The 56,163-nt window shown below is 64.2% G+C and carries 53 protein-coding genes (1 of these 53 cut by a window edge); 20 read left to right on the top strand and 33 right to left on the bottom strand.

The window, feature by feature from the left end; translation table 11 throughout:
• Window positions 1-93: 93 nt before the first annotated feature.
• On the top strand, window positions 94-1,116 hold the full coding sequence (locus MJ8_RS20295) for an acyltransferase family protein (protein WP_225247975.1): 1,023 nt from the start codon (window positions 94-96) through the stop codon (window positions 1,114-1,116).
• A 110-nt stretch (window positions 1,117-1,226) separates the two neighbouring features.
• On the opposite strand, the gene MJ8_RS20290 is transcribed toward MJ8_RS20295, so the two are convergent.
• Complete coding sequence (locus MJ8_RS20290) at window positions 1,227-3,296, bottom strand: ASKHA domain-containing protein (protein ID WP_201410543.1); 2,070 nt, start codon at window positions 3,294-3,296, stop codon at window positions 1,227-1,229.
• 89 nt (window positions 3,297-3,385) lie between these two features.
• Here MJ8_RS20290 and MJ8_RS20285 point away from each other — a divergent pair, with 89 nt between their 5' ends.
• The gene (locus MJ8_RS20285; protein ID WP_225247974.1) at window positions 3,386-3,628 is read left to right on the top strand and encodes a hypothetical protein; all 243 of its coding nucleotides are present in this window, start codon (window positions 3,386-3,388) and stop codon (window positions 3,626-3,628) included.
• A 79-nt stretch (window positions 3,629-3,707) separates the two neighbouring features.
• Here the strand turns inward: MJ8_RS20285 and MJ8_RS20280 are convergent, their stop codons facing one another.
• The 6 genes from MJ8_RS20280 to MJ8_RS20255 all read right to left on the bottom strand — a co-directional run bounded on the left by MJ8_RS20280 (window position 3,708) and on the right by MJ8_RS20255 (window position 8,387).
• The gene (locus MJ8_RS20280) at window positions 3,708-4,685 is read right to left on the bottom strand and encodes a methyltetrahydrofolate cobalamin methyltransferase (RefSeq protein ID WP_201410541.1); all 978 of its coding nucleotides are present in this window, start codon (window positions 4,683-4,685) and stop codon (window positions 3,708-3,710) included.
• A 143-nt stretch (window positions 4,686-4,828) separates the two neighbouring features.
• Entirely contained in the window at window positions 4,829-5,920 is a 1,092-nt protein-coding gene (locus MJ8_RS20275) for a methylenetetrahydrofolate reductase (RefSeq protein WP_201410540.1), read from the bottom strand.
• Window positions 5,917-6,507 (bottom strand): methylenetetrahydrofolate reductase C-terminal domain-containing protein, encoded by a 591-nt coding sequence (locus tag MJ8_RS20270; protein WP_201410539.1) that lies wholly within the window; start codon window positions 6,505-6,507, stop codon window positions 5,917-5,919. The genes MJ8_RS20275 and MJ8_RS20270 overlap by 4 nt, the downstream gene beginning before the upstream one ends.
• Window positions 6,500-6,802 carry a virulence factor gene (locus MJ8_RS20265; RefSeq protein ID WP_127863411.1) on the bottom strand — a complete coding sequence of 101 codons (303 nt, stop codon included), beginning with the start codon at window positions 6,800-6,802 and terminating at the stop codon, window positions 6,500-6,502. The genes MJ8_RS20270 and MJ8_RS20265 overlap by 8 nt, the downstream gene beginning before the upstream one ends.
• A 135-nt stretch (window positions 6,803-6,937) precedes the next feature.
• Complete coding sequence (locus MJ8_RS20260) at window positions 6,938-7,720, bottom strand: formyl transferase (RefSeq protein ID WP_201410538.1); 783 nt, start codon at window positions 7,718-7,720, stop codon at window positions 6,938-6,940.
• A 94-nt stretch (window positions 7,721-7,814) separates the two neighbouring features.
• Window positions 7,815-8,387 carry a DUF4893 domain-containing protein gene (locus tag MJ8_RS20255; protein ID WP_201410537.1) on the bottom strand — a complete coding sequence of 191 codons (573 nt, stop codon included), beginning with the start codon at window positions 8,385-8,387 and terminating at the stop codon, window positions 7,815-7,817.
• Between the two features lie 125 nt (window positions 8,388-8,512).
• Between MJ8_RS20255 and MJ8_RS20250 the strand changes: the two genes are divergently transcribed.
• Complete coding sequence (locus MJ8_RS20250) at window positions 8,513-9,427, top strand: NAD-dependent epimerase/dehydratase family protein (protein ID WP_201410536.1); 915 nt, start codon at window positions 8,513-8,515, stop codon at window positions 9,425-9,427.
• 12 nt (window positions 9,428-9,439) lie between these two features.
• On the opposite strand, the gene MJ8_RS20245 is transcribed toward MJ8_RS20250, so the two are convergent.
• Window positions 9,440-10,072: a DUF1638 domain-containing protein gene (locus MJ8_RS20245; RefSeq protein WP_201410535.1), complete on the bottom strand. Its 633-nt coding sequence runs from the start codon at window positions 10,070-10,072 to the stop codon at window positions 9,440-9,442.
• 53 nt (window positions 10,073-10,125) lie between these two features.
• Between MJ8_RS20245 and MJ8_RS20240 the strand changes: the two genes are divergently transcribed.
• On the top strand, window positions 10,126-10,260 hold the full coding sequence (locus MJ8_RS20240) for an entericidin A/B family lipoprotein (protein WP_042645015.1): 135 nt from the start codon (window positions 10,126-10,128) through the stop codon (window positions 10,258-10,260).
• An 85-nt stretch (window positions 10,261-10,345) separates the two neighbouring features.
• On the opposite strand, the gene MJ8_RS20235 is transcribed toward MJ8_RS20240, so the two are convergent.
• Window positions 10,346-11,044 (bottom strand): corrinoid protein, encoded by a 699-nt coding sequence (locus MJ8_RS20235; RefSeq protein ID WP_041004332.1) that lies wholly within the window; start codon window positions 11,042-11,044, stop codon window positions 10,346-10,348.
• Window positions 11,045-11,315: 271 nt separating this feature from the next.
• Here MJ8_RS20235 and MJ8_RS20230 point away from each other — a divergent pair, with 271 nt between their 5' ends.
• The 6 genes from MJ8_RS20230 to MJ8_RS20205 all read left to right on the top strand — a co-directional run bounded on the left by MJ8_RS20230 (window position 11,316) and on the right by MJ8_RS20205 (window position 17,924).
• Window positions 11,316-12,890: a trimethylamine methyltransferase family protein gene (locus tag MJ8_RS20230; protein ID WP_140749528.1), complete on the top strand. Its 1,575-nt coding sequence runs from the start codon at window positions 11,316-11,318 to the stop codon at window positions 12,888-12,890.
• An 89-nt stretch (window positions 12,891-12,979) separates the two neighbouring features.
• Window positions 12,980-13,669 (top strand): 4Fe-4S dicluster domain-containing protein, encoded by a 690-nt coding sequence (locus MJ8_RS20225; protein WP_201410534.1) that lies wholly within the window; start codon window positions 12,980-12,982, stop codon window positions 13,667-13,669.
• 103 nt (window positions 13,670-13,772) lie between these two features.
• Window positions 13,773-14,504, top strand: coding sequence for a dienelactone hydrolase family protein (locus MJ8_RS20220; RefSeq protein WP_201410533.1), 732 nt, complete (start codon window positions 13,773-13,775; stop codon window positions 14,502-14,504).
• Between the two features lie 180 nt (window positions 14,505-14,684).
• Complete coding sequence (locus MJ8_RS20215; RefSeq protein ID WP_201410532.1) at window positions 14,685-15,248, top strand: RNA polymerase sigma factor; 564 nt, start codon at window positions 14,685-14,687, stop codon at window positions 15,246-15,248.
• Window positions 15,249-15,250: 2 nt separating this feature from the next.
• A complete protein-coding gene (locus MJ8_RS20210; RefSeq protein ID WP_201410531.1) occupies window positions 15,251-17,425 on the top strand; it encodes a vWA domain-containing protein in 2,175 nt (724 codons plus the stop codon).
• Between the two features lie 220 nt (window positions 17,426-17,645).
• Window positions 17,646-17,924, top strand: a complete 279-nt coding sequence (locus MJ8_RS20205) for a hypothetical protein (RefSeq protein WP_225247973.1) — start codon at window positions 17,646-17,648, stop codon at window positions 17,922-17,924.
• A 10-nt stretch (window positions 17,925-17,934) separates the two neighbouring features.
• Here the strand turns inward: MJ8_RS20205 and bmt are convergent, their stop codons facing one another.
• The 3 genes from bmt to MJ8_RS20190 form a co-directional block, all read right to left on the bottom strand.
• Window positions 17,935-18,951, bottom strand: coding sequence for a betaine--homocysteine S-methyltransferase (gene bmt / locus MJ8_RS20200; protein ID WP_201410530.1), 1,017 nt, complete (start codon window positions 18,949-18,951; stop codon window positions 17,935-17,937).
• Between the two features lie 85 nt (window positions 18,952-19,036).
• Entirely contained in the window at window positions 19,037-19,639 is a 603-nt protein-coding gene (locus MJ8_RS20195) for a DUF1989 domain-containing protein (RefSeq protein ID WP_201410529.1), read from the bottom strand.
• A gap of 51 nt (window positions 19,640-19,690) precedes the next feature.
• Entirely contained in the window at window positions 19,691-20,548 is an 858-nt protein-coding gene (locus tag MJ8_RS20190) for a helix-turn-helix domain-containing protein (protein ID WP_201410528.1), read from the bottom strand.
• Window positions 20,549-20,785: 237 nt separating this feature from the next.
• On the opposite strand from MJ8_RS20190, the gene MJ8_RS20185 reads away from it, so the two are divergent.
• Window positions 20,786-21,799, top strand: coding sequence for a fatty acid desaturase (locus MJ8_RS20185; RefSeq protein ID WP_201410527.1), 1,014 nt, complete (start codon window positions 20,786-20,788; stop codon window positions 21,797-21,799).
• A gap of 75 nt (window positions 21,800-21,874) precedes the next feature.
• A complete protein-coding gene (locus tag MJ8_RS20180; RefSeq protein ID WP_201410526.1) occupies window positions 21,875-22,714 on the top strand; it encodes a phosphate/phosphite/phosphonate ABC transporter substrate-binding protein in 840 nt (279 codons plus the stop codon).
• Here MJ8_RS20180 and MJ8_RS20175 read toward each other — a convergent pair.
• The 4 genes from MJ8_RS20175 to MJ8_RS20160 form a co-directional block, all read right to left on the bottom strand.
• Window positions 22,682-24,022 (bottom strand): M24 family metallopeptidase, encoded by a 1,341-nt coding sequence (locus MJ8_RS20175; RefSeq protein ID WP_201410525.1) that lies wholly within the window; start codon window positions 24,020-24,022, stop codon window positions 22,682-22,684. The two genes, MJ8_RS20180 and MJ8_RS20175, sit on opposite strands and share 33 nt — an antisense overlap.
• A gap of 18 nt (window positions 24,023-24,040) precedes the next feature.
• The gene (locus MJ8_RS20170) at window positions 24,041-25,600 is read right to left on the bottom strand and encodes an ArnT family glycosyltransferase (protein WP_201410524.1); all 1,560 of its coding nucleotides are present in this window, start codon (window positions 25,598-25,600) and stop codon (window positions 24,041-24,043) included.
• Between the two features lie 140 nt (window positions 25,601-25,740).
• Window positions 25,741-28,311 (bottom strand): GcvT family protein, encoded by a 2,571-nt coding sequence (locus MJ8_RS20165; protein ID WP_201410523.1) that lies wholly within the window; start codon window positions 28,309-28,311, stop codon window positions 25,741-25,743.
• Window positions 28,312-28,413: 102 nt separating this feature from the next.
• Window positions 28,414-29,991: a trimethylamine methyltransferase family protein gene (locus MJ8_RS20160; protein WP_201410522.1), complete on the bottom strand. Its 1,578-nt coding sequence runs from the start codon at window positions 29,989-29,991 to the stop codon at window positions 28,414-28,416.
• A gap of 242 nt (window positions 29,992-30,233) precedes the next feature.
• Between MJ8_RS20160 and MJ8_RS20155 the strand changes: the two genes are divergently transcribed.
• The 4 genes from MJ8_RS20155 (at window position 30,234) to MJ8_RS20140 (ending at window position 35,614) form a co-directional block, all read left to right on the top strand.
• A complete protein-coding gene (locus MJ8_RS20155; RefSeq protein ID WP_201410521.1) occupies window positions 30,234-31,394 on the top strand; it encodes an MFS transporter in 1,161 nt (386 codons plus the stop codon).
• A 70-nt stretch (window positions 31,395-31,464) separates the two neighbouring features.
• The gene (locus MJ8_RS20150) at window positions 31,465-33,534 is read left to right on the top strand and encodes a prolyl oligopeptidase family serine peptidase (RefSeq protein ID WP_201410520.1); all 2,070 of its coding nucleotides are present in this window, start codon (window positions 31,465-31,467) and stop codon (window positions 33,532-33,534) included.
• Between the two features lie 213 nt (window positions 33,535-33,747).
• On the top strand, window positions 33,748-35,127 hold the full coding sequence (locus MJ8_RS20145; protein ID WP_201410519.1) for an aspartate aminotransferase family protein: 1,380 nt from the start codon (window positions 33,748-33,750) through the stop codon (window positions 35,125-35,127).
• 121 nt (window positions 35,128-35,248) lie between these two features.
• Window positions 35,249-35,614 carry a hypothetical protein gene (locus MJ8_RS20140; RefSeq protein WP_201410518.1) on the top strand — a complete coding sequence of 122 codons (366 nt, stop codon included), beginning with the start codon at window positions 35,249-35,251 and terminating at the stop codon, window positions 35,612-35,614.
• A 294-nt stretch (window positions 35,615-35,908) separates the two neighbouring features.
• Here the strand turns inward: MJ8_RS20140 and mmsB are convergent, their stop codons facing one another.
• Both mmsB and MJ8_RS20130 read right to left on the bottom strand, forming a co-directional pair.
• Window positions 35,909-36,793, bottom strand: a complete 885-nt coding sequence (mmsB, locus tag MJ8_RS20135) for a 3-hydroxyisobutyrate dehydrogenase (RefSeq protein WP_201410517.1) — start codon at window positions 36,791-36,793, stop codon at window positions 35,909-35,911.
• A 25-nt stretch (window positions 36,794-36,818) separates the two neighbouring features.
• Window positions 36,819-37,985 (bottom strand): isobutyryl-CoA dehydrogenase, encoded by a 1,167-nt coding sequence (locus MJ8_RS20130; protein ID WP_201410516.1) that lies wholly within the window; start codon window positions 37,983-37,985, stop codon window positions 36,819-36,821.
• 139 nt (window positions 37,986-38,124) lie between these two features.
• Between MJ8_RS20130 and MJ8_RS20125 the strand changes: the two genes are divergently transcribed.
• Window positions 38,125-38,718 (top strand): dimethylsulfonioproprionate lyase family protein, encoded by a 594-nt coding sequence (locus MJ8_RS20125; protein ID WP_201410515.1) that lies wholly within the window; start codon window positions 38,125-38,127, stop codon window positions 38,716-38,718.
• A gap of 22 nt (window positions 38,719-38,740) precedes the next feature.
• The gene (locus tag MJ8_RS20120) at window positions 38,741-40,210 is read left to right on the top strand and encodes a cobyric acid synthase (protein WP_201410514.1); all 1,470 of its coding nucleotides are present in this window, start codon (window positions 38,741-38,743) and stop codon (window positions 40,208-40,210) included.
• Between the two features lie 302 nt (window positions 40,211-40,512).
• Here MJ8_RS20120 and MJ8_RS20115 read toward each other — a convergent pair whose 3' ends face one another.
• The 4 genes from MJ8_RS20115 to MJ8_RS20100 all read right to left on the bottom strand — a co-directional run bounded on the left by MJ8_RS20115 (window position 40,513) and on the right by MJ8_RS20100 (window position 42,943).
• A complete protein-coding gene (locus MJ8_RS20115; RefSeq protein ID WP_201410513.1) occupies window positions 40,513-40,932 on the bottom strand; it encodes a VOC family protein in 420 nt (139 codons plus the stop codon).
• An 85-nt stretch (window positions 40,933-41,017) separates the two neighbouring features.
• Window positions 41,018-41,791, bottom strand: coding sequence for a helix-turn-helix domain-containing protein (locus tag MJ8_RS20110; protein WP_225247972.1), 774 nt, complete (start codon window positions 41,789-41,791; stop codon window positions 41,018-41,020).
• Between the two features lie 143 nt (window positions 41,792-41,934).
• A complete protein-coding gene (locus tag MJ8_RS20105; RefSeq protein ID WP_201410511.1) occupies window positions 41,935-42,105 on the bottom strand; it encodes a hypothetical protein in 171 nt (56 codons plus the stop codon).
• Window positions 42,106-42,157: 52 nt separating this feature from the next.
• On the bottom strand, window positions 42,158-42,943 hold the full coding sequence (locus tag MJ8_RS20100; protein WP_201415504.1) for a TSUP family transporter: 786 nt from the start codon (window positions 42,941-42,943) through the stop codon (window positions 42,158-42,160).
• Window positions 42,944-43,052: 109 nt separating this feature from the next.
• On the opposite strand from MJ8_RS20100, the gene MJ8_RS20095 reads away from it, so the two are divergent.
• Entirely contained in the window at window positions 43,053-43,484 is a 432-nt protein-coding gene (locus MJ8_RS20095) for a TerB family tellurite resistance protein (RefSeq protein ID WP_201410510.1), read from the top strand.
• A 1-nt stretch (window position 43,485) separates the two neighbouring features.
• Here MJ8_RS20095 and MJ8_RS20090 read toward each other — a convergent pair whose 3' ends face one another.
• The 5 genes from MJ8_RS20090 to MJ8_RS20070 all read right to left on the bottom strand — a co-directional run bounded on the left by MJ8_RS20090 (window position 43,486) and on the right by MJ8_RS20070 (window position 49,821).
• Window positions 43,486-45,108, bottom strand: a complete 1,623-nt coding sequence (locus MJ8_RS20090) for an ABC transporter ATP-binding protein (RefSeq protein WP_201410509.1) — start codon at window positions 45,106-45,108, stop codon at window positions 43,486-43,488.
• Complete coding sequence (locus MJ8_RS20085; protein ID WP_201410508.1) at window positions 45,105-45,974, bottom strand: ABC transporter permease; 870 nt, start codon at window positions 45,972-45,974, stop codon at window positions 45,105-45,107. Before MJ8_RS20085 ends, MJ8_RS20090 begins: the two co-directional genes overlap by 4 nt.
• Window positions 45,971-46,918 (bottom strand): ABC transporter permease, encoded by a 948-nt coding sequence (locus MJ8_RS20080; protein ID WP_201410507.1) that lies wholly within the window; start codon window positions 46,916-46,918, stop codon window positions 45,971-45,973. Before MJ8_RS20080 ends, MJ8_RS20085 begins: the two co-directional genes overlap by 4 nt.
• A gap of 28 nt (window positions 46,919-46,946) precedes the next feature.
• Complete coding sequence (locus tag MJ8_RS20075) at window positions 46,947-48,428, bottom strand: ABC transporter substrate-binding protein (RefSeq protein WP_201410506.1); 1,482 nt, start codon at window positions 48,426-48,428, stop codon at window positions 46,947-46,949.
• Window positions 48,429-48,543: 115 nt separating this feature from the next.
• The gene (locus MJ8_RS20070) at window positions 48,544-49,821 is read right to left on the bottom strand and encodes an acetylornithine deacetylase/succinyl-diaminopimelate desuccinylase family protein (RefSeq protein WP_201410505.1); all 1,278 of its coding nucleotides are present in this window, start codon (window positions 49,819-49,821) and stop codon (window positions 48,544-48,546) included.
• 259 nt (window positions 49,822-50,080) lie between these two features.
• Here MJ8_RS20070 and MJ8_RS20065 point away from each other — a divergent pair, with 259 nt between their 5' ends.
• Window positions 50,081-50,512, top strand: a complete 432-nt coding sequence (locus tag MJ8_RS20065) for a L,D-transpeptidase (protein ID WP_201410504.1) — start codon at window positions 50,081-50,083, stop codon at window positions 50,510-50,512.
• A gap of 7 nt (window positions 50,513-50,519) precedes the next feature.
• Here MJ8_RS20065 and MJ8_RS20060 read toward each other — a convergent pair whose 3' ends face one another.
• From MJ8_RS20060 to MJ8_RS20035, 6 genes are all read right to left on the bottom strand, one after another.
• Entirely contained in the window at window positions 50,520-51,512 is a 993-nt protein-coding gene (locus tag MJ8_RS20060; protein WP_201410503.1) for a lipid A biosynthesis lauroyl acyltransferase, read from the bottom strand.
• Window positions 51,513-51,532: 20 nt separating this feature from the next.
• The gene (locus MJ8_RS20055; RefSeq protein ID WP_201410502.1) at window positions 51,533-52,561 is read right to left on the bottom strand and encodes a zinc-binding dehydrogenase; all 1,029 of its coding nucleotides are present in this window, start codon (window positions 52,559-52,561) and stop codon (window positions 51,533-51,535) included.
• A gap of 117 nt (window positions 52,562-52,678) precedes the next feature.
• Complete coding sequence (locus MJ8_RS20050) at window positions 52,679-53,950, bottom strand: beta-ketoacyl-ACP synthase (protein WP_201410501.1); 1,272 nt, start codon at window positions 53,948-53,950, stop codon at window positions 52,679-52,681.
• A gap of 14 nt (window positions 53,951-53,964) precedes the next feature.
• Entirely contained in the window at window positions 53,965-55,152 is a 1,188-nt protein-coding gene (locus tag MJ8_RS20045) for a beta-ketoacyl-ACP synthase (RefSeq protein ID WP_201410500.1), read from the bottom strand.
• 127 nt (window positions 55,153-55,279) lie between these two features.
• Window positions 55,280-55,561, bottom strand: a complete 282-nt coding sequence (locus MJ8_RS20040; RefSeq protein ID WP_027167184.1) for an acyl carrier protein — start codon at window positions 55,559-55,561, stop codon at window positions 55,280-55,282.
• Window positions 55,562-55,797: 236 nt separating this feature from the next.
• Window positions 55,798-56,163, bottom strand: partial view of a slipin family protein gene (locus MJ8_RS20035; RefSeq protein ID WP_201410499.1) — the 3' end only. The gene runs 777 nt beyond the window's last position; only the last 366 of its 1,143 coding nucleotides appear in the window; the start codon falls outside the window, past its right edge — the gene reads right to left on this strand; it ends in the stop codon at window positions 55,798-55,800.

The raw sequence follows: 56,163 nt of genomic DNA, 5'->3' as shown, positions 1-56,163 counted from the left end.
GGCGGTTGACAGAGGCGACCGGCTGCATTGTTATTGTGCAATGCGGCGTGGGGTGTGTGCACCGCAGCATGATGCGATACGGGTCAGGGCATCGTGACGAGCATACATAGTATTCAATATCTGCGCGGCCTCGCCGCCTGCGCGGTCGTTTGCTTTCACGTCAGCGAGCAGTTCGGGGGTCCGTTCGACGTCGGAGCAGCCGGCGTCGACGTCTTCTTCGTCATCAGCGGCTTCATCATGTGGGTGACGACGGCCGGCAGACCGGCCGATCCCTGGCGTTTCATGGGGCGCCGGATCACCCGCATCGTGCCTCTCTACTGGATCGTCACGCTGCTGACCGCGGCGGGCATCCTGCTCAAGCCACAGTTCTTCTACGGCCATTTCTTCAGCGTGTCGAATTTCGTCGGCTCGCTGTTCTTCCTGCCGGTCCTGCAGGAGGGGGCGCTGCATCCCATCGTCATACAGGGTTGGACGCTTTGCTATGAGATGATGTTCTATCTCGTCTTCACGCTCGTCCTGTTCCTCGGCGAGCGCTGGCGGTTCGGCGTTCTCGTGGGCGCGCTTGTCGCCATCGTCGCGCTGCATTTCGTCCTTCCCGCGGGATATGCGCATGCCTTCACCGATCCAGTCGTGATCGAGTTCGCGGCCGGCGTCGTCGTGGGGCGCTTGTGGTTGCAGGGCGCCAGGCTGCCGCTCGGGGCGGCGATGGCCATGGCCGGCGCCGGCTTCCTTCTCCTTGCGGCCGGCACGCTTTTCGATGCCGATTTGCCTCGCGCCTTGCGCTGGGGGCTTCCGGCCGCGTTGATCGTGGCGGGCGGGGTCTTTGCCGAGCGGGCGCGGCCGTTCAAGCCGGCCGCCCTGCCCACGTTCCTCGGCGACGCGTCCTATTCGATTTACCTATGGCATGTCGTGGTCGGCGTGCTGGCGACGGGCGTCGTCCTGAGGGCCGGGATTCCCGGGGCTTTGCAGCCGGCGATGATCCTGGTCGCCACGCTTGCGCTCTCGGCGATGCTCTATCTGATCGTCGAAAAGCCGTTGATCGGGCTGCTGCATCCGCAACGCCCGAAGGCGGCGGTCAAGGCAAGAAGCGCGGCGGCTGCGGGAGCCGCGGAATGAGCTGAAACGTTGGAGCATTTCACCGTTTCACGGAAATGGTGAAATGCTCTATCTCCTTGTTTTTACGCAATTCCGGGCGGAAAACCGCTCACACTTTTCCTGGAATTGCTCTAGTCGCGGCCGCGCCGTGCCGCGCGCTCCTCGCGCGAGCGCCGGCGCGGGGTGGCGTCGCCGGAAGCGCCGTTCTCGCCCATCACCTTGCGCGGCGGCAACTTCACCGCGGAGGCCAGCTTGGGGAAAGGGTCGACCTTGTTCGGCAGCGCCATGGCGTAGACGAAGTGCTCCTGAAACTTCGGCTCCAGCGCCGTCTCGATCTTCTCGATCCTGCTCACGGTATCCTCGATCTCACGCCGGTAGCCGCGATTGAGCAGCGCCATGCGGGCGCCGGCGCCGGCGGCGTTGCCGACGGCCGAGACCTTGTCGAGGTCACAGTCCGGGATCAGACCAAGCACCATGGCGTATTTCGGATCGATGAAGGAACCGAAGGCGCCGGCAAAATGGATGCGGTCGACATGCTCGGTGTGCTGCTTTTCCATCAACAGCTTGGTGCCGGCATAGAGCGCGGCCTTGGCAAGCTGGATGGCGCGCACGTCGTTCTGGGTGATGGTGATCTTCGGCTCACCCTCCTTCAGCACGTAGGAGAAGGTGCGGCCGTTGGACACGATGCGCGGCGAGCGCATGCTGAGCGAGCCGTCGACGACGCCGTCCTCGGAAATGATGCCCGACAGGTACATCTCGGCGATCACCTCGATGATGCCGGAGCCGCAAATACCGGTGACGCCGGTCGCCTGAACGCTTTCGGCAAAGCCCGGCTGATCGGACCAGAGCTCCGAGCCGATAACGCGGTAGCGCGGCTCCAACGTGTCGGGATCGATGCGCACGCGCTCGATGGCGCCGGGCGCGGCGCGCTGGCCGCCGGAGATTTCCGCGCCCTCGAAGGCGGGGCCGGTGGGCGAGGAAGCCGCGACCACGCGCGTGGAGTTGCCGAGCACGATCTCGGCATTGGTGCCGACATCGACGATCAGCATCATCTCGTCCTGGCGATGCGGCCCTTCCGACAGTGTGACGGCGGCGGCATCGGCGCCGACATGGCCGGCGATGCAGGGCAGCATGTAGAGGCGCGCGCCCTGGTTGAGCTTCAGGCCGATGTCGGAGGCCTTGATGCGCACCGCGCCGGAGACGGCGAGCGCGAAGGGCGCGCCGCCGAGCTCGGTCGGATCGATGCCGAGGAACAGATGATGCATGATCGGATTGCCGACGAAGACGGAATCCAGGATGTCGGCGCGCTGGACATTGCCTTCCGCGCAGACCTTGTCCACGAGGCCGGAGACCGCCTCGCGCACGGCGACCGTCATGCCCTCTCGGCCGTCCGGATTCATCATCACATAGGAGACGCGGCTCATCAGATCCTCGCCGAAGCGGATCTGCGGATTGGACGTGCCGGAAGAGGCGGCGACGCGGCCCGAGAGCAGCGACACCAGATGCATGGCGATTGTGGTCGAGCCGATGTCGCAGGCGAGGCCGTAAGCCTCGTTCTTCAGGCCGGGCCACAGCGCGATGACGCGCGCGATGTCGCTGTCGGCATCCTTGTGGATGGCTGCGGTCGCGGTCCAGTTGCCCTTGCGCAGGATGCCCTGCACCTGCGGCAGCAGATAGAAGTCGAATTCGAGATTCTTGAGGCCCCAGTCCTTCATCAGGGCGATCTTGAGCCGGTCGAGGTCGCCGAGCGGCTTGTGCATGTCGGGCTCTTCGATCTCGACATAACACATGCGGATCGCCGTATCGCGGGCGATCACCCTGGTGTCGGCGTCCTTGCGGATGGTCTGGGCGTTGATGACCGTGTCCTGCGGCACGTCGATGACGAGATCGCCGAGGATCTGCGCCGAGCAGGAGAGGCGCCTCCGCTCTGGCAGGCCGCGCACGCGCTCGTAGCGCTCTTCCTTGGCACCCTTGGGCGAGATGTGGTCGTTGGACGAGACGATCTTGTGCTTGGCAAAATTGCCTTCCTGCACCTCGATCTGGCAGCGCCCGCAGGTGGCGCGGCCGCCACACACGCTTTCGACATAGACGCCGAGCTGGCGCGCCGCGTCGAGGACCGGCGTGCCGACGGGGAACCGGCCGCGCTTGCCCGACGGCATGAACAGCACGAGCGGATCAGTGATGTTGGGGGGAGGATTCATGCTGGCACGTGTCTCGATGGCAATTGCCGATGCCGTTTAACGGATCGTTCTACTATTGGGCGGAGAGTCCATTGGTCCAGGGGCCAACCATGTCGGATCTTCTGCTCTCCGCCATCTTCACCGCGTTCACCATGGTGCGCGTGATCAAGGGCTCGTGGCTGCGCAATCCGCAATACCTCGCCACCGGGATTCTCGGCGCGATCGTCGGAACCCTGGTGCTGCACGCGTACTGGCCCGCCTATGACGATGATTTCATCGTCGGCGGCGTGACGGGCATCTTCGGATCGTGGGCGGGAATGGCGTTGTTCGACGCCATATTGGGCGCGGCCTGAACGCAAAGCAGAGCTGTCCGAGCGCATCCGCGATGCGATCGGACCAGCCGTGTTTGCGGTGCGGTTCACGATTGCGCGCTTACCCCCTGGCCATGCGGGCTTCGCGGCCGCCGCGGCGACGGCCGCCGGCAGCGGCGGCGCCGTCGCCGGGAGCGGTGACCGCGACCGGGGCGGCGACGGCATGGCCGCCTTCGGCCGGCTTGTAATCCTTATAGGTACGGATCCAGTTGGTGCAGTTCTCGTCGGTGCCGTTGAGCACATTGGCGCCGCGCACAGCTTCCATCTCCTGCGGCCGGACCGGGTTCATGATGGCGCTCGTCATGCCGGCGCCGATCACCATCGGGATGAAGGCGGCGTTGATGCCGTGGCGGTGCGGCAGGCCGAAGGAGATGTTGGAAAGGCCGCAGGTGGTGTTGACCTTGAGCTCCTCGCGCAGCCGCCGCAGCAGCGCGAACACCTGGCGGCCGGCATCGCCCAGCGCGCCGATCGGCATCACCAGCGGGTCGACCACGACGTCATGCGACGGGATGCCATGGTCGGCGCAGCGCTCGACGATCTTCTTGGCGACGGCGAAGCGGACGTCCGGATCCATCGAGATGCCGGTCTCGTCGTTGGAAATGGCGACGACCGGGACGTTGTATTTCTTGACCAGCGGCAGGATCGCCTCGAGCTTTTCTTCCTCGCCGGTGACGGAATTGACCAGCGGACGACCCTTGGCGACCTTCAGTGCGGCCTCGATCGCGGCTGTCACCGAAGAATCGATCGACAGCGGCAGATCGACCAGACCCTGCACGATCTCGAGCGTCTGCACCAGAAGCGCCGGCTCGGTCGCGTTGGGGTCGACGGCGGTGACGCCGGCATTGACGTCGAGCATGGTGGCGCCGCAGGCGGCCTGTTCCAGCGCGTCCTTGACGACGGTCTCGAAGTTGCCGGCCACCATCTCGGCGGCCAGCTTCTTGCGGCCGGTCGGGTTGATGCGTTCGCCGATCACGCAGAAGGGCTGATCGAAGCCGATGACGATTTCTCGGGTCGCCGAGGCGACGATGGTGCGGGTCATGCGATCTCTCCGTCGGGATATAAAGAGTTCTTTATATCGTTATCTGATTTGGTTCAAGCGAATGCGTGCCGACTACGCTCTTGGACTCTAAGTTCATGTATGTCGTTGCCCCAAAACCGGTTCCCACTTTTGGGCGACATACATCAATGCGCGGTCTTCACCATGTCCACCTGGGTTTCGGTAATCTCGTCGTGCAGTATGTGGTCGAGCCGCTGGGCGACGATCTGGTCGTCGCGGCGGATCTCGCGTTTCCAGGGCTGGCGGCCTTTCAGCACGCCAGATTCATCGACGATCTCGGCGACATATTCCTCCTGGCGGTAGGCCATCACATGGATGCCGGCGACGCCCGGGATTTCCTTCACCTCGTTGATGATGTCGATGCAGAGCTGCTTGCCTTCCTTCTTCTGATCCTGCGCGCCTTCCAGCCGCTTGATCACCGCGTCGGGGATATGGATGCCCGGCACGTTCGAGCGGATCCACTTCGCCGTCTTGGCGGAAGCCAGCGGTCCGACGCCGCAGAGCAGGAAGAGCTTCTCGGTGTGGCCGAGGTCACGCGCCTTCTGCATGAAGGCTTTGAACATCGGCACGTCGAAGCAGTACTGCGTCTGCGCGAATTGCGCGCCGGCGGCGATCTTCTTGCCGAGGTGGATCGGACGGAAATCGTAAGGCGGCGCGAAGGGGTTGACCGCGCAACCGAGGAAAACCTGGGGCGGCGTCGTCAGCTTGCGGCCGGACAGGAACTTGCCATTGTCGCGCATGATGCGGATGGTTTCGAGCAGCGACATGGAATCGAGGTCGAAGACCGGCTTGGCGCCGGGCTGGTCGCCGGCCTGCACGCCGTCGCCGGTGAGGCAAAGCATGTTGGCCACACCCATCGCGGCGCCGCCCAGCACGTCGCCCTGGATGGCGATGCGGTTCTTGTCGCGGCAGGCGATCTGCATGATCGGAGCATAGCCCATGCGGGTGAGCAGCGCGCAGATGCCGACGGAGGACATGTGGCAGTTGGCGCCCGAGGCGTCGACCGCGTTGATCGCATCGACCCAGCCGTCGAAGATCTTGGCGCGGTTGTAGACGTCTTCCGGGTCGGCGCTGTCGGGCGGGTTGAGCTCGGTGGTCACCGCGAACTCGCCGCGGCGCAGCACGCGCTCCAGCCGGCCGCGCGAGGAATGGCCCGGCAGCGGATCGAGCGGCAGGTGGACGCCGGCCGGGTTTTCGTCACGCTGAAGGGCGGTCATGCCTGAGCTCCGGGGTTCCGAGCTGCCTCGCGCGCGGCGGCCGCCTGCGCGGTCACACGGAGCCATGCCGAGGTTTCGCGCAGCGACTGGTCGACGGGCTTCTGCACGGTCAGGATCTTGTCGCCATGCACCATGTTGCGCGATCCTTCCCAGGCCTTGACCCAGACGCAAGGCATGTCCGGCTCGACCTCGCAATTGCCATTGGCGCGTACACCGCCGCACGGGCCGTTGCGCAGCTGCTTGGGGCAGTTCATCGGGCACGACATGCCGGTGGAGGAGAGCACGCACTGACCACACATGCGGCAGTCGAACATGAAGCCCTTGACGCGCTTCTCGACGAATTTCACCGGAGCCTCGACACGGCTGTAGCCGATGCCCTTCCATAGAGGGTGCAGGAGCAGGAAGACATCGGCGAACCGGCTGTAGAACCATTCGAGCAACCGCGAATGGCGGATGGACCACAGGCGCACGGCGAAAGTGCGCTGGACGCGGCGCTGCGGCGACACGTCGGCAGGCTTGTAGTCGGATTTCGGCGCTGCCTTCTTGACCAAAGTGGCCTGGGTAACCGCCGGCTGCTTATCAGACATTTTCTTTCCCGCCAGCCTTGACCAGAGCGACCAGCCGCTCGCGGTCATATTTCGCGTCGAGTTCCTGATAGGCCTTCTCGACCTCGGCCTCGATGTCGTCGCCGACCGGAATCGGGTCGGCCTTGCGCCATTCCGCCAGATAGTCATCGGTGCCGCCGGCGCCGGTGCGCATGGCGCACATGTCGATCGCCTCGGTGAAGCGCAGCGGCAGCTCGCGCTTGGCGTTCTGCCGGCCCTTCTTGACGATGACCTGGGCGGGGATATCGCGCCAATAGACGACGATCAGATCGGCCATGAATTCTCAACTCCTCGATATGTCGGAGCATTGCCGCATGCGCTGTTGGCCCGCTTGTTATGGGACGACGCGCGCCCCTTCAAAAGCGACGCTGGCGATGACGCAAAGCGAATGCTGAAATCAGTCGCCGGCTGATCACCAGACGCGTCTGGTCAGGCCGGTCCAGAGATAGAACCAGATCGTCGGGTGATACCACTGCTTCGACGGCAGGCCGGGATCGATGGTTTCCAGTTTGCCGGCCAGCGCATTCGCCACCGCCTCGACGCAGATATCGCGCGAAAACGCTGCCTGGCGCAGCGCGTAGCTGGCAATCGTGTCGCCCGTCCTGGGTCTGCCGCGCGCCTGCTTCAGCACGCCGCCGGTGTCGACGCCGGCATCGACCAGATGCACGGTGGTGCCGAAGTTCCCCGGATCGCCGGAGGCCAGCGCCCAGTAGCCGCCATTCATGCCGCGATATTTCGGCGCGATGCCGGCATGGTAGTTGAGCACCGGGCAAGGCATCCTGGCCAGCATGTCCTTCGACAGCAGCCTGCAGCCGGCAAGCAGCACGACGCCGGGTCCGATGCTCGCGATCTCCTTCAGGCATTCCGGTCCGTTGGCTGAAGGCACATGGATGATCGTCTGGCCCTGCCGCGGCTCGGTCGCGAGCTTTTCCTCGGCGATCAAGCGGTCGGCATGACCCGCAAGGAAGCGCTTGCCGAGCCTGGTCAGCACCATGGTGCCGAGCTGGCCGATGGCCGAGATCCAGCCCTGCCGCCGCGCGCGGCCCATGAGCAGGCGCTTTTTGGATTCAGGGTTCTCGAGGATGACGCTGACGGGACCGACGCGATCGGCAAGCGCGTTGACGATGGCCCAGATATGCGAGCCACCTTCTGTGACGACCACGATCGGTCGCGTACTCGATTCCGACGCTGCCACGGCAGGCACCCGCTTTGAAAACCGGGCGGATGCTATGCGGGGCGGGTTAATCCTTGGTGTGCCGAAGGCGTTCGGTCAGCCGCCAAAGCCAGGCTCAGCGCTTGAATTCCATGATGTCGAGCTTCGATTCGTAATAGGGCGCGGGGAATTCGATCCGCCATTCGGTGGCGCTGTTGCGGAAGGCGTAGCCGACCTGATCGCTCTCTGGACCGCTGCCATAGGGCTTGGCCTTGTCGTCATTCACCGAGAAAGAGCCGAGATAGATCGAGCGCTTCTCGCCATCGTCGAAGAAGCGGCCGGTGGTGCGTTGCGAGCCGCTGATCTTGGTAAGCCGCCAGCCGGAACCATCGTCGGTCACCTTGCACTTGAACCAGCCATAGATGACGAGCGGGCTGATGCCGCCCGCCTTGATGGTGCGGCACTTCCAGTTGCCGGTGAGGTCCTTGTCGGAGAAAGCGACGATCGGCTTGGCGAGCAGGCCATCCAGCTGCTCGACCTCCGACGGATTGCCGGCCTTCGCCTCTTCGAGGGCCTTGCGCGTTTCGCCATACTTATCCAGCCGCGCCTTGTCGGCGGCGGTTATCAGCTTTTGCACTTCGCCGTCGGCATGGGCGGGCAAGGTAAGGGCGACGAGGCCGAGAGCGGCAAAAAGCAGGCGAGGGGTCATCAAATCTCTTCCTCAAATCAATTGCTGGAACAGTTCTTTTCGTCACTGGCGTACAACTTACCGGTTCGCGCTCGCCTGTCATCCGTGCTTAACAGCGTGAGCTCGAAAAAATGGCGGTTTGATCGATGCGGATCTTGCTCACGGGATCGTCCGGCTGGTTGGGCAGCGCGCTGCAGCCAAAGCTCGAAGCGCTCGGCCATGAGGTGGTCGGTCTCGATCCGGTTCTCTCGGCACGCACGCAGGTCGTCGGTTCGGTCGCGGACCGCGACCTGGTCTTCGGAACTGTTCGCGACAATCGAATCGAGGCCATCATTCACAGCGGCGCGTTGCACAAGCCGAACATCGAGCATTTCGAGAATACGGATTTCGTCGCGACGAATGTGCAAGGCACGCTCAATCTGCTCGACGCGGCGATTGCCTGCGGCGTCGAGCGTTTCGTCTTTACCTCGACGACGTCGCTGATGATCTCGCAGGCAATCCGCGCCGGCTTCCAGGGCGGCGCGCGCAAGGCCGCCTGGCTGACGGAGGAGTTGTCGCCCGAGCCGCGCAACATCTATGGCGTGACGAAGCTTTCGGCCGAGCATCTGTGCCGTCTCTACCATCTTGAACACGGGTTGCCGGTGGTGGTGCTGCGTACCGCACGCTTCTTTCCCGAAGCGGACGACATGGCGCATGCGATCGAACAGTCGGACGCCAACACGAAGGCCAACGAGCTGCTATTCCGGCGGCTGACGGTCGAGGATGCGGCCGAGGCCCATGTCGCGGCGCTGGAGAGGGCGCCGAGCCTGGGCTTCGATATCTTTATCGTCTCGGCGCAGACGCCGTTTAGGCCGCAGGACTGCGCCGAGATCATCGCCGACGCGCCTTTGGTCGTCGCACGCTATTTCCCGGATTATCCGCGCCTTTACGCCAGGAAGGGCTGGACGATGTTTTCGTCGATCGACCGCGTCTACGATCCGTCGCGGGCGAGGGAGAAGCTGGGCTTCGTCTGCAGAACGAGTTTTGCCGACGTGCTTGCCGCACTGGAAGCGGAAGTCTGAAGCCCTGCCTTCTCAGGCGGTGCTGTGTGCCGCCCGCGCGAGTTCGCCGGTCAGGTCGCCATAGCCGGTCGAGCGGCGTTCATAGGCGAGGCCGAGCATGGCGGCGGCCCTCTCGGCAACCTTGTCGAGCTCGGGATCGTCGGTCTGGGCGAGATAGATCAGCTTCTCGTAGTTGCCGAAATAGTCCTTGATCAGCTCGGGATGCCGGTCGAGGCCGAGCGGCTTGATGAAGAAGGCGTCGAACTGGCGGCAAAGGAAGTCGGTCATGTAGAACGACATCATGTCGTCGTCGGCGACCTTCGCATAGGCTTCCGCGCCCTGGTAGAAGGCAAAGCAATGCGGCCCGGCCATGCGCTCGACGCCGTGTTTGTCGATGATGCGGTCGAGCAGGCCGCCGGTGCCGCAGTCGGCATAGCCGACGAAGATATGCCGGTAGCCTTCCGCCTTGGCCTTTTCGATCGCCTTGTCCATCGCCGGCGCGATGCGGTCCGGATAGAAATGGAACTCGGCCGGCAGGCAGGTCAGTTCGAGATGGTCGAGCTTTAGCTGTTGCTTGACGGCCAAAACTTCGCGCGCAATCATCCCGCAGGCGATGACGAGCAGCCTGTCTGTTTGATTCGGTTCCGTTTTTTGCGTGTTGACCAAGTCGGGCCGGCTTTCGCTGCGGGGCTTAATATCTGTCGAGGGAGACACCGTCCATGAAACTGCTACGCGTCGCGCCGATCGCCATCCTGGCTTGCGCGCTTGCACTCACCGCCTGCGCCAACACCATCCGGGGCGTCGGCAAGGACGTCAAATCGACGGCAAGGGCGGTCAAAGACACTGTCAACTGATCGGCAGCCTCTCCCATCATCTGGGAACAAAAAAGCCGCGCTGCAAGGCGCGGCTTTTCTTGTCGATCCATCCTGATGCCTTGCGTCAGGCGGAAGCGCGAACGTTGTGCTTGCGCTTCATGAAATCCTTGGCGGTCTCGACCGCGACCGCGGCATCGCGGCAATAGGCGTCGGCGCCGACGGCCTTGCCGAATTCCTCGTTGAGCGGCGCGCCGCCGACCAGGACGACATAATCGTCGCGGATGCCCTTCTCCTTCATCGTGTCGATGACGACCTTCATATAGGGCATGGTGGTGGTGAGCAGCGCCGACATGCCGATGATGTCGGGCTGATGCTGCTCGATGGCCTCCAGATATTTCTCGACCGCGTTGTTGATGCCGAGGTCGATGACGTCGAAGCCGGCGCCTTCCATCATCATGCCGACGAGGTTCTTGCCGATGTCGTGGATGTCGCCCTTGACGGTGCCGATCACCATCTTGCCCTGCTTGGGCGCGCCGGTGGCGGCGAGCAGCGGACGCAGGATGGCCATGCCGGCCTTCATGGCGTTGGCCGAGAGCAGCACTTCCGGAACGAACAGGATGCCGTCGCGGAAGTCCTCGCCGACGATGCGCATGCCTTCGACCAGCGCTTCGGTCAGCACCGTATAGGGCTGCCAGCCGCGCTCCAGAAGGATGTTGGTGCCTTCCTCGATCTCTTCCTTCAGACCGTCATAAAGATCGTCATGCATCTGCTGCACGAGTTCGTCGTCGGAAAGCTCGGAAAGGATGATCTCGTCGTCGGACATTTTCTCGGGCTCCTTGCTGCTCGGCATGCTCGCCGCAGCCTAAAAATCGATGCGCCAATACCTAACCCGCGAGGGCAAGCAAGCCATAGCTGATTTGCGACTTCCCGCAAAAGGAAAGCGACTGAAAAATTGGCGCTTTTCTTGTCGATTTTGCGACAGGCGTTGGCGCTGGCTGGCCGTTTCCAATAGGGTGCATGGCTACGATCCGGCAAGAAGCGGCGACGATGGGCCGCCCCCAGCCAATTCAGGCCAAGTTATAGGAAGAACGATCATGAGCGATAACGCGGCAGTCGAGCAGGAAGCGTCGGGTGGACGGCGCGGTCGCGGCGCCAGCGGCGGCGCGGCGGCACGCCGTGCGGCCCGTTCGGGCGGCGGTCCGGGCACCCAGCTCACCTACATCAAGCGCAAGATCAACGTCTATGAGGTCCTCAACGAGGAAGGCCTGGCGCTGATCGAGAAGAACACCGACACGGTTCTGGAAGAAACCGGCATCATCTTCCGCGACGACGCCGAGGCGCTGGCGCTGTGGAAGGAGGCCGGCGCCGACGTCAAGGGCGAGCGCGTGCACTTCCCCAAGGGCCTCTGCCGCTCGCTCCTGAAGACCGCGCCTTCCATCTACACCCAGCATGCGCGCAATCCGGAACGCTCGGTGCAGATCGGCGGCAATGCGACCGTGTTCGCGCCGGTCTACGGCCCGCCCTTCGTGCGCGACCTCGACGGTAACCGCCGCTACGCGACGATCGAGGATTTCCAGAATTTCGTGAAGCTCGCCTATATGGCGCCGTCGATCCACCATTCGGGCGGCACGGTGTGCGAGCCGGTCGACGTGCCGGTCAACAAGCGCCACCTCGACATGATCTATGCGCATATCCGCTACTCGGACAAGCCGTTCATGGGTTCGGTGACGGCGCCGGAGCGGGCCGAAGACACGGTGGCGATGGCCAAGCTCGTGTTCGGCGACGACTTCGTCGAGAACAACACGGTGCTGACCAGCCTGATCAACGCCAACTCGCCGATGGTGTTCGACGAGACCATGCTCGGCGCGCTGAAGGTCTATTCGCGCCACAACCAGGCCTGCATCGTCACGCCCTTCATCCTGGCCGGCGCGATGAGCCCGGTGACGGTTGCCGGCACGTTGACGCAGGTGCTGGCCGAGGTGCTCGCCGGCGCTTCGTTCACGCAGCTGATCAAGCCCGGCGCTCCCGTGCTGTTCGGCACCTTCGCCTCGTCGATCTCGATGCAGTCGGGCGCGCCGACCTTCGGCACGCCGGAGCCGTCGCTGGTCTCCTACGGCGCCGCCCAGCTCGCGCGCCGGCTCGGTCTGCCGTTCCGCACCGGCGGTTCGCTCTGCGCCTCGAAGATCCCGGATGCGCAGGCCGCCTATGAGAGCGCCAACACGCTCAACTCGACCATCCTTGCCGGCACCAATTTCGTGCTGCATTCGGCCGGCTGGCTCGAGGGCGGTCTCGCCTCCTGCTACGAAAAATTCATGATGGACATCGACCAGCTCGGCATGCAGCAGAAGTTCTGCGAGGGCGTCGACCTCTCGGAAAACGGCCAGGCGATGGACGCCATCCGCCAAGTCGGTCCGGGCAGCCATTATCTCGGCTGCGACCACACGCAGGCGAATTTCCAAACGGCCTTCTACCGCTCCAGCATCGCCGACAACAATTCCTACGAGCAGTGGCTGGCCGAGGGCGAGAAGACCGCGCCGCAACGCGCCAACGAGCTCGCCCGCCGCTGGCTGGAGAGCTACGAGGCGCCGCATCTCGATCCGGCCATCGACGAGGCGCTGAAGGACTTCATCGCCAAGAAGAAGGGCTCGATGGCCGACGCCTTCACGTGAAAGGAGCCCGAGTCAGGCCGGGCTAAAGTCGCCAACATCATCCATAAGGAAGTCTGGCGGAGCGCGTTCTCCGACCCGGACCGGAAGGGATGACTTTTTTCCGCGGCACGGTCGAGGAGATTGCGGCCGCGCTCGCGGTCAACGGCCTGATTCTCCGCGGCGGCTTCAGCTTCGGTGACGACGAGGAGGCGCCAGCCGGGCGTTCCGGCGCGCCGGCCAGATCCGTGCTGCTGATCGGGCAAGCGGGCGCGGCGCCATGGCCATATTTCCAGCGCTGGCTCAGGAGACGGCCTCAGGCCATTGCGAATCCGCTCGACAGCTGGTCGGGCGAGGTGATCGGCGCGGTGGCGGAAGAATTCGGCGCCCGCGCGGTGTCGCCTTCGGACCGGCCCTATCTGCCGTTCCAGCAATGGGCGATGCGGGCGGAGGGGCTGAAGCCGTCGCCCCTCGGCATCCTCATGCATCCCGAATACGGGCTGTGGCATGCCTATCGCGGCGCGCTGCTGTTCGAGGACGAGATTTCTGTTCCCGAAGCTCATGCAGCGATTCATCTTTGCGACACATGTGTCGCAAAACCTTGCCTGAAATCCTGTCCGGTCGACGCCTATTCGGTGGATGGCTTTGCCCATGACGCCTGTCTTGGCCATGTGCGCGGCCCTCGCGGCGCGCCGTGCCGGAGCGGCGGCTGTCTCGACCGCAATGCTTGCCCTTACGGCACAGCCTATCGCTATCCGCCGCAGGCGCAGGCCTTTCACATGGCTGCCTTTGCGAGGCTGTAGGAAGCAGGCGGTCAGCACGAAATCTTGAACAATCCGCCCACGGATTGTCTTGCCGGAACGGCTGAGCCCGATATCTATCGCGCGACGAGCAATGGAGACCAGCATGGCGGGCAAGCAGATCGAGATCGAAACCAAGGACGGCAAGGCGAAGGCAGGGCTTTTCCGACCGTCCGCCAAGGCCCGCGCCGGCGTCATCCTTTATATGGACGCATTCGGGCCGCGCCCGGCCCTCGACGAGATGGCCGAAAGGCTTGCCGGCAACGGCTATGCCGTGCTGGTGCCGGATCTCTTCTACCGCAACGCGCCCTATGGGCCGTTCGACGCCAAGACCGCCTTCACGGCGGAGGAAACCAAGACCAAGTTGATGGCGCTGGTGACCGGCACGACGCAGGAGATGACCATCCGCGACAGCGCTGCCTTCCTCGACGCGTTCGCGGCCGAGGGCATTGACGGGCCGATCGGCGTCGTCGGCTATTGCATGGGCGGTGCGCGGGCGCTGAACGCGGCGGCGAGCTATGCGGACCGGATCGTTGCCGCGGCAAGCTTCCATGGCGGCAATCTTGCCAGTGACGCGCCCGACAGCCCGCATCGCAAGGCGGCTTCGATCGAGGCGCGCCTCTATATCGGCGTCGCCGGCATCGACCGTAGCTTCCCGCCCGAACAGTCGGCCCGGCTGGCGGAGGCACTGAGGGTGGCGGAGGTCGACCACGTCATCGAGAATTATGTCGGCGTCGGCCATGGCTGGTGCGTCAAAGATCACGGCGTCTATGACGAGGCGGGCGCTGAGAGGCATTGGAAGCGGTTGACGACGTTCTTCGCTGAAACACTGGGCTGAGCCTTCTTTCGCCGATTGCCGGGAGGGTGTCTCGTAGCGCGAACCTTCGAAGGTTGGCGCTGCCCCTGATCCGTCCTTCGGACACCTTCTCCCCGTTCAACGGGGAGAAGGAAAAGGCTGCCGCAAAAAAATCTTCCTATCGCCCCAAGGATTGGTCATTAGCCTTCGTCCAACAGGCAAATGACGGCGATGATGCTGGACGACAGCGAAGCCTCCGATGCCGAGTTGATCGGGCGGGCGAGGGGCGGAGACAGGGGGGCTTTCGGCAAGCTGGTCGAAAGGCACTATGGCTTCGTCTATCGCGCCGCCTATCGCTGGTGTGGCCGCAAAGCCGACGCCGAGGACATCGCCCAGGACGTCTGCGTGCGGCTCGGCCGGGCGATCCGCGACTATCAGGGCAGCGGCGCGTTCACGACATGGCTCTATGCCATGACACTGAATGCTTCGCGCGACATGATGCGCAAGCGCGCCCGCGACACCGCCAAGACCGATGCCTATGGCGCCTATGCATCGATTGCGGGTGAAGCTTCGGCCGAGGCCGACGATCCGTCCGACGCGCTATGGGCGGCGGTGCGGATGCTGCCGGACAAGCAGCGTGATGCGGTGCTTTTGGTCTACGGCGAAGGTCTCAATCACGCGGCGGCGGCGGAGGTGATGGCGATCTCGGAGACGACGGTTTCCTGGCACATCCATGAAGCAAAGAAACGGCTGAAGGTGCTGATGCGTTCAGCCGGGGAAGTGTGACCATGGTCGACGACAACGAACTCGAAAGGCTGCGCGACATCGCTGTACCAGCACCGGAAGGCGAGGCCAAGGCGCGCGCGCTGGCCGCCGCGATGCAGGCATACGACTTGGACGAAAAAAATTCGCCGGGCGCCCAAGGAACGCCGGCAGGCCTTCGTCTCACGGAGCGAGCAAGAAAGCTCTGGAGAGACATCATGCAACGGAAACTCATTGCCACGCCGGCCATCACCGCGCTGGTCGCGCTGCCTATCGCCGGCTATGCCGCTTTCGAGATGTTGAAGGAACAGCAGCCGGTCATGGGCGGCGATAACGGCAAGGTCACGGAGACGCTGGCCGACAAGCCGGCGCAAAAGCGGGCGCCGGAGCAACCTGCGATCAACGAGCCGCTGACGGCTGCGCCAGCGAAGGCGAAGAAGAGCGACGCGGACGCCGAGACGTTCGCGAATTCCCAGATGGCGCCGGCAGCTCCCAAGCCGGCGACCGAGGTCGACAGCCTGCTCAAGCAGGAGGCAGCGCCCGAGGCGATGCCCGCGCCTGGCGAAAGCGGTCAGCTCGCCGCCGGCGGCAAGGCTGGTTCACCGGGCAAGGTGCAGTTTTCACCGCCGTTAAAGGATGAAGCCGCGAGGGCCGATCAGGCGCCGGCAGGGGTAGCGACCGCCATTCCGGCGTCTCCACCCGCCGTCGCCGATTCCAAGCTGATGGTGCAGCCGGCGCCCGTGCTTGGCGACCAGATGCAGCCGCGGGAGGAAAACCGCGACCGCATCGAGACGTTCAAAACCAATCCGGTGCATGAAACGGCGCAGGATCCGGTCTCGACCTTCTCGATCGACGTCGACACTGCTTCCTATTCGTTCGTGCGGCGCTCGCTGAAGGAGGGCAGCCTGCCAGACCCGGACACGGTTCGCGTCGAGGAGATGATCAACTACTTCCCATATGACTGGAAAGGTCCGGACTCGGCCAAGACGCCGTTCAACTCGACCGTCACCGTGATGCCGACGCCGTGGAACGAGCACACCAAGCTCATGCATGTCGCGATCAAGGGTTTCGACGTCAAGCCGGCCGAGCAGCCGAAGGCCAATCTGGTCTTCCTGATCGACGTCTCGGGCTCGATGGACGAGCCGGACAAGCTGCCGCTGCTCAAATCCGCCTTCAGGCTGCTGGTCAGCAAGCTCAAACCCGACGATACCGTCTCGATCGTCACCTATGCGGGCAATGCCGGCACCGTGCTGATGCCGACCAAGGCGTCGGAAAAGCAGAAGATCCTTGCGGCCATCGACAATCTCGAGCCCGGCGGCTCGACGGCCGGTGAGGAAGGCATCCGCGAGGCCTACAAGCTTGCCCAGCAATCCTTCGTCAAGGACGGCGTCAACCGCGTGATGTTGGCCACCGACGGCGACTTCAATGTCGGCCAGACCGATGACGACGACCTCAAGCGTCTGATCGAGAAGGAACGCAAGAAAGGCGTGTTCCTGTCGGTATTCGGCTTCGGCCGCGACAATCTGAATGACCAGATGATGCAGACCATCGCCCAGAACGGCAACGGCACGGCTGCCTATATAGACACGCTCGCCGAGGCGCAGAAGGTGCTGGTCGACGATGCGTCCTCGACGCTGTTCCCCATCGCCAAGGACGTCAAGATCCAGGTCGAGTTCAACCCGGCGACCGTGTCGGAATACCGTCTTGTCGGTTATGAGACCCGGGCCTTGAAGCGCGAGGATTTCAACAACGACCGTGTCGACGCCGGCGATATCGGTTCCGGCCATTCGGTGACGGCGGTTTACGAGATCACGCCGAAGGGGAGCGGTGGCGAGCAGGTCGATCCGCTGCGCTACGGCCAGGCCAAGGTCGACAATGGCGGCGTCGCCAATGCCGACGAATATGCCTTCGTCAAGGTCCGCTACAAGCTCCCGGACGAGAATGTCTCCAAGCTGATCACCACGCCGGTGACCGCCGCCAACGAGGTCAAGTCCTTCGATGCGGCCGGCGCCGACCAGCGCTTCTCGGTTGCGGTCGCGGCTTTCGGCCAGAAGCTACGCGACGAGGATCAGACGGCGAATTTCGGCTACGACCGGATCGCGGAGATCGCCAATGCCGCGCGCGGCGCCGATCCGTTCGGCTACAGGGCGGAGTTCCTGTCGCTGGTGCGGCTTGCCGCATCGCTGGATGGTAACAAGTAAAGAGCCTGGAATTCCAACGAGGGCCAGCGGGGCCAAGCGCGTCGCGGTGCGGCGCGCTTAGGTCTTTTTTTGATGCGTTGGCCCAGAAGCGCTCCACACTTCCGGGCGACATGCATTGTCCCGCCGGCCTTTTGCGATCGTTAAATTGCGTGGCTTTTCCGGAACCTCGCCGCAATTAACTTTTGTTAGTTCGTGCTGGTAGGGCTTTGAGGGATCAGCAGTGCATATCACGACAATCGGCAATGCGAACGCGACGGCGGCCAATGCGCCGGTGCGGGGATCGTCCGCGCCGTCAGCGGAATCGGCGCGCATTCGGAGCGATGTCGACGCGGCCCGCAACACGGCGCTTTCGGCGCTCAACAACGACCGGTTTCGCGTGATGCTGGAGCAGATCAGCGATCCGGGCGCATCGGGCGCGTTGATTACGATGAGCTCCGACAGCCAGAACGTTGTCGATTTCGATACGGCGCTGTTGCGCTACGCCGAAAACACCAAATAACCAGGCCCTGTCAGGCGCGGCTGCGCCTGCGTTCCCGCCTGCCTTCGCCGGTATCGCCGGCGCTTGCCGTCTTGTTCCGCATCGGGCCGATGCGTTCGACGATCGTCTCGACGGTCGGGCGCGTCGACTTGGTGTGCGCATCGAGCGCCTTGCGCATGGCGGCGAGGTGCGCGAACGAGGTGCCGCAGCAGCCGCCGACGATCTTGGCGCCGGCATCGACCGCCAGACGCACATAATCGGACATCAGCTCCGGGGTGCCGGAATAGTGGATCTCGCTGCCGCGGAATTCCGGAATGCCGCAATTGCCCTTGACGATCACGGTCGCCTCCGGCTTCGCCTCGGTCATGTCGAGCAGCGAGGCGAGGATATCGGAAGCGCCGACGCCGCAATTGGCGCCGACGCCGAGCGGTGCCTGCGACAGACCGTCGGCGACGGCGTGGATGTCCTTCGGCAGCAGGCCCATCATGGTGCGGCCGGCTGTGTCGAACGAACCGGTATAGGTATAGGGCAGGCCGATGCGGATAGCGGCCTCGGCCGCGGCGCGGATTTCGTCGGGCGCTGACATGGTCTCGATCCAGGCGACTTCGGCGCCACCGGCTTTGAGACCCTCGATCTGCTCGGCGAAGGCATCGACGGCGTCGTCATAGGTCAGCGCCCCGAGCGGCACCAACAACTCGCCGGTCGGGCCGACAGAGCCGGCGACGATCACCTTGCGGCCGGCCTTGTCGGCGACCGAACGTGCGATCTCGGCGGCGCGCTTGTTCAGCTCGTGCACGCGGTCCTGCGCGTGATGCAGCTTGAGCCTGTGGCGGGTGCCGCCGAAGGAGTTGGTCAGGATGATGTCGGCGCCGGCGTCGACGAAATTCTGATGCAGGCTGACAATGGTCTCGGGCGCCGTCTCGTTGAGCAGCTCGGGCGCCTCGCCGGCCGGCAGGCCCATCGCGAACAAATTGGTGCCGGTGGCGCCGTCGGCCAGAAGCACGCCCTTTTCGGCAAGCAATGCGTCAATCGGGTTGGTCGTGGTCATGGCCATAGCTTTCGTATTTGGAATTTCAAATAACGATATAAAGAAGTCTTTATGTCCAGTCAACGAGCTTGCGACCGAGAAGACCTTATGCGGCCGGTGTGATCTCGACCTCGATCTCGGTGCACGCATCACCATTGGTCGGGTGGTGGTCGACCGAGCAGGCGGTGACGACAAGCAGGAGGTCCTGCTCGGCGCGCAAGGTGACGTAACCGCCAGGCGGATTGATCGAGGCCTCGACAACGAGCGTGCCGTCCGGCTGCGGCAAGGAGTTCTGGAAGAGGTCGACCGGGTCGGGCGCGAAGGGCAGGTCGATGCCTTCCGCGGCGAGGGCCGTCATAAGATTGTCGCGGCAGTTCGGGTGGTTGGGCAGGCCGGCGCGTTCGTAGAGCGCGCTGTCGCAGGCCGGGTAAAGCATGTCGTGCGGTCCCGGCGAGGCGTCCTCGACCAGCGTCAGCATGATCCTGCCGGCGGCGCTGTAGAAATGGTCGCCGGGCTTCGGGAACAGCCGCTCTGTGATGTCGCGGGTCTGCGATGTGCTCAGCCAGTCGAGTCTGCCTTCGGTCGAGAAGGCCCATAGGTCCGAGACCTGCTGGCCCTTGGGATCGATGATGCGGATCAGATCGCCGCGCCTGACACGCGTGGAACGGCCCGACTGCGGAGGAACGACGATGTGGCGCGATGCTTGCATGGGTTTCCCTGAGACGATGAGCGGCGGCCAGGATGGTACCGATGCCGGCAGTTAGACAGAGCCTGATGGGAAGGACATTGCGGCCAGCTTCTGCGTGAAGCTTGCCGCCTCATGCGCGTTGATGTCGGCGGCGCGGATCAGGTTGTCGAAGTGGCTGGCGAGCGTGCGGATCGGCTGAGTGGCGTTCAACACCAGATACATGTCTCCGACATAGATCGCGGCGCGGTAGGGTCCGAAGATGGTATAGGGGATCGAATAGCGCATACGGCCGTCGTAGAGGAACAGCCGGAACGTCGGGTAAAGGTCGTCGAGGAGGGCTGCCATGTGCAGCAATTGCTTGCGCCTCTCGGCTTCCGGGAAACGATCCCAGACGCCAAGGCCACGCGCGAAGATCTCCAGCGTGTGGCGCGGCATGCAGACCTCCATGTCGGTCTCCGGCCGCCTCGTATAGTCGATGCGGTATTGCGTTTCGCCGGCCTGCGCCTCGCGGCTCTTGTTGGTGATGCCGGCCTCGTATTCGACCAGCGCCTCGGTGCGCAGAAGGTCTGGGATGCCCGCCGGCACGTAGCGGATCTTGGTGCCTGCCGCCTCGGCATGCCACTTGGCGAGCAATGTGCGGTCGAAGCCGTCGGGCGCCTCCTCGATCTCGAGGCTCTCCCTGATTTCGCCGGTGACGCCCTCGTCCTGGGAGAGGCCCAGCAGCCAATCGAGCGACACCTTGAACTCGGCCGCGATGTTGAGAAGCGTCTCGGCGCGTGGCAGGCGGGTCGAGGCGCCGGACAGGAGCTGGGACAGCGCCGAGCGGTCGATGCCGACGGCCGCCGCGAAGGCCGACTGGTTGAGATCGGAGCGTGTCAAGAGCAATTTCAGCCGCTCCCTGAACAAGGTCGAGAGATCGCGCTTATCCATCACGCAGCTCCTGCTTTGGAGAGGAAAAATTTGCCGCCGGAGCCGGTCAGAACGCGGCTCAGGCGGAAATGAATCCCCATATTTGTTTACAATCTATAACATATGCAGCTGAAAGTGCGCATTCGCAACAGTTTGTGCGCTTTGTCGCGTTGCGACAACGATAGGCTACTGACACAATGTTGTCAGGAATCGAGTGGTTCCGGCGACTGGAGGGCAGTGGTCGATAGCATGGCAAGCATGAATACCGGCATAAGCAAGAGACGCAGCAGCGCACCGGCAATCGAATGGCCGACGGTATTCCTCGCACTCTTCTGCTACGGCGCATGGTTCGCGATCGGCTTCCTGCTCTGGCCATCCCATCCCTTGATTGCGTTGATCGCCTTGGCGCTGGTCCTCGCGCTCCAATCCTCACTGATGCATGAGGTGCTGCACGGTCATCCGACCCGCAGCGCGAGGATCAACGAAGCCTTCGTCTTCCTGCCGATCGGGCTGGTGTGGCCGTTCCGGCGTTTCAAGACCATCCACCTGCGCCACCATGCCGATGAGCGGCTGACCGATCCGCTGGACGACCCCGAGAGCTATTACCAGGCGCTCTGGATGCATGAGGAACTGCCGCCGGCGATGAAGTTCCTGCTCAAAATCAACAACACCATGGTCGGCCGCTTCATCCTCGGGCCATGGCTGTCCTCGGTCGGCTTCTTCATCGACGACGCCAGGCAGATCGCCGCCGGCGACAAGGCGATCCGCAAGGCCTGGCTGCTGCATGCCGTCGGCATTGCCGTCGTGGCGCCGATCGTGACGTTCGGCTTCGGCATTCCGCTCTGGCTCTATGTGCTGGTGCCGGTCTGGCTCGGGCAATCGCTGATTTCGGTGCGCACCTATGCCGAGCATCAGTGGTCCGAGCATCCGGAAGGGCGCACCATCATCGTAGAACGCTCGCCGCTGTCGTTTCTGTTCCTCAACAACAACCTGCATTTCGTGCATCACAAGAGCCCGACGGTTGCCTGGTACAGATTGCCGAAGCTCTTTCGCGACCGCCGCGAAGAATGGCTGCGGATGAACAACGGCTATGTCTACCCGAACTATCTGGCGCTGATCAAATCCTACGCCTTCAAGGCCAAGGAGCCCGTCGTTCATCCGGTGCTGCGCCGCGCGCCGGAGCCGGGCCGCGCCTTCAAGCCGCGTGTCAGGGCGCGCAATGTCAGCGGACTTGGCACGGCGCCGGTTCCGGCCGAGCCGCCGAAAGAGTAATTTCGACTTTCCGCCCTCGCTTTTCGCGGCGGAACACAGGCGCTGAGGGTCGCCTGTCTTTGAAAGCTGTTCGACATGAGCAAGTTCGTTGCGGCCCTGCCGATGTATGACTGGCCTGAGGCCCGTGGTGAGGTCGACGCGCAGTGGGCGCGGCTCCGCGACGCCTTCCGGCAAAGGGGGATCGACGCGCCGGAAACGATCGTGCGCCGCAATGGCGATCTGCCGCCGGTGCCCGGCGGGATACTCGACGATGCCGGAACGCCGATTGTGCCGGATCCGGCGACTCTGCCTCGGGACGAACTCGATTTTCACGAGCTTTGGCTGAGTCCGGCGCTGCTCTTCGGGCAAACCTGCTGGGGGCCGCTGGAACTCGGCCTCGCCCGGCATGTGCAGGTGATCGCGCAGCCGAACTACGATGCGTTCGAAGGGGGGCAGGGGGAACTCTATTCCAGCGCGCTGGTGATGCTGGCAGACGGCAAGGCATCGGTGCCTGCGCCTGCGGACGGCAGGGCGGCCATTCCGTTCGATCTCCTGCGCGGCAGGCGCTTCACCTTCAATAGCGTCGATTCCATGTCCGGCGTCATCGCGCTGATGCGCGACCTGGAGGCGCTGGGCGAAAGCCTGGACATCTTTTCCTCGCGCAGCGAGAGCGGCGGCCATCGGTCGTCGATCGTCGCGGTCGCGGAAGGCAGGGCCGATATCGCCGCCATCGACTGCCAGAGCTGGGCGCTGGCGCAGCGTTTCGAGCCGGCGGCGAAAGGCGTGAAGGTGGTCGGCTGGACGGCACGGCGCAAGGGCCTGCCTTATATCACCGCCAGGACCACCCCGGCCCCGACCATTGCCGCGATGCGCGATGCCGTCGTGGCAGTCGAAGGCGGCGCATCAGAGCAGCCGCTCGTCCAGCTTGTAGGCTGAAAGCTTCTCGTTGCCTGTGTCGGTGATCAGGATCTGCTCCTCGATCTTGACGCCTTCGCGCCCGCCAAGCCTGCCGATATAGCTTTCGACGCAGAGCACCATGCCTGCTTCGAGCACGCCATCCGGCGTGTCGTCGGTCCAGTCGCCGGCATGCGGCAGCGTCGGATATTCGTCGGCCAGGCCGACCCCGTGGTAAAGCACGCCGTAGCGGGTGGGATAGCAATCGTCGGGCGGCACCGCCGAGCGCTCGACGAGATCGCGGAAGGAGATGCCCGGCCGCATCAGATCGGTGTTATGGGCGATCTGATCGGCGGCGATGCGGAAGAGATCGCGCTGCTCGTTCGAAGGGGGCCTGTCGCCGCAAAGCCATGTGCGCGAGAGATCGGCGCAGAAACCGTAAGGGCCGATCAGGTCGGTGTCGAAGGCGACGAGATCGCCATTCTCGACGATACGCGAGGAGCATTCCTGGAACCAGGGATTGGTGCGCGGTCCGGACGACAGAAGCCGCGTTTCGATCCATTCGCCGCCGCGCGCGATGTTGCCGCGATGCAGTTCCGCCCAGAGCTCGTTTTCGGAAATGCCGGGCTTGAGCGCCGCTTCCATCTCGCCCATCGCCGCCTCGCAGGCGACGATCGAACGGCGCATGGCAAGGATCTCGTCCGGCGATTTGATGAGCCTCGCATTCTCCATCACCGCCTCGCCATTGCCGACGGCAATCCCACGACGGGCGAGTTCTTCCACGCCTTCCGGATTGATGTGGTCGACGGCGATGCGGCGATTGCCGCCGCCATGCTCGGCAACGAGTTCGGCGATGCCGGCGCCCCAGCGCCGGACCTTCTGATCGGTCAGTTCACCGCTGTAGAGATACATCCACGACACGGCCGGGCGTACCTCGTCCACGACACCTGAATGATCGGACAGGTGCTCGCAGGAGAAATAGTCGAAGAGCACCACGGGGCCTTCGGTGGCGACGAAGCAGTGACGGGTCGGATTGTGCGCGACCCAGAGCTGCATGTTGGTCGAATCCGTCGCGTAGCGGATGTTGACCGGGTCGTAGAGCAGGGCGCCGGCATAGTCGCGGCGCTTCAGCTCGGCGCGGATGCGCTCCAGCCGATATCTGCGCATGGCGGACAGGTCGGGCGCGGCGATGCCGGCCGCGGCCCATTCCGCCTCGGCTGTTGCGCCATGGCCGAGCACATGCTGGTTGAGCGACGCCGCCTTGTCTCGCGAGGCCTCGCGCAGCGCTTCGACTGAGCCAGGCTCGAAGGGCATGATCTTGCGGTGTCGGCCGAAGCGTTGCGTGTCCATTGGTCCCCCCTCTGAACCTTACGGCGCAGTCTTCTTGTGCAATTTGGTGATCGTGACCTTGCGCGGCGGGAAGCCGAGCGCCTGCGGCACCTCGATCGTGCGATGGACGGTGTCCATCGCGTAGCCGGCTCTCGCCAGCTCCTCGAAGACTTCCGAGGACGATTCCCTGTCGTCGGTCAGGACGAGCACTGCCGGTTCTCGGATCGAGCGGGCGAAGTCCGGCGTCTCGTCATCGAGCGCGATCAGATCGGCATCGACCAGGCGCAGATTGCCGACCCAGAACCAGCTCGAGACCACGGTCTTGACGGGTCCGTCGGCGTTGATCTGGTCGTAAAGCGACCGGTAGTCCAGCCGCACGATGCTGCCGCGGTTGTCGCCGCCCTGAAGGTGCATGTACCAGCTCAGCGGCAGCACAAGGACGGCAAGGAGCGCACCGACGAAGACGATGGTGGCTTGCATCTTTCGGCCCCTCTGGCCCATGGCCTCGAAGCGCATGGCCAGGGCCGCGGGCAGGAGGATGAAGATGGGCAGCATCCAGCGGTCGCGAAACTGGGTGATGCCGGCCGCCAACACCACCGTCACCATGACCACAAGACCCAGCACGATCGCTCGCCACAACAGCTTTTCCGGCCACCTTACCGGTTGAGGCAGCTCCGTCCGCTTTCTCATCGCCAGCCCGTAGGCGACGGCGAAAATCACGATCGGCAATCCAGCGAAATTGACGATCGCGTTCGCCAGTCTACGGATGCCGAGAAGTGCCGTTCTTGCAACACTGCCGCCTTCGGCGACGCCCAGGCCCCCTTGGTGCGCGAGCAGATCTTCCGGATGGGTCAGGCTCCAGTAAAGCGTGGGCAGACAGGCCAGGACCGCCACTATCACGCTGATTGCGAAACGGCGGTCGAAGATCGCCTCGCGCGTTTCGCGGACCGAGAGAGACGCCAGGAACAGGGCCGCAAGGAAGATGACGATATTGTATTTCGACAACATCGCGGCCGCCGTCGCCAGGCCGAAAAACGCATAGGCGGTGGCCGATCGGCGCTTCTCGACCTCGACCAGGGCCAGAAGCAGCACCGACGTGAAGCAGAATATGGCGATCGAGTGGGTGAGGGCGTGCTGCATCTCCCAGAAGACCTGGGGAAACAGAAGCAGGCCGAACATGCCGGCGGCAGCGGCGCGGTTCGAGTAGCCGAGGCGGCGTATGGCGGTGAAATACGCGGCCAGCCCCGCGGCCAGCAAGCCGTATTTGACGATCTTGAGGGCAAGGACGCTCGTTCCGACCACAGTGGCCGCGAGCATCGCCAGCCAGGTGTATAGAGGCGGCTGCGAACTGCCGTAGCCGGCGGCGAGAAACCGCATTTCCATCAGTTGCTCGGAATCGTCGACACCGACGCCCGTGCCCGCGAAATGGGACAAAAGCGTCATCGCCACGATCTGGGTCAGGCAATAAACCAGGACCGATGCGATCGCGGCGCTGAATGGACCGACCCGTCCGTCGCAGAGCCAATCGGTCCATTTCTCTAGCTGCCGCAAGGGGGTGGTCTTCTCATGCTGATGCGCCGGTAGCGGGGTCTCGACCATGCCACAGCAACCGGCGCTCTCCAACAAGTCGCCAGAGCGTTTCACCGTTTCGTAAGAAACCGCAAACCGCTCTGTCTGTCTGCTTTAGGCAATTCCGGGCGGAAAACCGCGTCACACTTTTCCTGGAATTGCTCTACGCGTCAGGTCCGCATCTTCTCGCCGCTCGGGTCGAAGGGCGGCTCGACATTGATGCGGGCCGGGCGGCGGTGGCCGAGAATCTCGATCTCGAACAGGCCGGCGCTTTCGTCCTCGGCAAGGGCGGCGGGCACATAGCCCTGCGCCATCGACTTCTGCACGTAATGCGCATAGCCGCCCGAGGTGACCCAGCCGACGACGCGCCATTCGCCATCGACGATGCCGCGCACGGCGGAAGCGCCCTCGGCGGCCTTCGATCCGCGCACTTCCTTGCCCGTCTCATCGAAGCGCGGCGCGCCGTAGCCATGCGGCTTCTCGACCGTGCCGTAGTCTTTGCCGACCTTGGCCCAGATCGGCTCGTCGCCCATCACGTCGGCATCGACGGCATCGACGATGAAGGAAACACGGCGCAGCTTCGGGCCTTCGGCGTGCTCCTTGGCGGACGCCTCGCGGCCGATGAAGTCGTTCTTCTCCAGCTTGATGAAGCGGTCCATCGAGCCTTCGAAGGGGCCGTAGATCGGGCGCAGCTCGCGGAACCAGGTCGGGAAGTTCTTTTCCAGGCGCATGGAGAGCAGCGCGCGCATGCCGAAATCGACAATGCCGAACTCTTCGCCCGCGTCCTTGATCGCCTTGTAGACAAGGCGCTGATAGGCAGGGGCCATCCAGATCTCGTAGCCGAGGTCGCCGGTATAGGTGATGCGATTGACCATGCAGGGCGCGCCGCCGACCGCCATCTCGCGGAAGTCCATGAAGCGGAAGGCCTTGGTCGAGACGTCGACATCGACAAGCTTCTGCAGCAGGTCGCGCGATTTCGGACCGGCGATCGAGAGACCCACCAGCGTCTGGTCGAAGCGATGGATTCGCACCGAGCCATCCTTGGGCAGGTGCTTCTCGAACCAGCGCATATGGTATTTCTGCGCTGCCGACGAGCCCCAGATCATGAAGCGGTCCTCGCCTGATTTGGCGATGGTGAAGTCGCCGATCAGCTTGCCGAACTCGTTGACCATCGGGGTGAGCACGATGCGACCTACCTTCGGCATGCGGTTGGTCATCAGCCGGTTGAGGAAATCCTCCGCAGCCGGGCCAGACACCTCGTATTTGGCGAAGTTGGCGATCTCGGTGACGCCGACCTTCTCGCGCGTGGCGCGCACTTCCTCGCCGATCGGGCCGAAATCGTTGGAGCGGTGGAAGGAGACGATGTCCTTCGGCTCGGTGCCTTTCGGCGCGAACCAGAGCGGGGTTTCAAGGCCCCAGCTATCCCCCATGACCGCGTTGTTGGCGAGCATGGTGTCGTAAAGCGGCGTCGTCTGCGCGGGACGGGCGGCCGGCAATTCCTCGTTCGGGAAGCGGATCGAGAAGCGCCGCGAATAGTTCTCGCGCACCTTGGCGTTGGTGTAGCGCAGCGTCGCCCATTCGCCGAAACGGGCGACGTCCATGCCCCAGACGTCGAAGCCCGGATCGCCATGCACCATCCAGTTCGACAGCGCCAGGCCGACACCGCCGCCCTGGCTGAAGCCGGCCATGACGGCGCAGGCGCACCAGAAATTGGTCAGGCCCTGCACCGGTCCGACCAGCGGGTTGCCGTCGAGCGCGAAGGTGAAGGGGCCGTTGATGATCTGCTTGATGCCAGCCTTCTCGATGCCAGGGAAATGCTTGAAGCCGATCTCCAGCGACGGCGCGATGCGGTCGATGTCGGGCTGCAAAAGCTCGTGGCCGAAATCCCACGGCGTGTTGACCGGCGACCATGGCTTGCAGGCTTTCTCATAGGTGCCGAGCAGAATGCCGTTGCGCTCCTGGCGGGTGTAGATCTCGCCTTTGAAGTCGAGGACGCCGATCATCTCGCGGCCGGTCGACTTGTTGAATTCCTCGACCTCCGGCATCGGTTCGGTGAGCAGGTACATGTGCTCCATCGCCAGCACGGGCAGCTCGACGCCGACCATGCGGCCGATCTCGCGCGCCCACAGGCCGCCGCAGTTGACGACATGCTCGGCATGGACCGTGCCTTGCTCGGTGACGACGTTCCAGGTGCCGTCCGGCTGCTGGGTCAAATCGACGACGCGGTTGCGCAGCACGATCTCGGCGCCAAGTTTCTTCGCCGCCTTGGAATAGGCGATGGTCGTGCCGGACGGATCGAGATGGCCCTCGACCGGATCCCACATGGCGCCGACGAAGTTCTTCTCGTCCATCAGCGGGAACATGGCCTTGGCTTCCGAAGGCGTGATCAGCTCGGTGTCCATGCCGAGATAACGGCCCTTGGCGTGCGCAAGGCGCAGGAAGTCCATACGCTCCGGCGTGTCGGCCATCATGACGCCGCCGGTCAGATGCAGCGAGCAGGACTGGCCGGAGAGTTCCTCGATCTCCTTGTAGAGCTGGACCGTATAGGCCTGCAGCTTGGCGACGTTCGGGTCGCCGTTGAGCGTATGGAAGCCGCCGGCAGCGTGCCAGGACGAGCCGGAAGTCAGCTCCGAGCGCTCGATCAGCATGATGTCGGTCCAGCCGGCCTTGGCGAGATGATAGAGCACCGAGCAGCCGACGACGCCGCCGCCGATGACAACCGCTTTTACGTGGGATTTCATGAAGATAGGTCCGTTCTTACAGAGACTGAATCGAATGGTCGGTTTGGAGGCTAAGCGAAGCTCGACGGAGTGGGGGTCGAGTGCTCATCAGCAGCCAGAAAATCAGAAATCGGTCGGCGCGCCACCTTCGGCGCGGCGTTTTTCGACGAAGTCATTGAGTTCCTCGCGGATGGCCGGGTCCATGTACGGCTCCTCGTAGGAGGCGAGGCGCTCCTTCCAGACTTTGTTGGTGCGTTCCATCGCCGTCGGCGAGCCAGCCTCGGTCCAGGTCTCGAAATTGCGCCAGTCGGAAACGATCGGCGAATAGAAGGCGGTCTTGTAGCGCTCCTGCGTGTGCTGGGTGCCGAAGAAATGGCCGCCAGGGCCGACCGACTGGATGGCGTCGAAGCCGAGCGCGTCCTCGGAGAGGTCGAGCGGGGTGAGGAACTCGGCCACCATCTGCAAAAGGTCGATGTCGAGGATGGTCTTTTCATAAGAGCAGCGCAGGCCGCCTTCCAGCCAGCCGGCACCGTGCATCATCAGATTGCCGCCACCCTGGATGGCGCCCCAGAGCGAAAACACGCTTTCATAGGCGGCCTGCGCGTCGACCGTGTTGGCGGCGCAGGTGTTGGATGTGCGGTAGGGGATGTTGTAGCGGCGGGCGAGCTGGCCGCCGACGAGCTGCGCCTTCATATATTCAGGCGTGCCGAAGGCCGGCGCGCCGGATTTCATGTCGACATTGGAGGTGAAGCCGCCATAGCCGACCGGCGCGCCTTTCTTGACCATCTGCGCGAAGGCGATGCCGGAGAGCGCTTCGGCGTTCTGCTGGACCAGCGCGCCGGCGACGGTGACGGGCGCCATGGCGCCGGAGAGCGTGAACGGCGTGACGATGACAGCCTGACCCATGCTCGCCATCTGGATGATGCCTTCCATCATCGGCACGTCGAGCTTGAGCGGCGAATTGGTGTTGATGATGGTGAAGACCGACGGTTCCTGCATCAGCTGCTCGCGGCTGATGCCGCGCGCGATGCGGGTGATCTCGATGCCGTCGACATTGCGCTCCTTGCCGAGCGAATAGATGTGGAAGACCTTGTCGGTCAGCATGGCGAGGTCGCGGATGCATTCCAGGTGGCGGACCGAGGGATGGATGTCGATCGGCTCGACCGGATAGCCGCCGGTGCAGTTCAGGATGTTGTGCATCTGCGCCAGGCGCAGGAAGTTGCGGTAGTCAGCCTGGTTGCCGGGCCTGCGGCCGCGATCGAGGTCGGAACAGTTCGGCGCCGAAGCCATCATCGACAGGATGACGTTGTTGCCGCCGAAGCGCAGATTGTGCGCCGGGTTGCGGGCATGCAGCGTGAATTCCGACGGGCAGTGCGAGACAAGCTCGAGGATCATGTCGCTGTCGAAGCGCACGCGTTCCGAGCCTTCGCGCACATCCGCGCCGTGCGCTTTCATGATGCGGCGGGCTTCCTCGTGCAGGACGTCGACGCCGATCTCCTTCAGCACGCGCAGCGAGGCGAGGTGGATCGATTCCAGCTCGTCGTCGGACACCAGCTTGGTCGGGGTCAGCGGGTTCTTCAATTGGCGGAAGGCGGGCTGCTCGAAGGCGGCCGAGCCGCCGGCGCGCTTGCCGGCGCGGCCGCCACGGCGGGCGCGATCGGTTGCCAGTGCCGGTTCGGCGGGATGAAGGGCGGCGGTCATGAGAGGCCTCGTGAGGATGCGAAATTGGCCGGCATAATGGACCGGCGGCAAGGTTGCCGGTGAGGTGGCGGCGACCACTAGGGCGAGGGAAGCGACATGCCGGAAGGGGAGCTTGCGAGCGCCCTCTCTGCAGCGCAGGGGCTCCTGACAGGGTTTGGCTGGAGCATCCGCTTTCGTGCGCCGTGGGCCTTACGGGAACCGGCTGCGACGGCTAAGCCTTCAACCGATTGGATCAGGAACTGATGGCTCTGGCGGATTCAAAGAGCAGCGAGAGGGTGCAGTGGGCCGCGATCACCGGCGTGATCGCGACTGTGTCGGTGTTCGCCATCGCGCAAGGGCTATCCTACCCGCTGCTCAGCTTCATCCTGCAGCGGCAAGGCGTTTCGCCGGCGGTTATCGGGCTGTCGGCGGCGATGACACCGGTCGGCTTCATCCTGTCCTCACCGCTGATCCCCGGCCTGGCGCGCCGCTTCGGGGCAGGGCGAACCGCGCTTACCTGCGCGGCGCTCTCTGCGCTGGTGTTGGCACTGATCGGCTGGACGCAGAATGTCTATCTGTGGTTTCCGCTGCGCTTCCTGATCGGCGTGGTGACCAATCCGCTTTATGTGCTCAGCGAGATCTGGGTGATCGCGTTGGCGCCGCCGTCGCGCCGTGGCCGCGTCATGGGCATCTATTCCACCATCATCTCGGCCGGCTTCGCGGCCGGGCCGCTCTGCCTGCTCGCCGTCGGCACAGAGGGCTGGCCGCCTTTCCTGGTCGGCATTTCCGCTTTCGTCTTCTGCGGCGCCTGCCTGGCGGTCGTTGTGCGGCGTTTGCCGAAGGTCGACGAGGCCGAGAACAAGGTGTCGGTGCTTGGCTTCATACCGATGGCCTGGCTGCTCATGTCGGCGGTGATTGTCGCGGCAGGGTTCGAGCAGGCGATCCTGGCGCTGCTGCCGGTCTATGGAACGCATCACGGCATTCCCGAAGCGCGCATGTCGGCCCTGCTGTCGGCGACGATCGCCGGCAACATTGCCATGCAGGTGCCGCTCGGACTGCTCGCCGAAAGGCTGACGGCGCGCCTGGTGCGCTTCGGCTGCGTGGCGGTGACCATGCTCGGCTGCGCGCTCTTGCCGGCGCTGATCGAGACGCCGTTGATCTGGGTCTGCGTCTTCATCTGGGGCGCCGTCTCCTATGGCATCTACACGATGTCGATCATCGAGCTCGGCGAACGCTTTACCGGCTCGGCGCTGGTCGCCGGCAACGCCGCCTTCTCGCTGATGTGGGGACTTGGCGGCATTCTCGTGCCGCCGCTCACCGGCAGCGTGATGGATGTCATCGGCGCCGCCGGCCTGCCCGTGACGCTGGGTGCGATCTGTGCGGCGCTGGCGGCGGCGACGGTCCTGCGCCGGCGGGTTTTGTGATCGATCCCGCCATCGCTCTTGAATATTAACGCAGCGAACGCGATGTAGGCGGGGCCAGATGGAGACCCGCATGACCAGCACGATGACCAAAGCCCGGCCCGATTCGACGGCCGACGATCCCTTCCTCTGGTTGGAGGATCGCAACGGTAAGGAAGCGCTGGAGTGGGTTCATCGCCAGAACGCGCTGACGGTCGCCGAATTGCAGGGCGATCCTTCCTATCAGGCGACCTTCGAGACCGCGCTGGACCTGATGACGGCCGAGGACAATATCCCCGTCGGGGCAGCACTTGCCGGCTACGTCTATAATTTCTGGCAGGACAAGACCAATGCGCTGGGCCTGTGGCGGCGCGCGCCTGTCGCTTCCTACAAGACCGAGAAGCCGGAGTGGGAAACGATCATCGACTTCGACCAGCTCTCGGCGAAAGAGGGCATCAAATGGGTGTTCGGCGGCGCGAGCCGGCTCTATCCCGACTTCAACCGCTGCCTGCTCTACATGTCGCCCGATGGCGGCGACGCCAGCGAGATGCGCGAATTCGACATCGCGACGAGGTCCTTTGTCGAGGGCGGGTTTTCCGCGCGCGCTTCCAAGTCGGGCTTTTCCTGGCTGGACAAGGATACGGTGATCGTCTCGGCGGCTTTCGAGGAGGACGACAAGACCCAGTCCGGCTACCCGCGCGTGATCAAGCTCTGGCGGCGCGGCACGAAGCTCGAGGAGGCGACGCCGATCTTCGAAGGCGAGAAACAGCATCTCGCGGTCGGCGGCGGCGTCGAATATGACGGCGACAAGCGGCATGTGCTGCTCGGCAAGACGCTCGACTTCTTCACCTCGCACAGTTTCCTACGCCTCGCTTCGGGCGAGAACCGGCGCATTCCGCTGCCCGACGACGCCACCGACACGGCAATCTTCAAGGGACAACTGATCTTCGGCGTGCGCAGCCCTTGGACGGCGCCCGACGGCACGCAATGCCTGCCCGACGGGCTTTACTCCGTCGATTTCGACCGCTGGATAGAGAGCGGCGCATTCGGGCCATTCGAGACCGTGCTCCAGCCCGCGCATCGCGTCTCGATCGCCGGGCTCGCCAGGACCCAGGACCGGCTGTTCATCAACCTGATGGACAATGTGCGCGGCAAGGTCGTCGCCTGTGACCGCACCGCCGATGGCTGGTCGCTGAAACGGATCGCGCTGCCCGACAACGGCAATGTCGGCATCAGTCATGTCGAGCATTTCGGCTCGAGCGTCTCCTTCTCGTTCACCGATTTCCTGACGCCAAGCTCGATCATCTGGTCGGACGACAATGGCGAGACGCTTGAAACCGTGAAATCGCAGCCGGCCCGCTTCGACGCCTCGCCTTACGTCTCGGAGCAGTTCGAAGCCCGCTCGAAGGACGGCACCATGATCCCCTATTTCGTGGTGCGGCGCCGCGACCAGAACGGGCCGGTGCCGGCGCTGCTCTACGGCTATGGTGGCTTCGAAGTGCCGCTGCTGCCGGGCTATGCCGGCATTCGCGGCAAGCTCTGGCTGGACAAGGGCAACGCCTATATCCAGGCCAACATCCGCGGCGGCGGCGAGTTCGGCCCGGCCTGGCACCAGGCGGCGCTCAAGGGCAAGCGCCAGAACGCATTCGACGATTTCGCGGCCGTTGCTGAGGATGTCGTCAGGCGCGGCATCACCACGGCGGCGCAGCTCGGCATCCAGGGCGGCTCCAATGGCGGCCTGCTCACCGGCACGTCGTTGACGCAGCGCCCGGAGCTGTTCGGCGCCGTCATCATCGACGTGCCGCTGCTCGACATGCTGCGCTACACCGAGCTGCCGCCCGGGGCCTCGTGGGTCGCCGAATATGGCGACCCATCGAAGCCCGAGGAAGCGGCTTGGCTCGGCGCCTATTCGCCTTACCAGCATGTCACGGCCAACGTCGCCTATCCCCCGGTGCTGCTGATGACCTCGACCGCCGACGACCGTGTCCATCCCGGACATGCGCGCAAGATGGCGGCGCGGCTGCAGGAAGCGGGCCATGGCAGGACGCTGTTCTTCGAGGAGACCGAAGGCGGCCATGGTGGGCGTGGTGACCGTCGTCCGCAAGCGGCGCAGACTGCGATGCGCTATATCTTCCTCAAGCGGGCGCTCGGCGGCGTCGCTTGACGGCTTGAATTTTGGACCTCAGGCGGCATAAGCTGCCGCCATGATCCGTTTCAGCACATCAGGCGCCTTCGGGGTCGCGGTGACGCCGTCACCGCGGACCCTTCGCGCCGAGCTTTTGCGGTTGTGCGCCCGCATCGGCTATTCGCCGCCTGCCTTCCTCTGAGAATCCGCCCCGGCCGTTGCCGGATTGATTCAAGAGGAAAGATCAAATCCATGACCTATCAGAATTATTCGCTGAAGCAGCTTCAGCAGATCGACGCCGCGCATCACCTTCATCCCTTCACCGATCACAAGGAATTGCGCGAGACTGGCTCCCGCATCATTACCCACGCCAAGGGACCGTTCATCTACGATGCCGACGGCACCGAAATCCTCGACGGCATGGCGGGCCTGTGGTGCGTCAATGTCGGCTACGGCCGCGACGAACTGGCCGAAGCGGCTTACGCGCAGATGAAGGAGCTGCCGTACTACAACTCCTTCTTCAAATGCTCGACGCCGACGCCGGTGCTGTTGTCGAAGAAGCTGGCGGAGCTCGCGCCCAAGCATGTCAGCCAAGTCTTCTACGGTTCGTCCGGCTCGGAAGCCAACGACACGGCGCTCAGGCTCGTGCGCCATTATTGGGCGCTCGAAGGCAAGCCCGAGAAGAACCGCATCATCTCGCGCAAGTCGGCCTATCACGGCTCGACGATCGCCGGCACGTCGCTCGGCGGCATGGAGCCGATGCACAAGCAACTCGGCGGCGCGGTGCCCAACATCGTCCATGTGATGATGCCTTATGCCTATGAACTCGCGCTGCCCGGCGAGAGCGACCACGATTTCGGCATCCGCGCTGCCAAGGCGGTCGAAGACGCGATCCTCGAAGCCGGCGCTGACAAGGTGGCGGCTTTCATCGGCGAGCCGGTGATGGGCGCCGGCGGCGTCAAGATCCCGCCGATGAGCTACTGGCCGGAAGTGGAGCGCATCTGCCGCAAATACGACGTGCTGCTCATGCTGGACGAGGTGATCACCGGCTATGGCCGCACCGGCGAATGGTTCGCGGCGCAGACCTTCGGGGTCGAGCCCGACACCATTACCACGGCCAAGGCGCTGACCTCGGGCTATCAGCCGCTGTCGGCGCTGCTGGTCGGCGATCGTGTCGCGAGCACGCTGGTCGAGAAGGGCGGCGAGTTCTATCACGGCTACACTTATTCCGGTCATCCGGTGGCCTGCGCGGTGGCGTTGAAGAACCTCGAGATCATCGAGAAGGAAGGGCTGGTCGAACGGGTCAAGAACGACACCGGTCCCTATTTCGCGCAGGCGCTTCAGGAGCGCATCGCCGGGCACAGGCTGGTCGGCGAGGTGCGTTCAATCGGTCTGATGGGCGCGATCGAGATCGTCAAGGACAAGGCGACCAAGGAACGCTATCTGCCGTCGGGAAGCGCGGCGGTGGTGGTGCGCGACCACGCGATCGCGAACGGCATGATGATGCGGGCCACCGGCGACACGATGATCCTGTCGCCGCCGCTGATCTGGACGCGCGACACGATCGACATGGCCTGCGAGCGCATCGCCAAGGCGCTTGACCTGGCGGACGCGGATCTGCGCAAGCGCTGAAGCACGGTCGGGCGTCCGGTGTTCGGGCGCCCGACCGCCACGATCCGAGCCCGCTACAGGGAACAATGCAGGGGCTTGCGCGTAATAGACCGGGCCTGAGAGCTGGCCGGGGACTCACGCGATGAAGAAAACCCGCAAGACCCGTGGTGCACGGAAAGCCGCCCTGATCGGCGGCGACCTGATGCTGGCCCCGATGGTGGTGATGATGCGCATGCCCCTGCTTGTGGCGGAGGCGCAAAGCGACCGTAAACTCGGCAGGGAAACCGTGCGAGCCTTCACTGAAAAGACCACTGCCGTAGCCCAAGGCGCCATCGCAGCACAGGTTTCGCTTCTGCAATCGGCCGCCCGATTCTGGCCGGAAGTGCTGTCGGGACGCATTCCATCCCTGGTCAACGGCGAGGCCACGCGAAAATCCTTGGATGCAGCCCTCAAGCCCGCCGGCCGTACCGTACGGGCGAATTTCCGTCGTTTGTCCGGCAGGAGTTGATCTCGGCCTGGACCATTTTCACTGTTGTTGGATTGCCCTGGTAAACGCAAAAACCGCGCTCCAAGGGAACGCGGCTCTGCCAGATACGCATGGCGTTTCGCTACAAGATACTTGCGAAACTTACGGGCTCCGGTACGCGAGACCTGATCCGGAGCGCCGGGCGGTTGCGATGTCCGCCTCGCAGTCCGTTTTAAAGGCACATCGTTACCGGTGCGTTAGCGAGACCTTAAGCAAATCTAAATTTGCCGGCTTTCTGTCGAAAAAATCCGCTAATAACCGTTCGAAAGCAGCCGTTTAGCCTTTGTCGCCGCGCAGGAAATTTATGATGCCGGAAAAATCGACGCCGGCATGGCCCTGCGCGTTGAACAAGGCATAAAGCTGCGTGGCTTCGGCGCCGAGCGGGGTCACGGCGCCCGCGCTCTGTGCGGCTTCCTGCGACAATTTCAGGTCTTTCAGCATGAGCGCGGCGGCAAAGCCGGGCTTGTAGTCGCGGTTGGCCGGCGAGGCCGGAACGGGGCCGGGGACCGGGCAGTAGGTGGTGAGCGACCAGCATTGGCCCGAGGAGGTGGAGGCGACGTCATACAGCGCCTGATGCGACAGGCCGAGCTTTTCGGCCAGCACGAAGGCTTCGGCGACGCCGATCATCGAGATGCCGAGGATCATATTGTTGCAGATCTTGGCGGCCTGGCCGGCGCCGTCACCGCCACAATGAACGATGCGCCCGGCCATCGGCTTCAGGATCGGTTCAGCGGCGGCGAAGGCTTCGTCCGAGCCGCCGGCCATGAAGGTCAGCGTGCCGGCCGTCGCGCCACCCGTGCCGCCGGAGACCGGCGCATCGATCGAGGGCAGGCCATGCTTGGCGGCAATCGCATGCGCCTTGCGCGCCGATTCGACGTCAATGGTCGAGGAATCTATGAACAGCGCGCCTTTCTTTGCCTTGGGCGCGATGTCTTCGTAAACCGACAGCACATGTTTACCGGCCGGTAGCATGGTGATGACGACATCGGCGTCCTTCACTGCGGCGACGGCATTGGCCATTACTGTAACGCCATGTTCCTTTGCGACGGTAAGGTTGTCCGGAACGAGGTCGAAGCCAAGAACTGTATGCCCCGCTTTTACGAGGTTGGCGGCCATCGGATTACCCATGTTGCCGAGGCCGATGAAGGCGATGGTTGCCATCGTTTTCTCCCGATTTTTGTCGCCGTCAGCGGCCAATCAACGCCCGCGCAATGATGACTCGCATGATCTCGTTGGTGCCTTCGAGGATCTGATGAACGCGCAGGTCGCGCACCAGCTTCTCGATGCCGTAGTCGTGCAGATAGCCGTAGCCGCCATGCAGCTGCAGCGCCTGGTTGGCGACATCGAAGCCGACATCGCTGACGAAGCGCTTGGCCATCGCCGACCATTTGCCGGCATCGGGCGCCTTGCGGTCGAGCTTCGAGGCGGCGGCATAAAGGAAAATGCGCGCCGCCTGCAGTTCCGTCTCCATGTCGGCCAGCCTGAACTGCAGCGCCTGGAACTGGTTGATCCTGGAGCCGAAGGCCTTGCGCTCGGCCGTATAGGCGAGCGCCTTGTCGAGCGCCGATTGCGCGCCGCCGAGCGAGCAGGCCGCAATGTTCAGCCGGCCGCCGTCGAGCCCGGCCATGGCGATGCCGAAGCCGGCGCCTTCCGCAGCGAGCAGGTTTTCGGCGGGCACCTTGCAATCCTCGAAGATGACCTGGCGGGTCGACTGCATGTGCCAGCCCATCTTGTGCTCGTTGGCGCCGAAGGAAAGGCCGGGCGCGTCCTTGGGCACGACGAAGGTTGAAATTCCCTTCGGGCCATCGCCGCCTGTACGCGCCATCACGACATAGAGGTCGCTGTCGCCGGCGCCGGAAATGAATTGCTTGGCGCCGTTGAGCACATAGTCGCCGCCGCTCTTTACGGCGCGCGTCTTCAGCGCGGCGGCGTCCGAGCCGGAGCCCGGCTCGGTCAGGCAATAGCTCGCCAGCCACTCCATCGACGTCAGTTTCGGAAGGAAGCGCTGACGCTGCTCGTCCGAGCCGAAGCGGTCGATCATCGAGGCCGCCATGTTGTGAATGGAAATGAAGGAGGAAAACGCCGGATCGGCGTGGGCAAGCGCCTCGAAGATCAGCACGGCGTCCAGCCGGCCAAGCGCCGACCCGCCGACATCGTCTCGCACATAGATGCCGCCCAGGCCGAGCGGTCCGGTCTCGCGGATCACGTCGGCGGGGAAATGCTTCGCCTTGTCCCAGTCCAGCGCATTGGGCGCGACGCGGTCCGCCGCGAAGGCCTGGGCCATCTCCTGGATGGCGCGCTGTTGCTCATTGAGTTCGAACTGGCCAGCGCCCGCATCGACTGCAGCGTCCATGGCGTGCTCCCTGTCGCTTCAGGCCTTCTGGCCTGTCGTTTTTGGCTTTGCGCGCCGTCCAATCTAGACCAATGATGCCGCCGCGCAACCCGGACCGCTGAGAACCGGCTGTGCATGGAATGACTAACGGAGCTCTTGCGTGCCGACAATTTTCGATGATTTGCTCGAGCGATTCCAAGCCTATCTCGGCGGCGTCGACAGCGATCTCGTCGCCGACGAAGTCGCGCGCATCGGCTGGGATATGTCGGCTCGTGCGCTCGAATCGCGCGTGCTTGGCTGCCTCCGCTATCTCGATCGCATCGCCGCGCTTGCACCGGCCGATGCCAAACCTCTGGCGCGTTTCCTTGCCGATCATCGGGACGAGCTGCGCTGGGGGCAGACCTATAGCGCCGCCGATTTCGGGCAGGGTTTCATCGACAATTACGGCTGGCTGGAGGTGTTTGGCACGCGCGGGCATTTCGTCAACGACGCGGTCGCGGGCGGTCTGCTGATCCTCGGGCCGGACATCGTCTATCCCGACCATCACCATATCGCAGAGGAGATCTACATCCCCCTGACCGGAGGCACCGAGTGGCGGATGGGCGAAGGGGACTTTCATGTTCGCGGCCCTGGCGAGGTGATCCACCACGCGTCGAATGTCAGCCATGCCATGCGCACCGGCCGGGAACCGCTGATGGCGCTCTATCTCTGGCGCGGCGGACCGCTGGCGCAGAAATCGATCATCGGCCGATGATCGACTTGAGAGGCAAGGGTTGATGGCAAAAGCAATCATGCTGCAGGGCACGGGATCCGACGTCGGCAAGACCGTGCTGGTGGCGGGGCTTTGCCGCGCCGCGAAGAATCGCGGCCTGAAGGTCAGGCCGTTCAAGCCGCAGAACATGTCGAACAATGCCGCCGTCGCCGACATTCCCGGCGAGACCGGCGAGGGCGAGATCGGCCGCGGGCAATGGCTGCAGGCGTTGGCCTGCGGGGTGAGGCCGACCGTGCATATGAACCCCGTGCTGCTCAAGCCGCAGAGCGATATCGGCTCGCAAGTGGTGGTGCAGGGCAAGGTCTTTGGTGAGGCACGGGCGCGCGACTACCAGGCAATGAAAGCCGCGCTGATGGACGCGGTGCTGGATTCCTGGACCAAAGTCGGCGACGGGGCTGATCTGGTCATCGTCGAGGGCGCCGGCTCGCCGGCCGAGATCAATCTCAGGAGCCGCGACATTGCCAATATGGGCTTCGCGACGCGCGCCAATGTGCCGGTGGTCCTGGTCGGCGACATCGATCGCGGCGGCGTCATTGCCTCGGTCGCCGGCACACATCTCATCCTGCCGGAAGGGGACCGGCGCATGATCGCGGGCTACCTCATCAACAAGTTCCGTGGCGATGTCTCGCTGTTCGATGACGGCATCAAGGCGATCGAGAAATTCACCGGCTGGCGCTGCTTCGGCGTCGTGCCGTGGCTGAAGGCGGCCGGGCGGCTGCCGTCCGAGGATTCCGTGGTGCTCGAGCGCCTCGCTTCTGGCGAGAAACGGGCACTGAAGGTGGCGGTGCCGATGCTGGCGCGCATCGCCAATTTCGACGATCTCGACCCGCTGAAGGCCGAGCCGCAGGTCGAGGTGGTGTTCGTGCCGCCGGGCAAGAGGCTGCCGGAAGATGCAGGGCTCGTCGTCATCCCCGGCTCCAAATCGACGATCGGCGATCTCATCAAATTCCGCGAGAACGGCTGGGATCGCGATCTTCTCGCTCACCGCAAGCGCGGCGGCCATGTCGTCGGCATCTGCGGCGGCTACCAGATGCTCGGCCGCATGGTGCGCGATCCCGACGGCATCGAAGGCAGCGTGAGAGAGGCCGAGGGGCTCGGCCTGCTCGACATCGAAACGGTGATGGAACCGGAAAAGACCGTGCGCAATTCGAGCGCGCGGTCGGTGCAGTTCGGCCTACCGCTCCAAGGCTATGAGATCCATCTCGGCCGCACCACCGGCCCGGACACGGCGCGGCCGTCGACGATCCTCAACGGCGCCGAGGACGGGGCGGTCTCCGTCGACGGCAAGGTGATCGGCACCTATCTGCACGGGCTGTTTTCCGCTGACGCTTTTCGCGCCGCCTATCTGGGGAGCCTTGGCGTCAAAGGCGGCGGCATCGACTATCGCGCCGACGTCGAGAAGGCGCTGGACGAGGTTGCGGCCGAGCTGGAGCGGCATCTCGACTGCGACGCGATTTTCGGGCTGGCAAGATAGGCCGGTTTCACCGCACGGAAGCTGGCCCGGGTAGCTGAGGGATCGCTTACCTGGCGACTAGCTGAGTCGCCTATGCGGTCGTCATTCTATGGCGGAGCAAGGAGCGAAGCGACGCGCGCAGACCATAGAATCCATTCCGTTACCTGAAGGCGTTGCAGCCGTGCAGAATTCTGCTCCGTTGCGCCCTTCGATCGAGGTCACGGCATGGATCCTCGGGTCTGCGCGCGTCGCTTCGCTCCTTGCTTCGCCCGTGGACGAAGTTCAGGCGCTGTCGCCAATCTCGAACGCTGGCGATGACAGAGCTACGCCTTCTCACCCGTCTTCGGCCAATAGGTCCCAAACGACCAGACATTGCCTTCGGGGTCGAGGCAGATGAACTCGCGGCTGCCATAGTCGCGGTCGACCAGTTCCTGGGTGATTTTCGCGCCGGCTCTCTTGGCGCGCGCATAGGCGGCATCGGCGTCATTGACGGCGATGTAGATCGACTTGCCGCCGCCACCGCCTGGATCGCCGACCATCTTGCCGTAGTCGTCGTCGCGGGCCGTGCCCAGCATGATCATCGAGGAGCCGAAGGTCAGCTCGGCGTGGTGGACGATGTCGCCTTCGCCATAGCGGGCGCGGACCTCGAAGCCAAAAGCCTCGCAGAGCCAATCGATCATTTTGGCGGCGTTTCTGTAGCGCAGGGCAGGGTAGATGCGGGGTGCTTCGGTTGTCGTGGGCATGGCGATCTCCTCGTTCGCGTCGATGTACTCAGTCTCGACTACGGGCGGCCCCTGCGTCTTGAAGAAATGTTACCTCGGCTGAGCGCTATATCAGCGCCGCGAGCCGGATCGGCGTCTCGCCGGCAAGCTGACGGAATTCACGCACCAGATGCGCCTGGTCGGCATAGCCGCAATCAGCGGCGATGCCGGCCCAGTCATCGTCTTGCCGCTTCGACAGAGACAGCGCGCGGTTGAAGCGCACGATGCGCGACAAGGTCTTCGGTCCGATGCCGATCGCGTCGGTGAATTTGGCCGCAAGGTGCTTGCGGCTCCAGCCGATTTCGCCGGCCAACGCCGCAATACGGGTGCGGCCGCCCGACGCGACGACCGTCCGGTAGGCCCAGGCGATTTCGGGCGACAGCGCATTGGCTTCCGCAAGGCGGGCAGCAATAAATCCTTCGGCGATGTCGAAGCGTTTGTGCCAGTCCGACGCCTCGCCGAGCCGTTCGCGCAACGCGATGCCGTCAAAGCCCAGCGCATCGTCCAAACCGATCATTCGATCGCGCAGCTCGCTCATCGGCAGGTTGAAGAATTGCCTGGCTCCGAGCGGGGTAAAGTTGACTTGAACGCAGCAGGCGCCGCCGAAGGATTCGATCATCACCGGCCCGGCATAGAGGCCGGCGGCGAAGCTGGCGTAGCGGTCATTGTCGCTTGGGCTGTGGCCGAGCCCGATGGCGAAGGCTTCGGCGAAGCTGATCACCAGCGGCACGGTGAGCGAGGCATATTCGACGATGCGGAAATGGCCGGGCAATAATTCGCGGTAGCCGCAGATGTCGGTGACGATGCCGGCGAGCGAGGCGGCGGGCTTGCGCCGAACCATCTCAAAATGGAGGGTGGGCGAGCGATTATCCTGCCGATGGGGTTCTGTCTCGTCGGACATGGCACGAGCCTATCAGACTGAGTCCCCAAATCAAAAGCGCCCGGCAGGGCCGGGCGCTCCGAGTTGCCTGAGATCTGCGAATTTCAAGCGCCGCGCATCAAACAGCCGGCGGCGAGCACGATATAGGCGATGAGCATGATCCAAACGGACGCAAGCGGAATGAATGCAAGCAGGCCAAGAGCGGCGAGAAGGCCGATGACAGCGATGACCAACGAAATAATGAACACAAGCTGGGTGGGTGCACTGAGATTCATGTCTGGTCCCTCCAACATGATTCGCAATGCTGGAATTGTACCAGCAGCCGCCTCACACACCAATGAGCTGGCGCAGCGGATTGGCGGGGTCGGCTAACAGCTTGATCGCCAGCGCCAGGCAGACGATTACCAGCAGCGGCTTGATCAGCCTGGCGCCGATGCGGATGGCCAGGCTCGCGCCGACCCGGGCGCCGATGAATTGCGCCGCGCCCATCATCAGGCCGATCTTCCAGTCGATGACGCCGACGGCGGCGAAGACGACGAAGCCGCCGATGTTGGAGGCGAAATTGAGCAGCTTGGTGTGCGCTGTCGCCTTGAGCACGCCGTAGCCGGCGAGCGTGACGAAGGCGAGCATGTAGAAGGAGCCGGCGCCGGGCCCGAAGACGCCATCATAGAAGCCTACCAGCGGCGGGATGATCAGCCCGAACAGGAAGGGCGACAGCCGTTCGGCGCGGTCGACATCGTCCATATTCGGTTTCAGCGCGAAATAGAGCGCGATGGCGATCAGGAGCAGCGGCAGGATGGCGCGCAGGAAATCACCGGGGACAACGGTCGCCAAAAGCGCGCCAACCGCGCCGCCGAGAAGCGCCAGCAGCGCCGACGGCAGTTGGCGGCGCAGGTCGACCTGACCGTTGGCGGCATAGTGGATGGTGGCCGAGCCGGAACCGAACATGCCCTGCAATTTGTTGGTGCCGAGGGCCGCGACGGGCGAGAAGCCGGCGAGCAGCAGCGCCGGGATCGTGATCAGCCCGCCGCCGCCGGCGATCGAGTCCACGAAGCCGGCGGCAAAAGCCGCGCCGACGAGGATAAGGGCATTCTGCAGGGTAAGGTCGATCATCGAGGAGAGGGCGCAAAGGAAGGAAACGGCAGCTTCCATCACGCTCGCCCCGTTTGCGCAAGAGCGATTCCGAGCTAACAATCTTGACGGAATCGCAAAGGGGAGCTCGGTGGCAATGGCGCTGCTCGACCAGATACGTTCGATCTTCGACGGTGACCCGGGCGTGCGCAAGGTGGCGGACGATCCGGTGCTGTCGGCGGAACTCTTGATGCTGTTCCGCATGATCCTGGCCGACGGCTCGGTCTCGGAGAGCGAGATGGTCGTCTTCCGGCGCATCTGCAAGGAAGCCTTCGGCATTCCGGAAAGCAGCATCGACGCCGTCATCGAATATCTCAACGATTTTGGCTACGAAACCAACGGCTCGCAGGCGATCGCGCTGTTCCGCGATCTCGATGTCGAGCGCCGGAAGCTGCTCGCGCGCCATATGGCCGACATCGCCAAGGCCGACGCCAGGCTGGCGGAGAGCGAGGTGAAGCTGCTGCGCCGCACACTCGACCTGCTCGACATCAGCCCGGTCGATCTGGTGAAGCCGGAGAGCTGATCTAGCCCTGTTCCTGCATCTTGCGTGCGATCGCGCGGTGCAGGTCGGGCGCCGCCGCGACCAGCGCTTGCGCCGCTTCCGAGCGCGGGTGGTCGAGCACATCGGCGGCGCGGCCGCGCTCGACGATCTTGCCTTCATGCATCACCAGCACCTCGTCCGCCATGGCGCGGGCGACGGTCAGGTCATGGGTGATGAACAGATAGGCGATGCCGAGCTTCTGGTTGAGCTCGGCGAAAAGGTCGAGGATCTGGGCGCGGATGGAGACGTCCAGCGCCGAGACCGGCTCGTCGGCCACCACCAGCTTCGGGCGGGTGATGATAGCGCGGGCGATCGACAGGCGCTGGCGCTGGCCGCCCGAGAATTCATGCGGATATTTGTCCATGTCGCGCGGGCCGAGCCCGACTTCATGCAACGCAAGCGCGACCATCTCGCGGCGCTCGGTCTTTGCCGGCTGCTTTTCCAGAAGGTGCAGCGGCTCGGCCACCAGTCTCTCCACCTTCTGGCGCGGGTCGAAGGAGCCGTAAGGATCCTGGAACACCACCTGCATGTCGCGCCGGGCCGGCTTCAGCGCCCGTTCCGGCTTGCCTGTGATGGGCTCGCCGCGAAAGCGGATCGTGCCCGCCGTCGGCTTGTCCAGTGCCAGGACCATGCGGGCAAGCGTGGACTTGCCGCAGCCCGAGCGGCCGACCAGCGCTACCGATTGCGCCGGTTCGATGGTTAGCGAGACGTCGTCGACGGCGCGGATTGGCTCTGCCGGCCGCAACAGCGATATGCGCCGCCCCTGATAGACCCGGCCGACGCCTTCGACCTCGAGCAAGGGTTTTGCCGACCCGGCAAGGTGCGGTTTCGGACGCGCCGGCACGTGCACGGAAGCCAGCGCCAGCTCGCGCGTGTAGGGATGCTGTTGCTCCGACAGCGTGCGCGCCGTGTCGCCGGATTCCGTAACTTCACCGCGGCGAAGGATGGTCAGGCGGTCGGCCATCTCGGTCACCACCGCGAGGTCGTGCGAGATGAGCAGCAGGCCCATTCGGTTCTCGCGGACCAGATCGCGCAACAGGTCGAGGATCTGCGCCTGCAGCACCACGTCGAGCGCCGTCGTCGGCTCGTCGGCGATTAGCAATTTCGGCTTCAGCGCGCAGGCGATGGCGATGACGACGCGCTGGCGCTGGCCGCCCGACAGTTCGTGCGGGTAGCGCGACAGCGGGAATTTGGCTTCAGGCAGCCCGACGCGATCCAGGATTTTTCGTGTGCGCTCTTCCGCCTCGGCGCGGCTCGCCTTGGTGTGCCAGCGAATGCCTTCGGCGACCTGCTCGCCGATGGTCTTGACCGGATTGAGCGCCGTCATCGGCTCCTGGAAGACCATGCCGATATCGTCGCCGCGTAAGGCGCACATCTGGTCCTCGGTGGCAGCGAGGATGTCGATGCCGTCGAAAGCGACGCGGCCATCGGCGCGCGCCAGATGCGGCAAAAGCCGCATGATCGTCAGCGCCGTCATCGATTTGCCGGAGCCGGATTCGCCGACCAGGCCGACGACCTCGCCGGGCGCGACGGCCAGGTCGATGTCTTTCAGGATCGGCGTGGCGCCGATCGCCAGCGACAGGTTCTCGATCTTGAGCAGGCTCATCGGCGCCGTCGCGATTTCGGGTCGAGGATGTCGGCCAGGCCGTCGCCGAGCAGGTTCAGCCCAAGCACGGTAATGACGATCGCCATGCCGGGGAAGATCGCCATCCAGGGCGCGGTCACCATGCGCGTCTGCGCGTCGAACAGCATGCGGCCCCAACTCGGCATCGGCGGCTGCGCGCCGAGGCCGACATAGGAAAGCCCGGCTTCGGCGAGGATGCCCAGCGCGAACTGGATGGTGCCCTGGACCAAGAGTAGCGTCGCGATGTTGGGCAGGATGTGCTCGACGGTGATCCGCGTCATGCCCTTGCCGGCGGCGCGTGCGGCGAGGATGAACTCGCGCGGCCAGATCGCCAGCGCGCCCGCGCGGGCGACGCGCGCGAAGACAGGTATGTTGAAGATGCCGATGGCAATGATGGCGTTGACGGCGCCCGGGCCGAAGATCGCGGTGATCATGACCGCCGAGAGCAGGGCAGGGAAGGCGAAGACCAGGTCGTTGACGCGCATCAGCGCCTCGTCGGCCAACCCGCCGCGCGCGGCGGCGAAGGCGCCGAGCGGCACGCCGATGCCCATGCCGATGCCGACCGCGACCAGCGCCACCGCGATCGAGTTGCGGGCGCCGACCATGACCATAGACAGGATGTCGCGGCCGAAATGATCGGTGCCGAACCAGTGTGCCCAGGAGGGCGCCTGCGTCTTTTCGGCGATCACGAGCTTGGTGACGTCGTAGGGCGTCCAGACGAAGGAGAGGAGCGCGACGGCCACGATCAGCAGGGTGATGACGAGCCCGATCAGAAAGGAGCGGTTGCCCAAGGCCTTGGCCAGTACGCCGGCGATGGTCTCCTCGGGAAGGTCGACGCGCATGGTCATTGCCGGCCCCTGAGGCGCGGGTCGACGACGGCGTAGGAGAAATCGACGAGGAGGTTGATCAGGATCACGGCGGCGACCAAAAGCATGACGATGCTCTCGACCACGATCAGGTCGCGCTGGGTGATGGCCTGGAAGATCAGCCGGCCGAGACCAGGCAGATAGAAGACATTCTCGATGATGATGGTGCCGGCAAGCAGGAAGGCGAATTGCAGGCCGAGGATGGTGAGCACCGGGATCATGGCGTTGCGCAGCGCGTGGCGCCACAGCACGGCGCGATAGGGCAGGCCCTTGGCGCGGGCGGTGCGGATATAGTCCTCGTTCAGAACTTCGATCAGTGCCGAGCGGGCGACGCGCGCCAGGATCGCCGCCTGCGGCAGCGCAAGAGCGATGGCCGGCAGGATCAGGGATTTCAGCGCCGGCCAGATACCGGCGCCCCAGCCCGGAAAACCGCCGGCCGGCACCAGCCGGAGCCAGACAGCGAAGAGATAGATCAGTATCAGCGCGAACCAGAAATTCGGCACGGCGACGCCAAGCTGGGCGGCACCCATCGCCAGCGCATCGCCCGCGCGGCCCTGGCGGCTGGCCGAGAACACGCCGACCGGAATGGCGATGATGGTCGAGAGCGCCAGGGCGATCAGCGCCAGCGGCAGGGAGACGGCGATGCGTTCCCGCACCAGGTCGATGACAGGCACCGAATAGGTGTATGAGCGGCCGAAATCGAGGCTGAGCAAGCCGCCCGCCCAGTGCAGGTAACGCAGCGCCAGCGGCGCGTTCAGCCCCATCTGGTCGCGCAGCATCTCGACCTGGTCGGCGCTGGCATTGAGGCCCAGCATCAGGCGCGCCGGGTCGCCGGGCAGGATCTCCATGACCGCGAACACCACCATCGAGGCCAGCACCAGTGTGAGGGCCGCGATGATGAGGCGTTTCAGGAGATAGGCGGTCATGAGAGGCGATCGGGCGATCGCGCCGGCCTCAATCCGTCCACTTCACCTTGGTGAGATCGTCCGCCTCGATCGGCCAGTTCGTCCACATGCCCTGCAGCTTGGCGTCCCAGACGCCGATCTTCGGCAGCTCGAACAGGTAGACGGCGGGCACGTCGTGCGCGAGAATCTTCTGCGCCTCGCCCAGCAGCTCCAGCCTCTTGTCCTTGTCGACCGTGGTGCCGAGCTCCTTGATGATATCGTTGAACTTCGGGTTGTCGTACTGGAAATAGTAGCCGGGCCGCGAATAGATATCGATGTCGTTCGGCTCGACATGGGAAACGATCGTCAGGTCGTAGTCCTTGTTGGTGAAGACCTGGCTCAGCCACTCCGCCCATTCAACCGGGATGATCTGCAGATTGACACCGATCTCCTTCAACTGGGACTGAATCACCTGGCCGCCGTCGCGTGCGTAGGGCACGGGCGGCAGCTTGATCGTGGCCGAGAAGCCGTTCTCCAGCCCCGCTTCCTTCAGATACGCCTTGGCCTTGGCGATATCGTGCGGATAGACGCCGGTGAGATCGACATAGCCCGCGTCGCCCGGCGAGAAATGAGACCCGATCGGCTTTCCAAGACCGTTCGAGGCGGCTGCGATGACGGCACTGCGATCGATCGCCGAGGCGAGCGCCTGCCGCACCGCGAGCTTGTCGAAGGGCGGCTTCTTGTTGTTGATCGACAGGATCGTCTCGCCCTCGGTCGAGCCGATCACGACGCTGAAGCGCGGATCGGACTGGACCTGCGCGAGCGCGTCCTGCGCGGGCATGTTGGCGAAAGCCTGGATGTCGCCCGAGAGCAAGGCGGGGACAGCTGCGGCCGCGTCGGGCACGATGCGGAATGTCGCCTTGTCGAGCGCGGCGGGCGTGCCCCAGTAGTCCGGGTTCTTGACGAGCGTGATCTCGGAGCCCTTGGCCCAGTGATCGAGCTTGAACGGACCGGTGCCGATCGGCTTGTCCTTGTTGCCGTCGGCCGATGCCTTCGCCACGATTACCGCCGCAACCTGTCCCATGTCATAGAGGAAATCGCCCTGCGGTCCGTCAAGCGTGACCTTCACAGTCGCCGGATCAACCGCCGCGACATCGGTGATGTGCGCAAAGAGCTGCTTTTGCGGATTGAGCGAATCCTTGGCGCGCGCCCGGTCCAGCGAGAACTTCACGTCGTCGGCGCTGAAGGCCGAGCCATCGTGGAACTTCACGCCGGAATGCAGCTTGAACGTGTAGACCTTGCCGTCGTCGGAGACGGCCCAGCTCTCGGCGAGAGCGGGTTGGACCTGGCCATTGTCGTCGATGCGCGTCAGCCCTTCGAAGACGTTGGCATAGGTGACCTCGCCGATGGCCGCGGCCGCGCCGGCGGTCGGATCGAGATGCGGCGGCTCGAGCACGATGCCGAGTGTGAGGTCGGTGCGTGCGGCAAAGGCCGACGTGGCGGCGGCAAGCGACAGGGTAGCCGCGGCCAGGATGGTCTTCCACAGTTTCATCGCTGAACTCCCATTGCTCAAACGTGCTCAAGCTGGCGGATAGAAGCGTGATTTCGCGCGCGAGTAAATTGCGTTTCGTGCTGCCCTGCGGCGCCAGGCGGAATGTTTTTACCTGTCATTCGGTCGTGCCGCGCAAGAGCACGTTGAGGCCGATCGCCATCACCTTGGCCGATTCCACCATGTCGGCGATGCCGACCCATTCGTCCGGCCGGTGGGCGAGGTCGAGAATGCCCGGGCCGTAGGCGATGCAGTCGTAAAGGTGGCCGAGGCGCGCGACGTGCTTCTGGTCGTAGGTGCCGGGCGAAATCACGTAGTCCGGCTCGCGGTCGAATACTTCCATGATGCCCTTGGCGACAGCCTTCACCACCGGCGCGTCGCGCTCGGTCATCAGCGGCAGCACCTCCATCAGATCGCGGATCTCGTAGTCGAATCTCTTGCGCTCGCGCTTCAGCCGTTCGAGGATGCCGGTGACTTCGCCCTTCACGGTGGCGATGTCCTCTTCCAGCAGGAAGCGCCGGTCAATGGTGAGCCGGCAGGAATCCGGCACGTTGGGCGAGGGGAGACCCGGCCGGAAATCCTCGGTTTGGCCGCCATGGATGGAATTGATGTTCATGGTCGAGCGCCTTGCGCCTTCCGGCACCACCGGCATGCGCGTCATCTTGCGGTCGAGCGCCGGGAACAACTCGTCCTCGAAGGCCTGCAGGACGGCGCCCATATGGCGCACCGCATTGTCGCCGAGGAACGGCATCGAGCCATGCGCGATCTCGCCCTTGGTCTCGATCTCGGCCCACCAGACGCCGCGATGGCCAAGACAGATGCGATCCTTGTTGAGCGGCTCGGGGATGATGACGTGGTCTACCCTCGGCTTGGAGAAATAGCCGAGCCTGGCGAGATGGGCGACGCCGCCGAAACCGCCCGATTCCTCGTCCGCCGTGCCCGATATCTCGATGGCGCCGGGAAAGTCGGGATAGGTGGCCATGAAAGCCTCGACGGCGATCACCGAAGCCGCCAGACCGCCCTTCATGTCGCAGGCACCGCGGCCATAGACCCTGCCGTCCTTCACCACGCCGGCAAAGGGATCGACGGTCCAGCCGTCGCCGGCCTCGACCACGTCGATATGCGAATTGAAATGCACGCAGGGGCCGGGCGAGCGGCCGTCGAAGCGGGCGACGACGTTGACGCGCGGATAACGGTCGCTGTCGCCGGGCGCGCCCTCGGCACGGATGAATTCCGTTTCGAAGCCGCGTTTCCTCAGGCGCGCGCCAAGGAACTCGGCGCATGGCCGGTAGGCTTCGCCCGGCGGATTGACGGTCGGGAAGCGGATCAGGTCCGCGGTCAGCGCAACGAGGTCGTCGGTCCGATCGTCGACCGCCTTGAGGAGTCGTTCATTCATCCGGTGGATTGAAGAAGGAACCCGGCACTTTTGCAAGCAACCAGTCGCTCATTGCCAGACGACGATCCGGGCATGGCCCAACGCTCCGCCTAAACCCCAGAGGGTGCGTGTCGCGGCGGCAACTATGCCGGGAAAATCGTTCAAATTCACCGCATCGGATTGGCGGATTCGTCAAGGAGTGTGTGGTACTTAACGCACCTGCCGGAAAAAAGATGGAAAACCGCGTGGATGGCAGGGGGCAATCAAGGGGTTTGATCGCATGAAAAAGTTCGTTCTCATGGCAACCGTGCTGGCAACCGCGTTGTTTGGTATGTCCGTCGCAAGCCGGGCGGCCACGCTGGTCGCCAATATCGACGTCTCTTCGCAAACCATGACCGTCAGCAAATACGGCCAGGTGCTCTATCGCTGGAGCGTATCGACGGCGCGCCCCGGCTATTTCACGCCGCGCGGAAGCTACCGGCCGCAATGGACTGCGCGGATGTGGTATTCGCGCAAATATGACAACTCGCCGATGCCCTATTCGGTGTTCTTCCATGGCGGCTACGCCATTCATGGCACCGGGGCGGTGAGACATCTCGGACGTCCGGCCTCGCATGGCTGCGTGCGCCTGCATCCGGCCAACGCCGCGACCTTCTATACGATGGTCAAGCAAGCCGGCTTCGGCAACACGCGGATCGTCGTCACCAACTGAAAGCCGATTACTGGCCGGCTGCCGCCTTCGCCTTTGCGCGCTTGCGGCGGCGGCCGCTGATTTCCCAGCGCTTGTGGAACCACATCCACTGTCCGGGATCCTCGCGCACCCAGCGTTCGACCACGTCGGTGAGAAGCTGGGTGGCGGCATCGACGTCGACGCTGCCGTCACTGGTGCGCGGCAAGGCCAGCTTGTCCTCGATTTCCAGGCGGAAGCGGTTGCCCGGCAGCCTGACGCAGCGGGCGGGGTAGACGTCGCAGTCATAGTGGCGGGCGAGCATGCCCAACATCGGATTGGTCTGGCATGGCCGACCGAAGAAGGTCGTCTCCACGCCGCCCGAGAATTTCTGATCGACCAGCACGCCGATATTGCCGCCCTTTTCCAGTATGGCGGCAAGGGCGAAAGACGCTCCGGCGGCGGAGGGCAGCAGGGCGCCCATCGAAGAGCGGCGCGTCGAGTGAATGTAGTCGGCGAGATAAGGATTGTTCGGCGGGCGGAACAGCGCCGTGATGTTCATGCCGAATGTGGCGGCCGCCACCGGCAGCAGCTCGAAATTGCCGAGATGGCCGGTGAACAGGATGTGCGGCTTCCGCTCGCCGGCGATCTCGACGAAATGCTCGATGCCGCGAACCTCGACCCGCCCCGGCTTCGCAGCGTCCGGATCGAAGTCGAACAGCGCGTCGAGGAAGATGTATTCGGCCGCGAGGCGGGCCATGTTGCCCCACATGTCGCGCGCGATGGCCTCGATCTCGGCGTCGCTCTTCTGCGGATAGGCAAGGCGCAGATTGTTGACCGCCACGCGGTGGCGCCCGACCAGCGGACCGACCCGGCGGGCGGCGCGGTCGGCGAAGTTGAGCGCGCTGTCGGGCGGCAACAGGCGCAACAGCGAGAGCAACACGATGGCGAGCTTGGCGACCAGCCAGTGCTCCATCTGGCGCAGCCGCCGGCCGTAGCGGAACATGAAGTCCCGACGGGCTTTCCTGAGCGCGTTGCCGACCATCCGCCTTTCCTGGAACTGCTCTAGGAAACGCGCAGGATGATCTTGCCGAAGACGTCGCGGCCTTCCATGCGCTTCAGCGCGGCATCGATGTCGTCGAAACCCACCTCGGTATCGATGACGGGGGAGACAAGACCGGCGGCCATCTTCTGCATGGCGTTGGCCATGTTCTCCATGCGGCAGCCGAAGGAGCCGAGCAGCTTCAGCTGCTGCTGGAAGAGCTGCATGAGATTGACCTGCGTCGAAACGCCGGAGGTCGAGCCGCAGGTGACGAGACGTCCGCCGCGTTTCAAGGACAGCATCGAGCCGGCGAATGTGTCGGCGCCGACATGCTCGAAGACGACGTCGACGCCTTTCTTCTTCGTCAGCTTGCGCACGACGCCTTCGAAACGGTCCTCGCGGTAGTTGATGACGTGGTCGGCGCCAAGCGCCTTGGCCTTGTCGATCTTGTCGTTCGAGCCGACCGTGGTGATGACCGTGCAGCCCATCCTCTTGGCCAACTGGATGGCGGCGGTGCCGATGCCGGAACCGCCGGCATGGACGAGAATGGTTTCGCCGGGTTCCAGTTTGGCATTGTCGAACAGCATGTGCTCGACCGTGCCGAAGGTGACGGGCGCGACCGCCGCGCCGATTTCGGTGACGCCAGGCGGAGCGGGCACAAGGAGGCGCGCCGGCAGGTTGATCTTTTCTTGCGCGAAGCCGTCGAGATGGAAGCCGTGCACGCCAGAGACGTGCTCGCAGAGATTGTCGCGGCCTTCGCGGCAGGCGCGGCAGAGCCCACAGGTGCGTGCGCCATAGATCGAGACCAACTGTCCGGGCAAGAGGTTGGAGACGCCCGGTCCGACCGCCCCGACCTCGCCGGCGGCTTCAGCGCCGACGACCAGCGGCAGCTTGCGCTTGGCGAAGGCCATGCCGCGCCAGCCCCAGACATCGATATGGTTGAGCGCCACCGCTTTGATGCGGAGCGTCACCTCGCCCTGCGAAGGCGGCGGGGGAGGCGGCAGGTCCACCGTTTCGAGACGGCGGTCCTCGATAAGTTGCAATGCGCGCATTGGGCCTGTCAGTTCGGTTCTAAAGCGCAATGCGCTTTAGGTTCTTTGTTATGCACGTCCTTGTCGCAAAACCGATTTCCACTTTTGCGCGACATGCATGGGCGGAAAAACGTCCGCTTAGACCGGTTCCCGCGCCATGACAAGGCAGGTGTTCTGGCCGCCGAAGCCGAACGAGTTCGACAAGACCGTGCCGACCTCGGCGTTGCGCTTCTTGTTCGGCACCACGTCGAGGACAATCGCCGGATCGGGATTGTCGTAATTGATGGTCGGCGGGATGACGCTTTCGCGCATGGTCATCAACGAGAAGGCGGCCTCGACCGCGCCGGCGGCAGACAGCGTGTGGCCGATCATCGACTTGTTCGAGGAGATCGGCATCGAGCCGATGCGCTCGCCGAAGACTGTGGACAGCGACAAATGCTCCATCTTGTCGTTTTCGGGCGTCGAGGTGCCATGCGCGTTGACGTAGTCGATCTCGTCTTCGCCGAGGCCCGCATCGGCAAGGGCGGCGCGCACGGCCGCGATCGCCGGCGAGCCGTCAGGCTTGGAGCGGGTGCGGTGGAAGTCATCGGCGCGCTCGCCGCAGCCGCGCATGATGCCGAGGATGGTCGCGCCGCGGGCAAGGGCGGCCTCCAGCGATTCCAGCACCAACGCGCCGGAGCCTTCGGCCAGGACAAAACCGTCGCGGTCCTTGGAGAAGGGTTTTGATGCCTTCTCCGGGATATCGTTATGGGTGGAGAGCGCCGACAGCAGCGAGAAGCGGATCAGCGCCTCGGCGGTGGCCGAGCCGTCGGCGCCGATCGACAGCGCCTTGTCGCACTCGCCGCGCCGGATCGCTTCGACACCGAGCTGGATGGCGGTGGCACCGGAGGCACAGGCCGTCGACAGCGTGATCGGCAGCCCCCGCGTGCCAAAGCGGTCGGCCAGCCGGTCGGCGATCGAGCCGAACTGCGTGGTCTCGAAGATGTCGAGCTCTTTCAGCCCGCGCGCGACTCTCAGCAGCCTTTCGGCGCCTGTCTCCTCCTTGTCGGAGTTATACAGCGAGAAGCGGTCGGCCCAGTCGAGCTCGACCGGCGGCGAGGCCAGGAACAGCGGGCCGCCGAAAGCGCCGGAATCGAGGCCTGCTTCCGAGACGGCCTCCTGGGCCGCCGTCTCGGCCAGTTCGTAAGTGAGGTGGCTGGCGCCCTTCGAACTCGAGGGCAGGAAGTCGACCATGCCGGAAATGCGGGTGTTGAGGTGATCGACGGGAAAGCGGGTGATCGGATGGATGCCGGATTTGCCCGAGGTCAGCGCCTCCCAATTATCTGCCTTGCCGACGCCTAGCGATGTCACCACGCCGATGCCGGTCACAGCGACGATCGGCCTGCCCATGTGATCGCGAAGATTGGCCATGCTTACTTTTCTTTCTAGGCGGCTTTGATCAGCCCAAGGCCCTCGAATTGATGATAGCCAATGGCTGTTGCAAGGACAGCCGCGGGAGCACCGTCGAATTGCCGCTCTACTGTGGCGTCGAAGACAGGATAACCGGCCTTGCGGTCGACGGCGAGCGCCGCGAGCGCGACCGCGAAGGGGAACTGCGCTTCCTTCATATGGCCGGTCAGCGTCGAGAAGGCGCGCACGGCCAAAGCCGGATTGGCGTCGAGCACGGCTTTTTCGGCCGCGGTGGCGGCGTGGGCGCCGGAGGCAGCGGAGATCGTCAGCAGGTCGCCATCGGGAAGGTGGGCCTGCTTCAACAGCGCGGCAATCTCTGAATTCAACTCGCCTTGCCGGCGCCTTGCGCGGCCTGAGACGACACGGCCGAGTTCGGCGTAGATCTTGCGACCGCGGTTTTGCGCGTGCTCGCGCTGCTCAAGCACCAGGAAGGCGCCGCCCGAGCCCGTCACCACGCCGCCGCCTTCGGAGCCCTGGCGCTGCCAGACCGGCTTCCACGGTCCGCGATGCAGGTAACCGGCAAGCTCGTAGCCGAGCAGCATGTCGGAATGCTCGGTCTGGAAGGCGCCGCCGACCAGAACATGGGTCGACTGTCCCGAGCGGATGCGCGCGGCCGCCGTCTCGACAGCGGAGACGCCGGCGCCTTCCTCGCCCATGAAGGTGCGGGAAGAACCGGTGACCTTGTGGACGATCGAAATGTTGCCGGCGAGCAGGTTGGAAAGCTGGGCCAGGAACAAAGTCGGCCGCAGTTCCGTCGTCAGCTTCTCGTTGAGCAGCACGTCGCGATCGTTGCGGCTCTCGGAGGCGGCAAGGATCGCGGCGTCGACGGCTTCGTCGCGCTCGCCGCCGCCGGCCGCCACCACCATGTCCATGGTGGTGCAGAGCTCGTCATTGCCCTTGATGCCGGCATCGTCCAGCGCCAGGCCTGCCGCGTAGGTGCCGAGACGCTGCCATGTTTCCATCTGGCGCTGGTCGCCGCGCTTGGCGATCTGCAGGTTCCAGTCGATCTCGGGCAGGGGGTGGATGGTATAGGGCGCGAAGCGCGCCGCATCGAGCACCGGCTGGAAACCAGGCTGCGTCAGCTTCTGCCAGTGCGCGTCGGGGCCTTCTCCCAATGAGGAGACAAGGCCGATGCCGGTGATGACGACGTCGTGGGAACTCATGGGTGCCTGTTGCGGGGCGGCTGTTGTGGGTCAGCTGGCTTTTTGGTTTTGCGCATGATCCTTTCCGAAAATCGATGCCGATTTTCGGGGTCATGCGCCAGGCGCGTCAAGGCCGGGCCCCGCAGCCTCAAGCCGCCTTGGCCGCGACCAGCGCGTCGATCTTGGCGCACAGGTTCTTCATGACGAAGTAGTCGTCGGTCGAAGCCTTGCCGTCATTGACTTCCTGCGTCCACTTCTCGAGCGGCACCTTGATGCCGAATTCCTTGTCGATGGCGAAGACGATGTCGAGGAAATCGAGGCTGTCGATGCCGAGATCGTCGATGGTGTGGCTCTCGGGCGTGATGGTGTCGATATCGATCTCGCTGGTGTCGGCGATGATCTTGGCGACTTTCTCGAACGTGGTGGACAAGGGCTCTTCCTTCGGGTTGCGGGCGGAATCTGTCCGCATCTTCGTTTGGGCGCTGTCTAATCGGTTTTTCCCGGCAGGAAAAGGCCTGATGCGCCGGCGGCAGATGGGCAGGGGTTGGCAAACGCAAGAAGGGCCGCCGTTCGAACCGGCGGCCCTTCCCATTTCACGCTGCGCCATCTTTCCATTTCGATGCATGTCGTTGTCCCAGAACCGGAACCACTTTTGGGCGACATGCATCAGTCACGGAGCTTGACCAGATCGTTGAGCAGCCCGCCCGTCCCGTTGTGGACGGTGAGCCGCTCGACCTTGCCGGCGATGGCTTCGAGAGCCTCGAGCTCCTTCAGCCGCAGCATCACCGGGTTCTCGGCCATCACCTTGGCCGTGTTGAGCAGCGAACGCGTGGCGTTCGTCTCCTCGCGGCGGCGGATGACGTTGGCCTCGGCCTGCTTCTCGGCCGAAACCACCTGGTTGAGGATCTCGCGCATGTCGCCCGGCAGGATCACATCCTTGAGAGCGATATCGCTGACCTCGACGCCGATCGCGGCCATGTCGGCGCGCACCTTGGCCGCCGCGTCCTCGTCGACCGTCACCTTCTTGTCGAG

Origin of the sequence: Mesorhizobium sp. J8 (genome assembly GCF_016591715.1) — a bacterium.
GTDB lineage: Bacteria > Pseudomonadota > Alphaproteobacteria > Rhizobiales > Rhizobiaceae > Mesorhizobium.
Note: the sequence above shows the minus strand (reverse complement) of the source record. Positions and strands in the feature narration are given on the sequence as shown.

Excerpts from the sequence above, each read along its gene's own strand:
- MJ8_RS20290 (WP_201410543.1), bottom strand. The coding sequence starts at position 3,296 with ATGAATCCTCCCCCCAACATCACTGATCCGCTCGTGCTGTTCATGCCG.
- MJ8_RS20285 (WP_225247974.1), top strand. The coding sequence starts at position 3,386 with ATGTCGGATCTTCTGCTCTCCGCCATCTTCACCGCGTTCACCATGGTG.
- MJ8_RS20280 (WP_201410541.1), bottom strand. The coding sequence starts at position 4,685 with ATGACCCGCACCATCGTCGCCTCGGCGACCCGAGAAATCGTCATCGGC.
- MJ8_RS20275 (WP_201410540.1), bottom strand. The coding sequence starts at position 5,920 with ATGACCGCCCTTCAGCGTGACGAAAACCCGGCCGGCGTCCACCTGCCG.
- MJ8_RS20270 (WP_201410539.1), bottom strand. The coding sequence starts at position 6,507 with ATGTCTGATAAGCAGCCGGCGGTTACCCAGGCCACTTTGGTCAAGAAG.
- MJ8_RS20265 (WP_127863411.1), bottom strand. The coding sequence starts at position 6,802 with ATGGCCGATCTGATCGTCGTCTATTGGCGCGATATCCCCGCCCAGGTC.
- MJ8_RS20255 (WP_201410537.1), bottom strand. The coding sequence starts at position 8,387 with ATGACCCCTCGCCTGCTTTTTGCCGCTCTCGGCCTCGTCGCCCTTACC.
- MJ8_RS20250 (WP_201410536.1), top strand. The coding sequence starts at position 8,513 with ATGCGGATCTTGCTCACGGGATCGTCCGGCTGGTTGGGCAGCGCGCTG.
- MJ8_RS20240 (WP_042645015.1), top strand. The coding sequence starts at position 10,126 with ATGAAACTGCTACGCGTCGCGCCGATCGCCATCCTGGCTTGCGCGCTT.
- MJ8_RS20235 (WP_041004332.1), bottom strand. The coding sequence starts at position 11,044 with ATGTCCGACGACGAGATCATCCTTTCCGAGCTTTCCGACGACGAACTC.
- MJ8_RS20230 (WP_140749528.1), top strand. The coding sequence starts at position 11,316 with ATGAGCGATAACGCGGCAGTCGAGCAGGAAGCGTCGGGTGGACGGCGC.
- MJ8_RS20225 (WP_201410534.1), top strand. The coding sequence starts at position 12,980 with ATGACTTTTTTCCGCGGCACGGTCGAGGAGATTGCGGCCGCGCTCGCG.
- MJ8_RS20220 (WP_201410533.1), top strand. The coding sequence starts at position 13,773 with ATGGCGGGCAAGCAGATCGAGATCGAAACCAAGGACGGCAAGGCGAAG.
- MJ8_RS20215 (WP_201410532.1), top strand. The coding sequence starts at position 14,685 with ATGACGGCGATGATGCTGGACGACAGCGAAGCCTCCGATGCCGAGTTG.
- MJ8_RS20210 (WP_201410531.1), top strand. The coding sequence starts at position 15,251 with ATGGTCGACGACAACGAACTCGAAAGGCTGCGCGACATCGCTGTACCA.
- bmt (WP_201410530.1), bottom strand. The coding sequence starts at position 18,951 with ATGACCACGACCAACCCGATTGACGCATTGCTTGCCGAAAAGGGCGTG.
- MJ8_RS20195 (WP_201410529.1), bottom strand. The coding sequence starts at position 19,639 with ATGCAAGCATCGCGCCACATCGTCGTTCCTCCGCAGTCGGGCCGTTCC.
- MJ8_RS20190 (WP_201410528.1), bottom strand. The coding sequence starts at position 20,548 with ATGGATAAGCGCGATCTCTCGACCTTGTTCAGGGAGCGGCTGAAATTG.
- MJ8_RS20185 (WP_201410527.1), top strand. The coding sequence starts at position 20,786 with ATGAATACCGGCATAAGCAAGAGACGCAGCAGCGCACCGGCAATCGAA.
- MJ8_RS20180 (WP_201410526.1), top strand. The coding sequence starts at position 21,875 with ATGAGCAAGTTCGTTGCGGCCCTGCCGATGTATGACTGGCCTGAGGCC.
- MJ8_RS20175 (WP_201410525.1), bottom strand. The coding sequence starts at position 24,022 with ATGGACACGCAACGCTTCGGCCGACACCGCAAGATCATGCCCTTCGAG.
- MJ8_RS20170 (WP_201410524.1), bottom strand. The coding sequence starts at position 25,600 with ATGGTCGAGACCCCGCTACCGGCGCATCAGCATGAGAAGACCACCCCC.
- MJ8_RS20165 (WP_201410523.1), bottom strand. The coding sequence starts at position 28,311 with ATGAAATCCCACGTAAAAGCGGTTGTCATCGGCGGCGGCGTCGTCGGC.
- MJ8_RS20160 (WP_201410522.1), bottom strand. The coding sequence starts at position 29,991 with ATGACCGCCGCCCTTCATCCCGCCGAACCGGCACTGGCAACCGATCGC.
- MJ8_RS20155 (WP_201410521.1), top strand. The coding sequence starts at position 30,234 with ATGGCTCTGGCGGATTCAAAGAGCAGCGAGAGGGTGCAGTGGGCCGCG.
- MJ8_RS20150 (WP_201410520.1), top strand. The coding sequence starts at position 31,465 with ATGACCAGCACGATGACCAAAGCCCGGCCCGATTCGACGGCCGACGAT.
- MJ8_RS20145 (WP_201410519.1), top strand. The coding sequence starts at position 33,748 with ATGACCTATCAGAATTATTCGCTGAAGCAGCTTCAGCAGATCGACGCC.
- MJ8_RS20140 (WP_201410518.1), top strand. The coding sequence starts at position 35,249 with ATGAAGAAAACCCGCAAGACCCGTGGTGCACGGAAAGCCGCCCTGATC.
- mmsB (WP_201410517.1), bottom strand. The coding sequence starts at position 36,793 with ATGGCAACCATCGCCTTCATCGGCCTCGGCAACATGGGTAATCCGATG.
- MJ8_RS20130 (WP_201410516.1), bottom strand. The coding sequence starts at position 37,985 with ATGGACGCTGCAGTCGATGCGGGCGCTGGCCAGTTCGAACTCAATGAG.
- MJ8_RS20120 (WP_201410514.1), top strand. The coding sequence starts at position 38,741 with ATGGCAAAAGCAATCATGCTGCAGGGCACGGGATCCGACGTCGGCAAG.
- MJ8_RS20115 (WP_201410513.1), bottom strand. The coding sequence starts at position 40,932 with ATGCCCACGACAACCGAAGCACCCCGCATCTACCCTGCCCTGCGCTAC.
- MJ8_RS20110 (WP_225247972.1), bottom strand. The coding sequence starts at position 41,791 with ATGGTTCGGCGCAAGCCCGCCGCCTCGCTCGCCGGCATCGTCACCGAC.
- MJ8_RS20105 (WP_201410511.1), bottom strand. The coding sequence starts at position 42,105 with ATGAATCTCAGTGCACCCACCCAGCTTGTGTTCATTATTTCGTTGGTC.
- MJ8_RS20100 (WP_201415504.1), bottom strand. The coding sequence starts at position 42,943 with ATGATCGACCTTACCCTGCAGAATGCCCTTATCCTCGTCGGCGCGGCT.
- MJ8_RS20090 (WP_201410509.1), bottom strand. The coding sequence starts at position 45,108 with ATGAGCCTGCTCAAGATCGAGAACCTGTCGCTGGCGATCGGCGCCACG.
- MJ8_RS20085 (WP_201410508.1), bottom strand. The coding sequence starts at position 45,974 with ATGACCATGCGCGTCGACCTTCCCGAGGAGACCATCGCCGGCGTACTG.
- MJ8_RS20080 (WP_201410507.1), bottom strand. The coding sequence starts at position 46,918 with ATGACCGCCTATCTCCTGAAACGCCTCATCATCGCGGCCCTCACACTG.
- MJ8_RS20075 (WP_201410506.1), bottom strand. The coding sequence starts at position 48,428 with ATGAAACTGTGGAAGACCATCCTGGCCGCGGCTACCCTGTCGCTTGCC.
- MJ8_RS20070 (WP_201410505.1), bottom strand. The coding sequence starts at position 49,821 with ATGAATGAACGACTCCTCAAGGCGGTCGACGATCGGACCGACGACCTC.
- MJ8_RS20065 (WP_201410504.1), top strand. The coding sequence starts at position 50,081 with ATGAAAAAGTTCGTTCTCATGGCAACCGTGCTGGCAACCGCGTTGTTT.
- MJ8_RS20060 (WP_201410503.1), bottom strand. The coding sequence starts at position 51,512 with ATGGTCGGCAACGCGCTCAGGAAAGCCCGTCGGGACTTCATGTTCCGC.
- MJ8_RS20055 (WP_201410502.1), bottom strand. The coding sequence starts at position 52,561 with ATGCGCGCATTGCAACTTATCGAGGACCGCCGTCTCGAAACGGTGGAC.
- MJ8_RS20050 (WP_201410501.1), bottom strand. The coding sequence starts at position 53,950 with ATGGCCAATCTTCGCGATCACATGGGCAGGCCGATCGTCGCTGTGACC.
- MJ8_RS20045 (WP_201410500.1), bottom strand. The coding sequence starts at position 55,152 with ATGAGTTCCCACGACGTCGTCATCACCGGCATCGGCCTTGTCTCCTCA.